Raw genomic sequence first — 57,671 nt, 5'->3', positions numbered from 1 at the left:
TGAAGCCATTCGCGTGTTCGCGCGCAATCTGAAAGACTTGCTGCTCGCGGCGCCTGCCGGCCCGAAGGCCGTGATCGGTCTCGATCCGGGCTTGCGCACCGGCGTGAAAGTGGCGGTCGTGGATCGCACCGGCAAGGTGCTCGCGACCGACACGATCTATCCGCACGAACCGCGCCGCGACTGGGACGGCTCCATCGCGAAGCTCGCGCGCATCGCGCACGCGACGCAGGCCGAACTGGTGTCGATCGGCAACGGCACCGCATCGCGCGAAACCGACAAGCTCGCGAGCGAGCTCATCGCGAAGCATCCGGATCTGAAGCTGCAGAAGATCGTCGTGTCCGAGGCGGGCGCATCGGTGTATTCGGCATCTGAGCTCGCCGCGAAGGAGTTTCCGGAACTCGACGTGTCGCTGCGCGGCGCGGTGTCGATCGCGCGGCGGCTGCAAGACCCGCTCGCCGAACTCGTGAAGATCGAGCCGAAAGCGATCGGCGTCGGCCAGTATCAGCACGACGTCAACCAGCGCGAACTCGCGCGCTCGCTCGATGCGGTCGTCGAGGATTGCGTGAATGCCGTCGGCGTCGATGCGAACACGGCGTCGGTTGCGCTGCTCGCGCGCGTGTCGGGGCTGAATTCGACGCTCGCGCGCAATATCGTCGATTATCGCGATGCCAACGGGCCGTTCCCGTCGCGCGCGCATCTGAAGAAGGTGCCGCGTCTCGGCGACAAGACCTTCGAGCAGGCAGCGGGCTTTCTGCGCATCAACAACGGCGAAAATCCGCTCGATCGCTCGTCGGTGCATCCGGAGGCGTATCCGGTCGTCGAGCGCATTCTCGCGAAGATCAAAAAGCATATCGGCGATGTGCTCGGCAAACGCGACGCCTTGACGGGCCTTTCGCCCACTGAATTCGTCGACGATCGTTTCGGCCTGCCGACCGTGCGCGACATTCTCGTCGAACTCGAAAAACCGGGCCGCGATCCGCGCCCCGAGTTCAAGACGGCGACGTTCAGGGAAGGCATCGAGAAAATTTCGGACCTCGTGCCGGGCATGATCCTCGAAGGCGTGGTGACGAACGTCGCGGCGTTCGGCGCGTTCGTCGATATCGGCGTGCATCAGGACGGTCTCGTGCACGTTTCGGCGATGTCCACGAAATTCATCAAGGACCCGCACGAAGTCGTGAAGGCCGGTCAGGTCGTCAAGGTGAAAGTCATCGAGACGGATGTGAAGCGTCAGCGAATTTCGCTCACGATGCGTCTGGGCGATGACTCCGCGCAGGCTTCGGCGAGCGGCGGCGCGGGCGCAGCGCAATCGCGCGGTTCGCAGGATCGTCGTTCGGGCCAGCGTCCGCAGCAGCGTCGCGAACCGGAAGCGGCCGGTGCGATGGCCGCGGCATTCGCAAAACTGAAACGCTGACGGTTCCCGCGGCCAACAAAAAACCCCACGTCTTGCAACGTGGGGTTTTCTTTTGCGCTTCTGAAAAACGAAGCGTCAGATCTCGATCTTCGTTCCCAGCTCGACCACGCGATTCGCGGGAATACTGAAGAAATCCGTCGGCTTCGCGGCGTTCTGATGCATCCACGCGAACACGCGCTCGCGCCACACCGACATGCCCGGCAATTCCGTCGGCACGACCGTCTCGCGCGCCATGAAGAACGACGTGTCCATCAGCTCGAAAGTCATCGCATGCGTGCGCGTGATCTGCTCGAGCACGGCCTTCACATCCGGCGTCTCGTTGAAGCCGTATGCCGCCTTCACGAGGAACAGTCCGCCGCCGATGTCCTTCACTTCGAGACGATGCGCATCGTCGACATAAGGAATGTCGCGCGTCTTGAAGTTCATGAAGATGGTGCGCTCGTGCAGCACCTTGTTGTGCTTCAGGTTGTGCAGAAGACTCACGGGTACGAGCGAATCGCTGCCGGTGAGATAGATCGCCGTACCCGACACCCGATGCGGCGGATGCGCGAGCAAGCCTTGCAGGAACGGCATCAACGGGATACCGTCCGCCGCCGTGCGATCCTTCACGATCATGCGACCCTTGTACCAGGTCATCAACAGGAAGAAGAGCGCGCCGCCGATGCACAGCGGCAGCCAGCCGCCCTGCTCGATCTTCAGCAGGCTCGCACCGAAGAAGCCGATGTCGATCATCAGGAACACGGCGATCATCCCGCCGACGAGCCAGCGGTTCCAGCCCCACAGATTCACCATCACGACGGACACGAGGATCGTGGTCGTGAGCATGGTCGCGGTGACGGCGAGACCGTACGCGGCGGCGAGATTTTCGGAACTCTTGAAGCCGATGACGATGCACAGGATGATGAAAAGCAGCATCCAGTTCACGAGCGGAATATAGATCTGGCCGATCGCAAGTTCCGACGTGTGCAGGATCTTCATGCGCGGCACGTAGCCGAGCTGAATCGCCTGGCTCGTCAGCGAATACGCGCCGGAAATGACCGCCTGCGATGCGATCACGGTCGCGACCGTCGACAGAATCACGAGGGGCAGCAATGCCCAGTCGGGCGCGAGCAGAAAGAACGGGTTCTCGATGGCCTGCGGCGAGTGCATCAGCAACGCGCCCTGACCAAAGTAGTTCAGCAACAGCGACGGCATGACGAAGCCGTACCAGCCGTAGCGAATCGGCTTTACGCCAAAGTGCCCCATGTCCGCGTACAGCGCTTCCGCCCCGGTCAGCACCAGCACGACCGAGCCGAGCACGATATACGCCTGCAGGACGTGCTGCCCCATGAAGGAAAAGGCGTAATAGGGATTGAGCGCGACGATGATGCGCGGCTCCATGACGATATGCGCGGCGCCGAGCACCGCGAGCGTCGCGAACCACACGACCATGATCGGGCCGAAGAGCTTGCCGACCACCGCCGTGCCGTGGCGCTGAATCCAGAACAGCGCGATGAGAATCACGATCGTGATCGGCAGCACGTACGGAGAGAGCTTGGGCGCGGCGATCTCGAGACCTTCGACCGCCGACAGCACCGACATCGCCGGCGTGATGACCGCATCGCCGTAGAACATGCACGCGCCGAAGATGCCCAGCATCATCAGTACGCCCGAGATCTTGCCGGCCTCTCTCACGCTGCGCAGCGCGAGCGTCGTCATGGCGAACACGCCGCCTTCGCCGTTGTTGTCGGCGCGCATGACGAACAGCACGTATTTGACGGCGACCACCATGACGATCGCCCAGAAGAGCAAGGAGATGACGCCGAGAATCGACGCCTCCGACAAGCCGATGCCGTGCGACGGGCTAAAGGCTTCCTTCAGGGAGTAGAGAGGACTCGTGCCGATGTCGCCGAAAACGACGCCAATGGCGGCGAGCGCAAGCGAGTGCATTGGCTGTTTATGCTCGTGCGCGTGAGTCGTGTTAGTCATAAAAGCGATATATCCGTCCAGGGCGGAATAAAACGAACGCCATTCTATCTAACGTTGCACGCGAAGACGCCTTCTCGCGTGTTGCTCCAGCGCCACGAGAGACGCGTGTCAGAGTGTAGCATCGCGCTCCGTGTGCGTAGGCGGGCGCGTTCAGCTCGATTCTTCGGCGTTCGGTCCGTCATCGCGCAAAAACAAAAAACGCCGTTGCGCCCGGCTTCGTGCCGGGCGAACGGCGTCTGTCATGCGAAAGATCAGGCGTCGCCGATCATCCGCGTCCGTTTTGCGTGCCGCGCTTGATCCACGCGCCCAGGTTGTGCGGACGCACCGTGTCCCACTCCTCGAAAGGCTGATGAATCCACGGATTCGTTTCAAGATGCTGAACGTGATAGTCGGGTTTGACCTTCGAGCACGCCTTGTACCAGAGCACCGCCGAACGCACCGCCGTGATCGCCGGATAACGCTCCTTCAGATGCTCCTGCACGCGCGCGAGCGTCACGCCCGAATCGACCAGATCGTCGACGAGCAGCACGTTGCCGGACAGATCGCCGCGCGTCATCGTGATGTATTGCGCGATGTCGAGATCGCCCTGCTCCGTGCCCGCTGCTTCGCGGTACGAGCTCGTCGCGAGAATGGCGAGCGGCAGGTCGTAGATGCGCGACAGTTGATCGCCCACACGCAGGCCGCCGCGCGCGAGACACAGGATCTTGTCGAACTTCCAGCCCGACTCGTGCACCTTCAGTGCAAGGAGTTCGATCAGCCGGTGATATTCATCCCAGCCGACCCAGAGGTTCTTGTCGTCGTTGCGCGGGTCCGTCATCGCGATCATGGTGAGGCTCTTTCAAATGCTTAGGTTATATACGAAATGTGGCCGCATCAGGCGGCCACATTCTTTACAGCGTCCGGCTCCGGTCGAGGCTCGTTAAAGCGCTCAGACCTTGAACGGATGGCGAAGCAGGATGGTTTCGTCACGGTCCGGACCGGTCGACACCATGTCGATCGGCACGCCCGCCACTTCCTGCACACGCGACAGGTACTTGCGCGCGTTTTCCGGCAGCCCGTCCCATTGCGTGATGCCGATGGTGCTTTCCTTCCAGCCGCCGAACGTTTCATACACCGGCTCGCAGCGCGCCACTTCCGATGCGCCGCGCGGCAGGATGTCGATCAGCTTGCCGTCGAGCGTGTAGCCCGTGCACAGCTTCACTTCGTCGAGACCGTCGAGCACGTCGAGCTTGGTCATGCACAGGCCCGAGATGCCGTTGATCTGAATCGAACGGCGCAGCGCGGCGGCGTCGAGCCAGCCGGTGCGGCGCGGACGGCCGGTGACCGAGCCGAATTCCTTGCCGACGGTCGCGAGATTCAGGCCAACCTGATCCTGACGCTGAGCGTTGTCCGCGTCGTACAGCTCGCTCGGGAACGGGCCCGAACCGACGCGCGTGCAGTACGCCTTGGTGATGCCGAGAATGTAGTTCAGACGCTGCGGCCCGATGCCCGCGCCCGAAGTCGCCGCGCCCGCGACGCAATTGCTCGAGGTGACATACGGATACGTGCCGTGGTCGATGTCGAGCAGCGTGCCTTGCGCGCCTTCGAACAGCAGATTCCGGCCGGCGTGGTTTTCGTCATAGAGACGGCGGGAAACATCCGTGACCATGGGGGCTAGACGGTCGGCGTAACCGAGCATCGTCTCGAGCGTTTCCTGAAAATCGACGGCCTTCGCGCCGAGGTATTGCGTCAGCACGAAGTTATGGAATTCGAGCGTTTCGCGCAGGCGTTCCTCGAACACCGCGCGATCGAAGAGATCCTGCACGCGCAGACCGCGACGGGCCACCTTGTCTTCGTACGCCGGGCCGATGCCGCGGCCGGTCGTGCCGATCTTGCCGGCGCCGCGCTTGGCTTCGCGCGCCTGGTCGATCGCGACGTGATACGGGAGAACGAGCGTGGCGGCTTCGGAAATGAACAGGCGCTTGCAGACGTCGACGCCCGCAGCTTCCAGTTCATCGATTTCCTTGAACAGCGCTTCCGGCGACAACACGACGCCATTGCCGATGTAACAGGCCGTGCCCGCGCGCATGATGCCCGAGGGAATGAGGCGAAGAATGGTCTTCTTGCCGCCGATGATGAGCGTATGGCCGGCGTTGTGACCGCCCTGGAAGCGCACGACGCCCTGGGCGTGGTCCGTCAGCCAGTCGACGATCTTGCCTTTGCCCTCATCACCCCACTGGGTGCCCACCACGACGACGTTGCGCCCCGGGTTCACATTCACTGCACTGGCAGACATGTTGATTCGTTAGCTGGTTAAAAACGTATTTTACCTATGTTCGCGAAAGGTTCCGAGTTTTTCGGGACGCGTTTCGCGATTTCGTCACGCTCGCGTGATTGGAATCCGCTAAGCAAATTCCCTTGCCGATCAAGCGCCTGTATTCATCGCCCGCTTCAGGTGCGGGTTTCGACCGTCCATTTGCCGTCGCGCTCGACGAGCACACGGTCGAACGCAAATTCGTCCAGATCGTGGTCGTGGCCGGGCAGCGCCTGGATCACCACTTCGCCCGCGTCGCGCAGCGCGAGAATCGCTGCACGCAGCGGTTCATCGTGTTTCCAAGGCGCGACGATCGCGCTGCCGCGTGCGTCGACGGGCGAGATGCGCGCCACTTCGCGCAGGTCGAGCGAGAAGCCCGTAGCGGGCCGCGCACGGCCGTAGGCCAGGCCAACGTCGTCGTATCGGCCGCCGCGCGCGACGGCGTTCGGCACGCCATCGACATAGGCGGTGAACATCACACCGCTGTGATAGGCATAGCCGCGCAGGTCCGCGAGGTCGATCATCAGCTCCGCGCCTTCGACCTGACCCGCGAGGAACGCGAGATCGTCGAGCGCGCGCGCGATCACCGGCAGATTCGGCAGACGGCCACGCGCAATCTGCAGCACCGAAGCATCGCCATAGAGCGACGGCAATGCCCGCAGCGCCTCGCGCGGCACTTGTCCGAGATGCGCGGTCAGCTCATTGAGGCGCGGCACGTCCTTGCTCGCGAGCGCTTCGTAAAGCGCTTCACCGAGCGATGCCGCCGCCGGTTCGAGCTCCAGCAGCGCGGCGAGCACGCCCGCGTGGCACAGATCGAGTCGCACTTTCTTCAGACCTGCGAGATGCAGCGAATCGAGCATGAGCTGCTGGATCTCGAGATCCGCTTCGAGCCCGGCGTGCCCATAGATTTCCGCGCCGATCTGAATCTGCTCGCGCGTCGCGTGCAGCCCGCGCGGGCGCGTGTGCAACACCACGCCCGCGTAGCACAGACGCGTCACGCCCTGCCGGTTCAGCAGATGCGCGTCGATGCGCGATACCTGCGGCGTGATGTCCGCGCGCAGGCCGAGCGTGCGCCCGGACAATTGATCGACGAGCTTGAAGGTGCGCAGATTCAGGTCGCTTCCGCCGCTCGTCAGAAGCGATTCGAGATACTCGAGCATCGGCGGCATCACGAGCTCGTAGCCGTACGAACGGAAACGGTCGAGCAGGCGGCGGCGCAGCTCTTCGATCTTGCGGGCTTCCGACGGCAAGACGTCGGCGATATTCTCGGGAAGTAACCAGGTGGACATCGATACGTTTCCTACGGGACGAGAGGGCTCGGCGCGGATCGCGCGGCGCTCACGGACTTGAACGGTCAGGGACGAAAGGATAAGGACAAGATAGGCGAAATGGCGGCGGCCTGCCGGACGAGGCTCACGTCGCGATCAGGAGCAGAATCAGGCCGAGCACCATGGCGACCAGTCCGCCGATGCGGATATGGTGCACCGGTCGCTCCGCGATGCGGCGAAAGGTATCGCGCCAGGCGGTCGGGAAAACGAAGGGAAACATGCCTTCGATAATCAGCATCAACGCAAGAGCGAGCAGTAACGTCTCGGCCATGTCCAAGGGTTTTTTTATGCCGCGCGACCGGGACGATCCGGTGCGCGGCGCGGACGGGAATCAGCGCTTCGCCGTCGCCGGGGCCGACGTATCCGTCGCACCGCCGGTCGGGCTCTTCATGAAGCGGAAGAAATCGCTGTTCGAGTCGACGACCATCACGTCGCCCGGCTTGAACGTCTTCTTATACGCTTCCAGGCTCTGATAGAACTGGTAGAACTGCGGATCGCGTCCGTACGCATCGGCCGCAATGGCCGCCGCCTTGCTGTCTCCTTCGCCCTTGATCGACTGCGCCTGGCTGTAGGCGTCCGCGACGATGGCCTGCTGCGTGCGCTCCGCGTCGGCCTTGATCTTGTCCGCGTCCGCCGTGCCCTTCGCGCGTTCGTTCGCCGCAGCCTGCTGACGTGCCGCGATCATGCGCTTGTAGACGGAATCGGCCACCGCCGACGGGAAGTCGATGCGCGTCATCTGCAAGTCGACCAGTTGCACGCCGAACACCGCGGCCGCGCTTTCGACGCTCTTCTGCGCGTCGGTTTCGATCGCCTGCTGAGCGCCGAGCGCGTCGGTGAGCGGGCGCTTCGCAAAGGCGCTCGCGAGCGCCGTGCGCGCAAGCGCGGTGATGCGCTCCTCGGCCGTCTGCGTGTTCTTCTCGTTGCTTTCGAAGAGCTTCAAAGGATCGGAAACGCGATACTTGATCACCGTGTTGACCAGCACTTCGTTCTTGTCCGCCGTCGAGAAACGGTCGGCGCCGGATTCGTCGATGGTGAGCGTGCGTGTGTCGATAAGCGTAAGCGTCTGGAACGGCGGCGGCAGCTTGAAGTGCAGACCGGGGCCTTCGAGACGCGGATTGCCTTCGCCATGCGCGGCGACGACGGCGGCATGTCTTTCGTCGACGGTGAAGATCATCGACGAACCGATGAACAGCACGATGACGACGGCGACGACGAGCGCAAAGATTCGATTCATGTTCGCGCTCCTTATTGCAGGTCTTCCGACCGGCTGCGGGAACGGAACGCGTCACGCGAGCGCAGCGGATCGCCGCCGGCATTCGCGCTCGCGCCGCTGGCAGCGCTTGCCGCGCTGGCGGGTGCCGCGGCAGCCGGCGCCGACGCGCTCGCCGTGCCCTGCGCGCGCGCCTGAGGCGCTTCCGTCGCGGCGGCTGCGCCCGGCGCAACCGCTCCGCTCGCGCCTTCGGCCGCGTCCTTGGCCTGCTGTCGATTGGCTTCGACGAGCTTGTCGAGCGGCAGATAGACGACGTTATTGCCCGCCTTGCTGTCGACGAAAACCTTCGTGGTGCGCGAGTAGATCTGCTGCATCGTGTCCAGGTACATGCGTTGACGAATGACCGCGGGCGCCTTCGAGTATTCCGCGTAGACCTCCTTGAAGCGCTCCGCGTCTCCCTGCGCCTGCGTGACTTCGCGGTTGCTATAGGCGCGCGCCTCGTCGATCAGCTTGGCCGCGTCGGCCTTCGCGCGCGGCAGCAACTGATCCGCATAGGCTTGCGCGGTGTCGCGGGCGCGTTCGTTGTCCTGACGCACACGCGCCGCTTCCTCGAACGCCGACTGCACCTGTTGCGGCACCTGCACGCTTTGCACCGCGACGCCCGTCACCTGCAGACCGGTGCGATAGGTGTCGAGCGAACGCTGGATCGTTTCGATCAGACGCGCGCGCAGCGCCTCGCGATCCTTGTAGAGCATGTCGTCCGTGGTGAGGCCGCCCGCGATCTCGCGGATCGCCGATTGCGCGGCCTGCGTGACGCTGTCGTCCGCATTGACGCTGCGGAAGAGGAAGTCAGTAGGCGACTTGATCTGGTACTGCACGGCAAAGCGCACGTCGACGATATCCGCGTCGTTCGTCAGAAGCGACGCGTCGCGCACATTGCCTTGCGACAGTGCGGTGCCGCGCCCGACTTCGACGGAACGAATCTGCGACGTATCGACGATTTCGCTCGACTGGAACGGATACGGCAGACGCCAGTGAATGCCTTGCGAGACCGTCTGACGATACTTGCCGAACTGAGAGACGACGCCGACATGCCCGTCCTGCACGACGAACACGCCGCTGCCGAGATAGATGGCGATCAACACGCCAATGACGATGCCGACACCGATCTTCGTGCCGCGGCCGTTCTCGCGCGGGGCGCCGTTGCCGGGCTTCCTGCCGAACACGCCGGCGATGCGGCGATTGAACTCGCGCCACATCTCGTCGAGATCGGGTGGACCTTCGTCCTTGCCGTTCGGGCGCTTGCCGTCTTGCGGGCGCTTCGAGTCGTTCTTCACGCCATTGCCGTCGCCCCGCCCCCAGCGCGGATCGTTGATCGAAAAGACGGCGTGCACAGCTTGCCGGATAGTCCGCTCTTTGTAGTCGTTCACTCGGTGATTCACCATTAGACAGCCGGGGTCGATTCCGGGTCGATGCAATTCCGAAGCAACTTAATGTCCGTGCTCGGGGACCTTGTGATCGTCACGTTCGACAGCCTGCCGGTGGTCGTCCGGCTGCGCGTTCGTGTCGTGTGTGGCGTTTGACTCGGACTGCGTGGATTGCGTTGCGTCGGACGCCTCGTGCGAGCCCGGAAATTCGGCGAGCACGCTGGGTAGGCCCGCATCGATCTCACCGATTTCCGCCGTGGCGATTTCGGCGATGGCAGCGCGCAGCGCATCGAGCCCCTGACCCGTGCGTGCACTCAAGAAAACGCGCGAAATATTACCATACTCGTCCCTTTCAACCGCTTCGTCACGGGCCGCGAGCTCAGGCACCGCGTCGATCTTGTTGAAGACGAGAATCTGGCGAATGTTGTCCGCGCCGATGCCGCGCAACACCTCGTTCACCTGATCGATCTGATCGAGGCGCACCGCGCTCGATGCATCGACGACATGCAGCAGCACGTCCGCGTGAATGGTTTCTTCGAGCGTGGCGCGGAATGCGGCGACGAGCTGGTGCGGCAATTCACGGATGAACCCGACCGTGTCCGACACGACGACATGCCCCGCTTCCTCGCCGAGGAAGACCCGGCGCGACGTGGTGTCGAGCGTGGCGAAGAGCTGATTGGCCGCGTACGCCTGCGCCTTCGTCAGCGCGTTGAACAAGGTGGACTTGCCCGCGTTCGTATAGCCGACGAGCGACACCGACATGGTCCGGTTGCGCACGCGCTGACGCCGCTGCGTGCCGTGTTGACGGCGCAGCTTTTCGAGCCGCGACTTGAGCGCCTTGATGCGCTCGCCGATCAGACGGCGGTCGGTTTCGAGCTGCGTTTCACCCGGGCCGCGCAAGCCGATGCCGCCCTTCTGGCGTTCGAGGTGAGTCCACGCGCGAATGAGGCGCGTCGACAGATATTGCAGTTGCGCGAGCTCGACCTGCAGCTTGCCTTCGTGGCTGCGGGCGCGCTGCGCGAAGATATCGAGAATGAGGCTTGTGCGATCGACCACACGGCGATTCAGCGCGACCTCGAGATTGCGCTGCTGCGCGGGCGCGAGCGCATGATTGAAGATGACGAGTTCGACGTCGTTCGCTTCACACTGCAGGCGCAGTTCTTCGACCTTGCCGCTGCCGATGAACATCTTGGCATCGGGGCTCGAGCGGCGGCCGGTGAGCGTGACGGCGGGATGAGCGCCCGCACTTTGTGCGAGCAAGCTGAGTTCTTCCAGACTGGCTTCGAAATCGATCTTGCCGAAGTCTATGCCGACGAGCGCTGCGTTGATCAAATTGATGTATTTACGTTTTTGAAGCGACCGGCGAGTTGCTTAATGTTCGCTTTTGAAATGGCAGATTCGCGCCGGCCGCGACGAGGTTTAGGACGGTTCAGCGTCCGGGTGGAAATTCACCGGGCGGGCAGGCACGACCGTCGAAATAGCGTGCTTATAGACCATCTGGGTGACCGTATTTCGGAGCAACACGACGTACTGGTCGAAAGATTCGATGTTGCCTTGAAGCTTGATGCCGTTGACCAAATAGATCGACACCGGCACATGCTCTTTACGCAGTGCGTTCAAAAACGGGTCTTGTAACAATTGCCCTTTGTTGCTCATAGCAAACTCCGTGTTTTTTTGCAGGTTGGAAGTATTGTGGACGAAGAAAAAGAGATCCGCCGACAATCGCTACACTATAGCCGATTTTCGCTGTTTTACGTTTTCGGGACCCCTCGGCCAAATGGCTGACGGCACCGAACCGTAAGGCTTCACGCGGTTCTCAATCCTTGTCCGCGTATGGGTTGTGACTCGACCGAAACTCTATGCGAAGTGGAGTGCCGGCGAGCCCGAAAGTTTCGCGAAAACGTCCTTCCAGATAACGCTTGTACGTCTCGGTGATCGCGTCGAGCGCGTTGCCGTGCACGACGATGATCGGCGGATTCTGCCCGCCCTGATGCGCATAACGCAGCTTCGGCCGCACCGGCCCGCGACGGCGCGGCTGCTGGAACTCCACCGCGTCGATCAGCGCGCGCGTGAGCTTCGGCGTCGGCAGCTTTGCCATCGCGGCGGCGTAGGCGTCATCGACCGATTTCATCAAAGCGCCGATACCCGTCTTCTCGAGCGCCGAAACGTAGTGGAATTTAGCAAAGTCCAAAAACTTGAGCTTGCGCGTCAGGTCCGCCTTCGTGCGTTCACGCACATGCGAGTCCAGGCCGTCCCACTTGTTGACGCCGACGACGAGCGCGCGCCCCTGCTCGACCACGAAACCCGCGATGTGCGCGTCCTGCTCCGAGATGTCCTGCTGCGCATCGAGCAGAAGGATCACGACGTTGGCGTCCGCGATGGACTGCAGCGTCTTCACGACCGAGAACTTCTCGATCGCTTCGAACACCTTGCCGCGGCGGCGCAGGCCGGCCGTGTCGATCAAGGTGTACTTGCGGCCTTGTCGCTCAAAATCAACATAGATCGAATCGCGCGTGGTGCCGGGCATGTCGAACGCGATCACGCGCTCCTCGCCGATCAGCGTGTTCACGAGCGTCGACTTGCCGACGTTCGGACGCCCGACGATCGCAATCTTGACGCCGTGCTTCGCCTTCTCTTCGTCCGTTTCTTCCGGCTGATCCTTGTAGGCAATGTCGAGCGCATCGTTGATCATCTCGACGACGCCGTCGCCATGCGCGGCCGAGATCGCGCGCGGATCGCCGAGACCGAGCTCGTAGAAGTCCGCCGCGACCGCCGAGTACTTCATGCCCTCGGCCTTGTTCACGACCAGAAACAGCGGCCGGCCGGTCTTGCGCAGATAGTCGGCGATCGCCTTGTCCTGCGGCGCGAGCCCGTTGCGGCCATCGACGATGAACACGACGATATCGGCCTCTTCGACCGCCTGACGCGTCTGCCGCGCCATCTCGTGCAGGATCCCGTCCTTCGCCACCGGCTCGAAACCGCCCGTGTCCACGACGAGATACGGACGTTCGCCGCCCACGCGGCCTTCGCCGTAATGGCGGTCACGGGTCAGCCCCGGCAAGTCCGCGACGAGCGCGTCGCGCGAGCGCGTCAGCCGGTTGAAAAGCGTCGATTTCCCAACATTGGGGCGCCCGACGAGCGCAATCACGGGTTTCATCTGATTTTGTTCAAGGTTGAACGCAAGGCGAACGCGGAACGGGCGGTAGAAACGTCTCGTTGCGTTCCGCTACGCCGCGCAATGGCTGCGCTTGTCGCAAATTAGCATGGATTCGGCTTGCCGCACGCGAGGCGCGTCGGTTGGCCGGATGATCGGCGGTTGTTCGCCGGTCTTGCCTCGTTCGAGGCTCGTCTTGCGCGGCGCCTTCGCACGACGCGCTCGTTCTTCTACCCTGCTTTTGCAGGCGGGTTTTATCGCGATGCGCGCGCGGCGCGACGCTTCTTTCTCGTGCGGCTCGTCGTGGCGAGCCTGACGCGCCGCCGGACATCGACGGTGCGCTTGCTGCTTAAGGCTTCGAGCGCGCGTAACGCGCCCGAAGCCTGGCTGTCACTCAGTTGCCCGGACGGAAACCGTAGAGATCGCCGTCATGCGTCTGCACGACGAGCGTGTTGCCCGCCATCACAGGCGCCGCGGTGATCGCGCTGCCGTCAGTAGGTGCGCGGCCGATGAGCTGGCCGTTTTCCGTGTTCAGGAAGTGCACGAAGCCCTGATAGTCGCCCACGACGACCGCACGGCCGAGAATGTACGGCACGCTGACGCTGCGGTTCTTCAGCGTATCCGTCTTCCAGATCTGCGAGCCGTCCGTCGCGCGGAACGCGTTCACGACCGACCAGTCGTCGCCCGCCGCGACGATCTGCTCGTCTTGCGCAAGGCCGCTGTCGCTCGAGAAATTCTTTTCCCACACCGGCTGGCCCGAGTTCGCATCGAAGCAGCCGATGCGGCCCTGGAACGTCACCGCGCAGGTCTGCGCGCCGACGAGTCCCGGCGCGCCGGTCACGTCGTTGATACGCTCGACTTCGGTCACGCCCTTCGGATACGAAACCGGCGCCTGCCAGTAGGCGTCGCCCGTTTGCAGGTTGATCGCCGCGAACGTGCCGCCGGGGAAGCCCGCGAGCACCGCCTGATTGCCGGCGAACGTCATGCCCGCCGCGACACGCAGGTTCAAAGGCACGGCGCGCAACTGAAAGACCCACCTTTGCTCGCCCGTCTGCGCGTTGAACGCGATGACCTTGCCGTCGATCGTGCGCACGATCACGAGATCGTTGCCGACGAGCGGCGGCGAGACGATCTCGCCGGGCGCCGTGGCCGTCCACAGCAGCTTGCCGTCGGCGCCGAGCACGTCGACCTGACCCTTCAGACCGCCCACCGCCGTGAGATTGCCGTCGCTGCCGACGCCCGCGGACAGATCGTCCTTGAGCTTGATGCGCCAGACGTCCTGACCGGTCTTCGCGTCGATCTTCGCGACCGTGCCGTTCGTGCCCGCGGCGAAGACGTAATCGCCGACCGCGACCGGCGAGAATAGATAGCGGCCCGCCTTGCCGACGCTCGCCTTCCACGTCTGGCTGACGTTCAACACCGGCTTGAAGTCCGCGAGCGGTGTCGGCACGCGGCGTTCATCCTTGGTCGACGAGCAGGCGGCCAGCAAGACGGTCATCGCGCAAGTGAGCGGCACGGCGTAGCGTTTCAAAAAAGTCATCGGTGGACGCAACATGAATTGGTGAATTGGGTTGATCGGCGCCGACCGCCGCGTCGCTGCATCGCGACGCCGTGGCGGGCGGCTTGATTGACTGATTTGCAGGATCGATCGATACCGATTGAAACGATGCGGATCAGCCGCCGAGCGCATCGAGCTTGAACTGGATCAATTGACGCGCGGACGTGTCGTTCTCGGGCAGCGTCTCGAGCGCGACCTTGTAGGCCGCGCGCGCATCGTCGCGCTTGCCTTGCGCGGCGAGCAGGTCGCCACGTCGATCCGCGATCACGCCCTTGAACGCATCGAGCGGTTGGTCCGCGAGCAGCTTGAGGCCGGCGTCGTAGTTCTTCTCGTCGAGCAGGACGAGCGCGAGACGCAGCTTCGCGATCTGCTTGTACTCGTCGTCCTTCGCGTGATCGATGGCCCATTGCAGCTGCGCCTTCGCACCCGCCGTGTTGCCCGCCATGTAAAGCGATTTCGCGGCCGCGAGCGCGCTCATCTGCGCGTAGCCCGTGCCGCCGAACTTGTCTTCCATGTCGGTGGCCACACGCGTGACCAGCGCCTGATCGTTGGCGTTGACCGCTTGCTGAAGATGGTCGTAGAGCACTGACGCTTCGGCCGCCTGACGACGCTGCCAGAAATTCCATCCGTTGTACCCGGCCCCAATGACGAGCGCCACGAGCACAACCCACGTCGTGGTGTTACCCCATTTGGCCCACCAGGCCTTTACGCTTTCAAGTGATTCTTGTTCGTCGTGATAGCTCATCGTCCAGCTATTCCTTCCTGCGTTTCAATTCCCTCAACGAGCACCGCGCGCGATGCCGGATTGATGTCGATCCGGCCCGCGGCGAACGGCAAAATGGGCCTGTATCTCAGGCACCCTCGTCATCGGCGGTTGCAACCATCGCATTGATTAGGTATTCGGTCAAGTCTTCCGCCGGAACGTTCACTTGCTCGTTCTTCTGGCTGTCGGAGGTTTCGTCGCCCGAACGGCGCAGCGGTTTGACGCCGATCATGCCCTGCGCGAGTTCGTCCTCGCCGAGCACGACCGCGAAGGCCGCGCCGCTTGCGTCGGCCTTCTTCATCTGCGACTTGAAGCTCGCGGACGCGCCGTCCGGGCTGCAATGCAGGATGACGTCGAGGCCCGTGTCGCGCAGACGCTCGGCAACGATGAACGCGTGCTCCGCCGCCTTTTCGCCCTGATGCACGACATACACATCCGTGCCTTCGGCTTCCGGCACGAGTTGCTCTTCCTTCAGCAACTCGAGGATGCGCTCCACGCCCATCGCCCAGCCGCAGGCGGCCGTCGGCTTGCCGCCGAGCTGCTCGATGAGCGGATCGTAGCGACCGCCGCCCGCAACCGTGCCCTGGGCGCCGAGCTTGTCGGTGACCCATTCGAACACGGTGAGGTTGTAATAGTCGAGACCGCGCACGAGACGCGGATTGATCTTGAACGGAATGTTGTTCGCCTTGAGCAGACGCTGCACGCCTTCGAAGTGCTTGCGCGACGCGTCACCGAGAAAATCGACGAGCTTCGGCGCGTTCTGCGCGATCTCCTGCATCGCCGGATTCTTCGTGTCGAGCACGCGCAGCGGGTTCGTGTAGAGACGGCGCTTCGCTTCTTCATCGAGCGAATCGGCATGCTTCTCCAGATACGCGATCAGTTCCTTGCGATGCGCCGCGCGCTCTTCCGCCTGACCGAGCGAGTTGAGTTCGAGGCGAATGCCGGTGAGCCCGAGATCGTCCCAGAGACGCTGGCACATCATGATGATTTCGGCGTCAGTATCGGGACCCGCGAAGCCGAGCGCTTCCACGCCGACCTGATGGAACTGGCGATAACGCCCGCGCTGCGGACGCTCGTGACGGAACATCGGGCCGACGTACCACAGGCGCTTCGGGCCGTCGTACAGCAGGTTGTGCTCGATGGTCGCGCGCACGACCGCCGCGGTGTTCTCCGGGCGCATCGTCAGATGCTCGCCGTTGAGCGCATCCGTGAAGCTGTACATCTCTTTCTCGACGATATCGGTCACTTCGCCGATACCGCGCGTGAACAACTGCGTATGCTCGACGATCGGCGTGCGGATGTTTTGATAGCCGTATGCGCGCAGCATCGACTTGACGGTAGTTTCGAAGAAGTCCCACAACGCGGCATCCTGCGGGAGGATGTCGTTCATGCCCTTCACACCGCTCAGTTTCTCGAGCCGTTTCTTCTGTTCAGTCATCTGTCTTCAAAGGGTTGCGGTGGACGTCTCTTCACGCGTGGCTGCACCTTGCCCGTAGGTGCGCTCGACATAGTCGCTGACGATTTGCTGAAACTCCTCGGCGATGCGCTCGCCGCGCAGCGTCTTCACCTTCACGCCGTCGACGAACACCGGCGCGGCCGGATTCTCGCCCGAACCCGGCAAGCTGATGCCGATGTTCGCGTGCTTCGATTCGCCCGGTCCGTTGACGATGCAGCCCATCACCGCGACGTGCATCTTTTCGACGCCGGGGTATTGGTCGCGCCAGGTGGGCATCGAGCTGCGCAGGTAAGTCTGGATTTGCGATGCGAGCTCCTGGAAGAGCGTGCTCGTCGTGCGGCCGCAGCCAGGGCATGCGATAACCATCGGCGTGAAGGAACGCAGGCCCATCGTCTGCAAAATTTCCTGGCCGACGACGACTTCGCCCGTACGCGCGCCGCCCGGTTCAGGCGTGAGCGAGATGCGAATCGTGTCGCCGATGCCTTCCTGCAGCAGCACCGAAAGCGCCGCCGTCGACGCGACAATGCCCTTCGAGCCCATGCCCGCTTCGGTCAGGCCGAGGTGCAGAGCAAAGCTGCAACGCTTGGCGAGCTCACGGTACACGGCGATCAGATCCTGCACGCCGCTGACCTTGCACGAGAGGATGATCTTGTCGCGGCCGAGACCCAGTTCGACAGCGCGTTCCGCGGAGCCGATCGCCGATTGAATCAGCGCCTCGTACATGACGCTCTGCAGTTCCCACGGCGTCGAACGCGCGGCGTTTTCGTCCATCATGCGCGCGAGCAGATCCTGGTCAAGACTGCCCCAGTTCACGCCGATGCGCACCGGCTTGTCGTATTTGATCGCGGCTTCGATCATCTGCGCGAATTGCGTGTCGCGCTTCGCGCCCTGACCGACGTTGCCCGGATTGATGCGGTATTTCGACAACGCTTCCGCGCACGCGGGATAGTCGCGCAGCAACAGATGCCCGTTGTAATGGAAGTCGCCGACGAGCGGCACGGTCACGCCCATGCGATCCAACTGCTCACGGACATGCGGCACGGCCGCGGCCGCTTCCGGCGTGTTCACCGTGATGCGCACGAGCTCGGAACCGGCTTGCGCCAGTTCCTTGATCTGGATGGCGGTGCCGATCGCATCGGCGGTGTCGGTGTTGGTCATCGATTGGACGCGCACGGGCGCGTCGCCACCGATCGTCACGAGCTGTCCGCCCCAGCGCACATCGACCGCGTGCGATGCGCGGCGCGTCAACGGACCGCCGAAGACCGGCTCGGTCGAACAAATCTTGCTGCTGATCAGGGATTGAGCTTCGGATTGCATCGAAAAACCCTTTGGCAACCTTTTCGCCGATGCGGCGCCGGGTTGCGTGTATGGAACCTCGAACGGGCGTCGCGGTTTGCACCGTGACGCCCCTGACTTGTTCGTCGCTCAGCGAACCGATCGACCTCGCCGACTCAAGGCAGCGAGAGACGCGCGACGTTTCCGCGTGCGGACGAATAGCGCTTGGCATCGACGGGTTCGTCGTCGACCGACAACGATTCGACGCCCTTCACGTTGCCGACGGTCACCTTGAACGGCGCCTCGCCTTCCACGCGCTGCGTGCTACCCGCACGGACGAGGCCGGAATAGAGTTCCTTGCCGTCCTTGCCGCGCACGCTGAACCAGCTATCTTCCTTCACTTTCAACTCGATCGCGCCCGAGCCACTGCCCGCGACAGCAGGCGCGGACGCCGCCGCCACAGCCGGCGCGGTCTTCGCAGCCGATGCAGGGTTCGCGGCAGCCGGCGCGCTCGCGCCCTGCACCGCCGACAACGTCGATGACGAAGCCGGCAGCGCGTTCGTGCCGAGCGGACGCGGCATCGGCTGCTCGCCGGGCGCGGCCGCCACTTCGGGCAGCGATGCTTCGCCGGTGTTCGCGGCCGCTGCCTCGTCGGGCGTCTGCGTGGACGATGCGCCCGCCGATTCGTTCGACGGCGATGGCGATGTCGACGACAAGCCCACGCCCGTGGTCGCCTTCAGACGCGCGAGCCAGTTGCTCGATTCGCCGCCGGTATGCCACGTCACGAGCGCCGCCAGAACGACGAGGACGGCCAGGACACCCCACATCCATGAACGCTTGCGGCTCGACGAATTGCCGAGCGGCACCGACACGCGACCGCGCGGCAGCCCCCCGCCGGCCGATGCCGGCACTTTCAGATTGTGCTCGATCTCGCCGCCATCGCGCCGGAAAGCCTGCGTGAAGGGCGCGGGATCGGCGCCCAGAATTTTCGCGTAACTCCGCACGATGCCCGCGGCGAACGTGCGATCGGGCAAATGACTGATATCGCCCGCTTCGAGCGCGAGCAATTTTGTGGGCGAAACTTTGAGGCGCGCGGAGACGTCGTCGATCGACCATGCTTTCGCCTGACGGAGCTGCGCGAGACGCGCGCCGACCGCCTGTATCGAGTCCAGAGGCCCCGCCTGGCTCGCGTTCGACGCCGCCCCTTCCGCGCCGGCCTGACCGTCGTACTGACCGCCGGACCGGTTGCCGGAATGACTGCCGAAAGGCGTCGGGTGCTGCGGCTCACTCATGCCAAATTCCTCGCATCGATTCTTTCATATAGCGCTGTCGCGTTCGGTTCGGATAAACCACGTGAACGATACAACTCCGGCGCCATTGCAGACCGCTTTATAACAAAATGTTCGGCTTTTAGTGCCGTATCCCGACGCTTGCTGCGCCTTTCGCTGCGGCTTTGTTCAGTTCCGGCGCGCCGTCAAACCGCTCGCACCTCGATAGTCTTGCTGCCCGCGCGGCTCATGCGTTCGGCAAGACGCGTGCGATCCTGCACCGCGCCCGCGAGCTGGCCGCAGGCGGCGTCGATGTCGTCGCCGCGCGTCTTGCGCACAGTGGTGACGACGCCCGCGTCCATCAGAACCTGCGCGAATCGCTTGATCTGCTCGTTTTTGGAGCGCGTCAGGCCCGATTCCGGGAACGGATTGAACGGAATTAGGTTGAATTTGCACGGCACGTCGCGCGTCACCGCGAGCAGTTCGCGCGCATGCGCTTCGGTGTCGTTGACGCCGTCGAGCATGCAATATTCAAACGTGATGAAGTCGCGCGGCGCGACCTTCAAATAGCGCTGACATGCCGCCATCAATTCGCGCAGCGGGTATTTTTTGTTCAGCGGCACCAGCATGTCGCGCAACGGGTCGTTCGGCGCGTGCAGCGATACGGCCAGCGCCACGGGCAGATCGGCGGCGAGACGGTCCATCATCGGCACGACGCCGGAGGTGGACAGCGTCACGCGGCGGCGCGAGAGTCCGTAGGCGTTGTCGTCGAGCATGAGGCGCATGGCCGGCACGACGGCGTCATAGTTGAGCATCGGCTCGCCCATGCCCATCATCACGACGTTGGTGACGACGCGCTCGCCCTTGCCCGGCCCGCCGACTTCGCGCCCGAGCGACTTGCGCAGCGCGAACTCCGCCATGCGCAACTGGCCGATGATTTCGCCGGTAGTCAGGTTGCGGGAAAAGCCCTGCTTGCCGGTGGAACAGAACCGGCAGTTCACCGCGCAACCCGCCTGCGAGGACACGCACAGCGTGCCGCGCGTTTCTTCGGGGATGAACACGGTTTCGACCGCGTTGCCGTTGCCGACGTCGATCAGCCACTTGCGTGTGCCGTCGGTGGAAACGTGGTCGCTGATGATGTCGGGCATCGCCATATTGGCGCGGCCCTTGAGTTTTTCGCGCAGCGATTTCGCGAGATCCGTCATGCCGTCGAAATCGTCGGCACCGTATTGGTGGATCCAGCGCTGCAATTGCTTGGCGCGAAACGGCTTTTCGCCCAGGCTCGCGCAATACGCGGTCAGCCCGGCGGCGTCCAGATCGAGAAGATTGACGGTGGTGCTGCTCGTCATGTCGAGTTCTGCCATTTCAGATTGCGAAGTCCGGACTGTGTCGTCCGGGACCGTTCGCGCCAATTCCTGCTTCTTTCATACTGCTTGTTTCTGCGTCGAGGCGCGATGCGCGCGACGGCCAACAGACCGACGCGCATTCCAACGCGAAAATTAACGCGAGTAGACGTTCACTTCCGGGAAGAAGAACGCGACTTCCTGGCGCGCCGTTTCAGCAGCGTCCGAACCATGCACGGCGTTCGCGTCGATGCTGTCGGCGAAGTCGGCGCGGATCGTGCCCTTGTCCGCCTTCTTCGGGTCGGTCGCGCCCATCAGGTCGCGGTGCTTGGCGATTGCGTTTTCGCCTTCCAGGACCTGAATCACGACCGGGCCGGAAATCATGAATTCCACGAGGTCCTTGAAGAACGGACGCGCGGCGTGAACAGCGTAGAACTTTTCTGCGTCGGCGCGCGACAGATGAACCATGCGCGACGCAATGATCTTGAGACCTGCGTTCTCGAAACGGCTGTAGATCTGGCCGATAACGTTCTTTGCTACCGCGTCCGGCTTGATAATCGACAGGGTGCGCTCGATCGCCATGAAAAACTCCAAAAAATGAACGGTTTACGGATTAAAACGAATCGACAATTGTAGCACGAAGCAAGGTATGATTGCGATTGAAACCTTACGGCACCGTAAGAATCAAACCCTGCGAGGACTTAAACGTCCGGACGGCCGAATCAGCCTTTAGAACTATTGAAATCGGCGCGCGCCGGGGCCATATTGGAGCCGAACGCTGCATTGCAACGGGAACCGCGCCTTGAGCGCTAGCACGGCAAAGCGGTCCTAATACTGGCTTAAGTCCGCGCACCTTATCATTCGTGTGTGACGGATGTCGCGGGAAGACCGAACGACAGACAATTGGAGCAAGGAGAAACCATGAACGAATCACCCTACAGCTTTGGCCGTAATGGCAGCGTCACCTCGGTCGAGGTACGCAACCGCGTGCTGCGCAACACCTACTGGCTGCTCGCGCTCTCGATGGTGCCGACGGTGCTCGGCGCGTGGGTCGGCGTCGCGACGGGCTTCTCGCTGTTCGCGGCCACCAGCCCGGCGATGAGCTTCATCGCGTTCCTCGCGATCGCGTTCGGTTTCATGTTCGCCATCGAGAAAACCAAGGAAAGCGGGATGGGCGTAGTCGTCCTGCTCGGCTTCACGTTCTTCATGGGCCTGATGCTCTCGCGCCTGCTGAGCTTCATTCTGGGCTTCTCGAACGGGCCGCAGCTCATCATGATGGCGTTCGGCGGCACGGGCGTGATCTTCGCCGCGATGGCGACCATCGCCACCGTCAGCAAGCGTGATTTTTCGGGTCTCGGCAAGTTCCTGTTCATGGGCGTGATCGTCATTCTGCTCGCCGCGTTCGCGAACATCTTCCTGCAGTTGCCGGCCCTGATGATGACGATCTCCGTGCTCGCCATCGTGATCTTCTCGGCGTACATGCTGTTCGACGTCCAGCGCGTGGTGAATGGCGGCGAGACGAACTACATCAGCGCGACGCTCGCGATCTACCTCGACCTGTACAACGTGTTCACGAACCTGCTGGCGCTGCTCGGCATTTTCGGCGGCAACCGCAACTAAGCTTCGGTTCTTGCCGAGGCAATAAAAAAACCGGCCTTCGGGCCGGTTTTTTTTGCGTCTGCTTCATTCGAATCAATCACGCTCGAACAAAGCGATCGACTCGACGTGCGACGTATGCGGGAACATGTTCACCACGCCCGCGCCCTTCATCCGATAACCGGCTTCATGTACGAGCAGGCCGGCGTCGCGCGCGAGCGTCGCCGGGTTGCACGACACGTAGACGATGCGCTCCGGCAACGGCCCATCGCCGGACTGGGCGATATCCGCGAGCGCTTTCGATACGGCGAGCGCGCCTTCGCGCGGCGGATCGATGAGAAATTTGTCGAATTGACCGAGCGCGCGCAGGTCGTCGGCGGTGACTTCGAACAGATTGCGGCACGCGAACGACGTGTGCCCGTCGACGCCGTTCGCCTTCGCGTTCTCCAGCGCGCGGGTGGTCAGCGCCTCGCTGCCTTCGATTCCGACGACCTCGCGCGACACGCGGGCGAGCGGCAGCGTGAAATTGCCGATACCGCAGAACAGATCCAGCACGCGATCCGACCTTTGCGGTGCGAGCAGGCTGAGCGCGCGGCTCACCAGCACGCGATTGATCTGGTGATTCACCTGCGTGAAATCGGTCGGCTTGAACGGCATGCGGATATCGAATTCCGGCAGCGTGTAAGCCAGTTCGCGATCCAGCGGATAAAACTGATAGACGGTGTCCGGCCCCTTCGGCTGAAGCCACCACTGAACGTCGTGTTCGTCGGCGAAGGTGCGCAGCAGCGCTTCGTCGGCTTCGGTCAGCGGCTCCAGAATGCGCAGCACGAGCGCCGTCACGTCGGACCCGACCGCGAGTTCGATCTGCGGCATGCGATCCCGAATCGACAAACCCGCCACCAGATGACGCAGCGGCACGAGCATCGCGGAAACGTGCGGCGGCAGCACTTCGCAGCTCGTCATATCGGCGACATAGCTGCTCTTGCGCTCGTGAAAGCCGACCAGCACGCCGCCCTTCTTTTCGACGTGCCGCACGGTCAGGCGCGCGCGATAGCGATAGCCCCACGACGGTCCGTGAATCGGCCGGAACATGGTTTCCGCGCGCAGCTTCGACAGATGTTGCAGGCTGTCCTCGAGCACGCGCTGCTTCACCGCGATCTGCGCGCGCACGTCGAGATGCTGCATCGAGCAGCCGCCGCAGACGCCGAAAAACTGGCACTTCGGCTTAGCGCGGATCACGCTCTCACGCAGCACGCTCACCACCTGCGCCTGCTCGAAGCTCGGCTTCCTCCGAAAGCTCGAATAGCTCACTCGTTCGCCCGGCAGCGCGCCTTCGACGAAGATGACCTTGCCCGGCTCACCGTTCTCGTTGACCGTGCGGCCTACGCCGCGCGCTTCCATATCGAGCGACTCGATTTCGAGCTCGGGCGCGACAAAGTCGGGATCGGGCGTGACGAACTTCGCCGGCGCGGCGCGGCGGCGATTCTGGGTTTTGCGAGCGGCTTCAGACACCTGCGTACTTCCTGGCTAACGAATTGGCAAAGGCGAGATTGTAGACGAACGTCACGACGACGCCGCGCCTAGTTCCCGAACGCCGCGAGATACTCGGCCCAATGCGGCGACGATTCCTGCGCGAGCGCGTTCTTCACGAAGTTGATTTCGTCGGCGTACTCGTTAGGCGTGAAGCCGCCGCGCATCATCTGAAAACGACAGTACATCAGATACGTATTGACGACATCGGTCTCGCAATAGTTGCGGATTTCGTCGATCTGTCCGTCGCAATACGCGTCCCAGACCTTGCCGCCGTCCATGCCGAGCTTGCCGGGAAAGCCGCACAGCTTCGCGAGCGCATCGAGCGGCGCGTTGGCGCGCGCCTGATACATCGCGAGCACGTCCATCAGGTCGATGTGCCGCATGTGATAGCGGCTGATGTAATTGTTGAACTTGAATTCGCGGTCGTCCTGACCGAGATCCCAATAACGCGGCGCGGCGATACCGTGCACCAGCGCGCGGTAATGAAGCACGGGCAGATCGAAGCCGCCGCCGTTCCACGACACGAGTTGCGGCGTGTACTTCTCGATCACGCGATAGAACGACTGGATGAGCGCGGCCTCGCCATCGGCGGTCGTGCCGAGCGAGCGCACACGAAAGCCGCTGTTGTCGCGAAACACGCAGGAAATCGCCGCGACGCGCTGCAGATGATGCGGCAGAAAGTCGTTGCCGACGCGCTCGCGGCGCGCCTCGAACGCATGTTCGGCCACCTCGCGGTCGGAAAGATCGTCGGGCAAATCTTCGAGACGGCGAATGCCGTCGACATCGGGGATCGTTTCGATGTCGAAAACAAGAATCGGTGTCATTGAATCCTGGAACGCGACGCCCTGCCGGTGCCGGGCGTCGTCAAAGCGTTAAAGCACGGCGTCCTTGCGAACGCCGTTGGAGGCGAAAAAGCGCTTGAGCCGCACGAGCGCCTCTTGCTGGATCTGGCGCACACGCTCGCGCGTGAGGCCCATTTCGTCGGCGAGTTCTTCGAGCGTCGCGGGCTCGATATGGTTCAACCCGAAACGCCGCTCGATCACGTGCCGGTGTTTGTCCGACAGGCGCGACAGCCACAGGCGCGTCAGCGATTCGAGTTCGCGATGCTGCACTTCGGCATCCGGCGACTGACTCTGGTCGTCGGAGAGAAGATCGAGCAGGCTGCTGCCCGGATCGAGGTCGAGCGGTGCGTCGAGTGAAGCCGTGTGCTCGTTGAGCGCGAGGATATCGGTGACTTCCTCCGGCGTCTTGCCGGTGAGATACGCGATATCGTCGATGCTCGCGTCGCGCCGCTCGGGCGCGACGCTGTCGTTCGAATTGGCGGAATTTTTTTCCAGATGGCGCTTCGCGCGCAGCACCTGATTCAGTTCGCGGATCACGTGCACCGGCAGCCGCACCGTGCGCGCCTGGTTCATGATCGCGCGCTCGATGCTCTGGCGGATCCACCAGGTGGCGTAGGTCGAAAACCGGAAGCCGCGCGTCGGATCGAATTTCTCGATGGCGTGCATGAGGCCGAGGTTGCCTTCCTCGATCAGATCGAGCAACGGCACGCCGCGATTCAAATATCCCTTCGCGATGCTGACGACGAGACGCAGATTGCGCTCGATCATCACCTGCCGCGCCTCGAATTCCCCCGCCTTCGCAAGGCGCGAATATCGCTGCTCTTCCTCGACGGTAAGCAGCGGCTTCACGCTGATGCGGTTCAGGTAATGCTGAATGGTGTCGGCCGTGAGTTCGGCCTGCAAAAGCGAGCGGAAATCGTCCGCGTCAGGGGCGGAATCGTTTGCGCCTTCACCCGGTTCGTCGCTGCCCTTTCCCCGGCTGCCGCCTTCTTCCTCGGAGTCGACCTCGACATCGACGTTATCGATGTCGTCATCATGAGTCGAAGCACCGTCCTCCACCGACACTTGCAAAGGTCGGCTGATCTTCTCAGTCTCGGCTTGCGGCAGGCGGCGCTTCGTTTTTGGCATGATGGTTTCGCTTTATTGCGGCGGCAAATACTTCAGTGGGTCAACAGGTTTTCCCTGCCGGCGAACTTCGAAATGCAACATCACGCGGTCCGAATCGCTGTTCCCCATCTCAGCGATCTTCTGCCCTTTAGTTACCGCGTCCCCTTCTTTTACCATCAAAGCGCGATTATGTGCGTACGCGGTGAGAAAAGTCGCGTCATGTTTGATGATAATGAGATTGCCGTAGCCGCGCAGCCCATTTCCGGAGTAAACCACTCGTCCGTCCGCCGACGCGTTGACCGGATCTCCCGCCGCACCGCCAATATTCAAACCCTTGTTCTTCGCGTCATCGAACGTACCGAGGATCGGTCCGCGCGCAGGCCAGATGAACGCCGGCTGGCCCGTGGGCGCCGTCGCGTTCGCGTCCGCGCCAGGCACACCGGGCGCCGATGCCATGCCGGCCGCCGCACCTGCTGTTCCGGGCGCGGCGCCCATGCCCGAATTCGCACCGTAATACGGCGGCTGCGCGGTCGCGCCCGGCTGCGGCGCCGCAGAGCCGGTCGCGCCGTTGAGCGGCTGCGTCTGCACGCCGCCGCCCACGATCGGCGCAGTGGCCACACCGGGCGTCGCCGCCGCGAGATTCGCGCCCGGAGGCGCCACGCGCATCAGCTGGCCGACTTCGATCTGATTCGGGTTGGTCAGGTTGTTCCACGTCGCGATATCGTGATAATTCTGACCGTTTTCCAGTGCGATCCGATATAGGGTGTCGCCCGGTTTTACGCGGTAATAGCCCGGCGGCGGCGGACCGTTGTCCGGCGTCTGGGCCGCCGTCGTGCCGATGGGCGCGCCCGTTCTGTCGACGACCGGCGCCATGTCCATGCGCGTCGAACACGCCGCCAGCGCGGACAACGCCAGCACACACACGCCGCGCTGCGCCGCGTTCAGGCGTTGGCCTGCACTTCCTTCTTGCAAAGCACGCAGGATACTCATCGGGTCAAATCACTCCGGATTTTAAAGGTACAAAAAAGACGCGATCGAGCTGCTCTTCCCGCCATTGCGTGGCCGACACGCGCGTGACGAGCGTCAGCACCTGCGACTGCGCGGCCTGCGATCCGACCGGCGCGACGAGCTTGCCGCCCACCGCCAGTTGATCCAGCAGAGCCTGCGGCACGTCGAGGCCCGCGCAGGCGATCACGATTGCGTCGAAGGGCGCGGCCGCGGGCAAGCCTAGGCGGCCGTCGCCGTAATGCAGTCTGATGTTCGGCACGCGCAATGGCCGAAGGTTGAGCTTCGCGCGCTCCGACAGCGGGCGCACACGCTCGATCGAATAAACCTCTGTGGCGACCTGCGACAGCACGGCCGCCTGATAGCCGCAACCTGTGCCGATCTCCAGCACCTTGCTCAATGCCCGCCCCGTCGCGACCAGCTCGATCATGCGCGCCACGACGGACGGCTTCGAGATGGTCTGGTGATGACCTATGGGCAGCGCGGCATCTTCGTACGCCTGCGCGGCGAGCCCCGGATCGACGAACATGTGGCGCGGCACCACCGACATCGCGTTGAGCACGCGCGGATCGGTCACGCCGTTCGATCGCAGCCGTTCGACCATGCGCTCGCGCACCCGTTCCGACGTGAGCGTCTGCGTGCTCGCCAGCGCGACATTGGGCGCGCCTTTTTTCGGCGCGGTGGCGGTGGCGTTCAGGTCGCGCTCGGCGGGACGCGCCGCCGGTCGCAAGGCGCTCGTGCGCGGGGCGTGAGACGCATGATGCATCGTCGCGTTCTTGCTCGCGGACGGAACCGGTTTCGCGCCAGTTGCGGGCTTCGCGCCGGAACGCGCCGGAAAAACTGAAGTGGCCGGCTTCGCGGATGCCGCCGCCGTCGCGGGATTCTTCATCGGTGCGCTCGCCGCGCGCGATGGTCCCGGCTTGGCCGGTTGCGCGGGCGTCGACGACTTGAGCGCCGAAACGGCGGCTTGCTTGCCGCGCGGATCCTGCGGACGGTTCGCGGACTTGCGCGGCTCGCGAACCAGATCCGCGAGCGCCAGCGGAAAGCGCTTGGCGCGCTCGTCGCTCATGTGCGACCGCTCCCGGCCCGCGCCCATTCGCGCGTCTCGGCCATGAGCTTCGTATGAGTCAGATCGAGTTGCAGCGGCGTGATCGAAACGAAGCCGTTCGCGACGGCGTGGAAATCGGTGCCTTCGCTCGCGTCGAGTGCGTCGCCCGACGGGCCGATCCAGTAGATCGGGTTGCCGCGCGGATCGCTCTGGCGAATCACCGGCTGCGAAGGATGACGCTTGCCGAGGCGCGTCACGGTCCATGCGCCGAGCTGATCGTAAGGCAGGCTCGGGATGTTCACGTTCAGCAACGGATGGCCCGGCATCGGATGTTCGAGGAAATGCGCGACGATCTCGGCTGCAACGCGCGCCGCGTCTTCGAGATGAAGCCAGTCGCGGCCAACGAGCGAAAACGCGATGGCGGGAATGCCGAACATGAAGCCTTCGGTGGCGGCCGCGACCGTGCCCGAATACAGCGTGTCCTCACCGACGTTCTGCCCGTTATTGATGCCCGACACGACGAGATCCGGCTGATGCTCGAGCATGCCGGTGAGCGCGATGTGCACGGAATCGGTCGGCGTACCGTTCACGAAGTTGAAACCGTTGGGCGCCTGATGAACGCTCAAGGGCCGCGACAGCGTAAGCGAGTTGGACGAGCCGCTGCAGTTCTGCTCGGGCGCCATCACCGTCACTTCGCCGAGCGGCTGCAGGACCTCGTGCAGCACATTGATGCCGCGCGCCAGATAACCGTCGTCGTTGCTGAGTAGGATTCGCATCCGACGATTGTAACCGAGGAAAGTGGCGCGACGACGACTCGAAAGCTCGCTCCCGACGACGTCGCTGCCCTACACTGAGCCCACTTCAACGCTTTGCACGAGACCCGGACAAGGAGACGCGATGCGCGCCGTACGATGCAACCAACACGGACTACCCGACACCCTTTCGATCGAAACGCTGGCCGACCTGCATCCGGAAGCGGGCGAAGTCGTCATCGACGTAAAAGCGGCGAGCGTGAACTTCCCCGACGTGCTCATCATCCAGAACAAATACCAGTTCAAGCCGCCGCTGCCGTTCACGCCCGGCGCGGAATTCGCGGGCATCGTGCGCGAGGTGGGCGCGGGCGTCACGCGCCTGTCGCCGGGCATGCGCGTGGCCGCCTATACCGCGCAAGGCGCGTTCGCCGAGCAGGCGCGCGCGAAGGAAGCAGACTGCATCGCCTTGCCCGACGACGTCGATCTCGCCGACGCCGCCGCGTTCACGCTCGCGTACGGCACGTCGTATCACGCGCTCGTCGATCGTGGGCAACTCAAGGCCGGCGACACGCTGCTCGTGCTCGGCGCGGCCGGTGGTGTCGGTATTGCGGCGATCCAGATCGGCAAGATCGTCGGCGCGCGCGTGATCGCGGCGGCATCGAGCGCGGAGAAGCTCGCGTTCTGCCGCGAGCATGGCGCGGACGAGGTCATCGACTATGCAAAAGAAGACTTGCGCGAGCGCGTCAAGGCGCTGACCGGCGGCAACGGGCCGGATGTCATTTTCGATCCCGTCGGCGGCGCTTATGCGGAACCCGCGTTTCGAAGCATCGGCTGGCGCGGGCGGTATCTGGTCGTCGGCTTCGCGAACGGCGAGATTCCGAAGCTGCCGCTCAATCTCGCGCTGCTGAAAGGCGCGAGCATCGTGGGCGTGTTCTGGGGCGGCCACATGCAGCGCGAACACGCGATCGCCGATCAGGAATTCGCGACGATGGTCGGCTGGATCAAGGCGGGCAAGCTGCGCCCCGTCGTCACGAAACGCTATTCGCTCGATGACACGCCACGCGCCCTCGACGACATGATGAATCGCCGCGTGACCGGCAAGATCGTAATCGAGCCGTGATGCGCGCGCGTCAGAGCTTCTCGGTTTCCCCGCTTTTCGGCTGCCACTTCATGAGCCGTCGCTCGACCAGCGCGACGAGGCCGTCGAGCACCAGCGCAAACGCGGTCAGCACGAGGATGCCCGCGAACACCGTGTTGATGTCGAAGGTGCCTTCGGCCTGCAGAATCAGATAGCCGACGCCGCGCGCCGAGCCGAGATACTCACCCACCACCGAGCCGACGAACGCGAGCCCCACCGATGTATGCAGGCTCGAAAACACCCAGCTCGTCGCGCTCGGCAGATAAACGTATCGCAGCAACTGCTTGCGATTCGCGCCGAGCATGCGCGCGTTGGCGAGCACGACCGGGCTCACTTCCTTCACGCCCTGATAGACGTTGAAGAACACGATGAAAAACACGAGCGTCACGCCGAGCGCGACCTTCGACCAGATGCCGAGCCCGAACCACACCGCGAAGATCGGCGCGAGAATCACGCGCGGCATCGAGTTGGCGGCCTTGATGTAGGGATCGAGGAGCGCGCTCGTCATGGGCGCGAGCGCGAGCCACAGCCCCACGCCGAGCCCGAACACGGTGCCGATGACGAACGCCAGCACGGTTTCGATCAGCGTCACCCACAGATGGATGTAAATCTCGCCGCCCGTGAACCACTCCCAGATGCGCACGAGCACTTTCTGCGGCTCGCCGAAGAAGAACGCGGCCTTGTTGGCGTCGTCGAAATAAAAAGGCGGCAGGAGCGTCGGGCTCGTCAGCGCGTACCACAGCACGAAGCACACGAGCAGCAACAGCCATTGCCACACGATGAGATTCGCTCGATTCGGGCGCAGCTTGTTCCACATGATCGTATTGTCTTATTCAGCGGCGGGCTTCAGTTGCTGCTGATAGCCCTTCAACACTTCCTCGCGCAGCACGCCCCAGATCTGCGCATGCAGTTCGACGAAGCGCGGATGCGAGCGGATCTCGGCGACATCGCGCGGGCGCGGCAGGTCGATCACGAATTCGCCGATCGGATGCGTGCCCGGCCCCGCCGCCAGCACGACGACGCGGTCGGACATCGAGATCGCCTCGTCGAGATCGTGCGTGATGAAGAGCACGGCCTTGCGCTTCGCGGCCCACAGGTCGAGCAGCTCGTTTTCCATCAACTGGCGCGTTTGAATGTCCAGCGCGGAGAACGGCTCGTCCATCAGGATGATGTCGGGATCGAGGATGAGCGTCTGCGCCATCGCGACGCGTTTTCTCATGCCGCCCGACAGTTGATGCGGATAGCGATCGCCGAAGCCGCCGAGACCCACGCGCTTTAACCACTCCTCGCCGCGCGCATCGGCTTCGGCCTTCGGCACGCCCCGGAACACGAGGCCGGCCGTCACGTTGTCGAGCGCCGAGCGCCACGGCATCAGCGCATCGGCCTGGAACATGTAGCCCGCGCGCCGGTTGATGCCCTTCAGCGTTTCGCCGAACACGCTCACCGTGCCCGACGAAGGTTCGAGCAGCCCCGCCGACACGTTGAGCAGCGTGGACTTGCCGCAGCCGGTCGGCCCGACGACGGAGACGAACTCGCCCGGCGCGATCGCAAGGCTCGTATCGCGGACCGCGGTATAGCGGTCATTGCGATTCTCGCGCGACGAGAACGTGCAGGTGACATCCGCGAGCGCGAGCGCATGTTTCGAAATCGACGACATCGATCAGACCTTGACGGAGGCGAGCGCCTTCTTGACGAAGTCGTTGGTCCAGGTCTTCGACAAGTCGATCGGCTTGCCCTTCACGGATTCGTCGAAGGCTTGCAGCGTCTTGAGCGAGGTCGCGGGACCGTCAGCGGGCATCAGGCCGTCCGGCGACAGCGCTTCCCTCACGTGCTGCCACGAGTCGAGATAGAGCGCGCGATCGCCGAGCAGATAGCTTTCCGGCACGGTCGAAATCAGATCCTTGCCCGATGCCGCCTGCAGCCACTTCAGCGCGCGCACCATCGCGTTGGTGAGCGCCTGCGTCGTGTTCGGGTTCTTCGTGATGAAACTCTGCGATGCATACAGGCAGCCCGCCGGCATGTTGCCGCCGAACACCTTCACGGTATCCGCGAGCGTGCGCGTGTCGGAGACGATGCGGATATCGCCCGCGCGATCGAGCTTGGTCATCACCGGATCGAGATTGGCGATGGCGTCGATCTGGCCGGATTGCAGCGCTGCGATCGCGCCCGCTCCCGCGCCCACGCCGATGAACGACACGTCGCTCGCCTTCAGTCCGGCTTGCGCGAGCACGAAGCTCGCCATGATCGACGTCGACGAGCCCGGCGCCGTCACGCCGATCTTCTTGCCCTTCAGATCCGCAACCGACTTGTAGTTCGGCATCGTCTTCTTCGACACCGCGAGGACGATCTGCGGCGCGCGTCCCTGCAGCACGAACTCGCGGAAGTACTGATTCTTCGCTTGCAGCAGGAGCGTGTGCTCGAACGCGCCGGACACCACGTCCGCGCTGCCGCCGACCGCCGCCTGCAGCGCCTTCGCGCCGCCCGCGAAATCGGCGATTTCGACGTCGAGCCCTTCGTCCTTGAAGTAGTTGCGGCGCTCCGCGATCGTGAGCGGCAGATAGTAGAAGAGATTCTTTCCGCCGACCGCGATCGATACCTTCGTCTGCTCCGGCTCCGTCTGCGCAAACGCGAGCGGCATGGCGGACCATGCCCCGGCCGCAATCGCGGCGCCGCTCGCGATGAACGTTCTGCGTTTCATCGTCTTTCGTCTCCTTGGAATTCTTGTTGTCTGCGCGCGCGTCAAATCACTTTGGCCGCCCGTAGCCGCGCAATATCGTCGGCATCATACCCGAGCGTTTGAAGTACTTCATCCGTGTGTTCACCGAGTTGCGGACCGAGCCAGCGCGTTTCGCCCGGCGTGTCCGAGAGCTTCGGCGTGACGTTGGGCAGCGTGATGTCTCGGCCGTCCTGCCACGGAAAGCGCTGCAGCATCTGGCGCGCGATGTATTGCGGATCGGTGAACATGTCGGCGACGCTGTAGATGCGCCCGGCCGGCACATCGGCGGCGTTGAGCACGGCGAGCGCCTCGTCGATGCTGCGCGTCGCGAGCCACGCGGCGATGGCGTCGTCGATTTCCTGCGTGCGCGGCACGCGGCCGTCGTTCGATGCTAGCGCGGGATCGTCCGCGAGGTCCGCGCGATCGATCGCGTTCATGAGGCGCTTGAAGATCGGATCGCTGTTGCCGCCGATCACGATGCTGCCGTCGCGGCACGGGTACGTGTTCGACGGCACGATGCCCGGCAGCGATGCGCCGGTGCGTTCGCGCACCATGCCGTACACGCCGTATTCCGGGACCACGCTTTCCATCATGTTGAAGACGGCTTCGTACAGCGCGACATCGACGACCTGCCCCTTGCCGCCGTTCACCTGCCGATGATGCAGCGCCATCAGCGCGCCGATCACGCCATGCAGCGCGGCAATCGAATCGCCGATGGAAATGCCGATGCGCGGCGGCGGCAAGTCCGGGTAGCCGGTGATGTGCCGCAGGCCGCCCATCGATTCGGCGATCGCGCCGAAGCCCGGCCGGTCGCGGTACGGCCCGGTCTGGCCATAACCGGACAGCCGCACCATCACGAGACCGGGATTCTCGGCGGACAGCACTTCATAGCCGAGTCCGAGCTTTTCGAGCAGACCGGGCCGGAAATTCTCGACCACGATATCGGCTTCTTTAGCAAGCCGGCGCACGATTTCCTTGCCTTCCTCGGCCTTGAGATTCACCGTCACCGATTTCTTGTTGCGCGCCTGCACCGCCCACCAGAGCGATGTGCCGCCCACCTCGGGATAAAGCTTGCGCCACTTGCGCAGCGGATCGCCGCCGTTCGGGTCTTCGACCTTGATGACATCGGCGCCGAATTCGCCCATGAAGCGCGCGGCGAACGGGCCGGCGATGAGCGTGCCGAGTTCCAGCACCTTGACGCCGGCGAGTGGTCCCGTCGTTGCGTTCATGGTTGCGTCTCCTTTTTTTGCTGGCTTTTTTTACAGCGGAATGTCGAGCGGCTTGAAGCGCGGCGTGCCGTCGGCGAGCGTCTCGTTGAACATTTGCGCGGGACGCACCCACAAGCCGCGTTCGTGCGGCCACAGATGTTCGTAGACGATCATCGCTTCCTCGGTTTCCGAGTGCCGCGCGACGCCGATCACGCGATAAAGGCCGCCCTTGTAGTGACGGTGGGTCGCGAGCGCGAGAGCTTCGGTTTCTGTCATCGGTATGGTGTCCTGCTGATGGTCGCGTTCAGACCGAGCGGCGATCTAGCATCGCGCGCGCGATCGTGCCCGCATCGACATATTCGAGCTCGCCGCCGACGGGCACGCCGCGCGCGAGCCGCGTCACCTTCAGCCCTTTCGACTTGAGCGTCTGCGCGAGATAGTGCGCGGTCGCCTCGCCTTCGTTCGTGAAGTTGGTGGCGAGCACCACTTCCTGCACCACGCCGTCGAGGGCGCGGCTGATCAGGCGCTCGAAGTGAATTTCCTTCGGCCCGATACCGTCGAGCGGACTCAAGCGTCCCATCAGCACGAAATAGAGCCCGCGATACGTGAGCGTCTGCTCGAGCATGATCTGATCGGCAGGCGTTTCGACGACGCACAGCAAGGCCGGATCGCGTTCCTCGTCGCTGCAGACTTCGCAGATTTCAGCTTCGGTGAAGGTGTTGCACTTCTCGCAGTGCTTCAGATGCTCGGTCGCGAACAGGAGCGACGCGCCGAGCTTCTCGGCGCCCGCGCGGTCGTGCTGCATCAGGTGATACGCCATGCGCTGCGCCGACTTCGGTCCGACGCCGGGCAGCGCGCGCAGCGCCTCGACCAGCGCCGACAGGGCGGAAGGTTGTTTCATGTGTCCTCATGACGCGCCGAATTCGCTTCGGCGCGCGCGGTTTAGAACGGCAGCTTGAAACCCGGCGGCATCGGCATGCCGGCCGTCATGCCGCTCATCTTCTCTTGCGTGGTGGCCTCGGCCTTGCGCACGGCGTCGTTGAACGCGGCAGCGACGAGGTCTTCCAGCATGTCCTTGTCGTCGGCGAGCAGGCTCGGGTCGATGGACACGCGCTTGACGTCGTTCTTGCAGGTCATCGTCACCTTCACGAGACCGGCGCCGGACTGGCCCTCGACCTCGATCAGCGCGAGCTGATCCTGCATCTTCTTCATGTTTTCCTGCATCTGCTGAGCCTGTTTCATCAGCCCGGCGAGTTGGTTCTTCATCATGGTTCGGCTCCTTACTGGAAAACGTGTGGCGAAAGCGCGCGCGATATGCGCGCTCGGAATTCAGTGGCTAAGCGCGGCGTCGATTCATGACGGGTTCGCGCCCGATGCCGAGATCGGCTTGATCGAACCCTGCACGATGCTCGCGCCGAAATCGCGGATCAGCGATTGCACGAACGGATCCTGCTTGATCTCCTGCTCGGCCTCTTGCTGGCGTCGCGCGCGGTCGGCGGCATCGAGCGCGGCGGCGGTGCGGCGCACGGGCGCGACGCTCACGCTGACTTCGATCGCGCGACCGAGCTTTTCGGCGAGCGCGGTCTTGAGCTTCGTGACGTGCGAGACGTCGGTGTACATCTGCACCGCGACCGCGAGCGTGACGGAATTCGCGTCGCAGGCGGTCAGCTCGCTGTTGAACGCCAACTGATACGCGACGCCCTTCAACGGCAGATCGACGGCAAGCGCGGGCCATTCGACCGACACGCCGAGCGCATCGAGCGGCACGGCGGGCGGCAGCGGCGTCATGTCGATGACGGGCGCAGGCTTCGCTACCGGCTCGGCGTTGAAGCGCATGTCGTCGGGACCGCTGTCGAAGGCGGGCACGAAGCCGTCGTCGGGCGGCATGAAATACTCGTCGTCCGATCCTGCCGGCGGATAGTCGTCGGGCGGCATGTCCTCCCACGGCGGCACGACGCCGGACTTTGCGGCGGCGGGTTTGGGCTCAGCCGCCACGGGCGCCGCCGGTGCTGCCGGCGCGCGACGAGGCGTGGGCACCGGAACTGGCGCAGCCGGTTTCGCGACGGGTTTGGGCGCTGCCGCGGCCGGTGCGCCGCGTGCGCTCCGATCGGATGAAAGACGCATGCCGGCGCTACGCAGCACGTCGAGCGCAGCGCTCGCGCCGCTTGCCCCGCGCGACGTCGCGGGCTCGGATGCGCGCGCAGCTTGAGGCGCGGATTCTTCCACGGTTTGCCGCGCGGCGCTCGGCACCGGCGCAGGCTTCGCAGGAACGACAGGCTCGCTCGTTTCGATGGGCGGCGCCGGCTTCGCGCTTTCGATCGCGGGCGTCTCTTTCGCCTTGACGACGACGGTTTCCACGGGCGGCGGCGACGCTTTCGCGACAGGCGCGGGCGCAATCGTCCGTTCCGCCATTGCGCCTGCGAGCGCCGCCGTGCGCACGGGCTTCGCGCTTGCCGGCGCGCTGACGGCCACGCCGCCGCCCGGCCCGCCCGCCGGTTCGAAGGCGAGCATGCGCAGCAGCGTCATCGTGAAGCCGGCGTATTCGTCGGGGGCAAGCCCGAGCTCGCCGCGCCCGACCGTCGCAATCTGGTAGAAAAGCTGAACCTGTTCGGCAGAGAGCGCCTCGGCGAAGCGACGGATATCCGCGGCTTCCGGCCATTCATCCAGTACCGACGACGGCGCGAACTGCCCCCACGCGATGCGATGCAAAAGACTCGCGAGATCCTGCAGCGCTGTCGAGAAGGACAGGCTGCGCAGCGCCATTTCGTCGGCGATCGCGAGCACGCCGGGGCCGTCGCTTTCGGCGAGTGCATCGATGAGTCGGATCAGATAGCTTTGATCGAGCGCGCCGAGCATGCCGCGCACGGCTTCCTCGGTGACCTGGTTCGCAGAATAGGCGATGGCCTGATCGGTCAGCGACAGCGCATCGCGCATGCTGCCGTCGGCCGCGCGCGACAAAAGACGCAGCGCCTGCGACTCGAACGGAATGCTCTCCTGCTGAAGAATGTTCTCCAGATGCGACACGATATGTCCCGCCGGCATCTGCTTCAGATTGAACTGCAGGCAGCGCGAGAGCACGGTGACCGGAATCTTCTGCGGATCGGTCGTCGCGAGAATGAACTTCACATGCGGCGGCGGCTCTTCCAGCGTCTTCAACATCGCGTTGAAGGCGTGGTTCGTGAGCATGTGCACTTCGTCGATCATATAGACCTTGAAGCGCGCATCGACGGGTGCGTACACCGCGCGTTCGAGCAGCGCCGCCATTTCGTCGACGCCGCGATTGCTCGCCGCGTCCATTTCGACGTAATCGACGAAGCGACCTTCGTCGATTTCCCGGCACGCGCGGCACACGCCGCACGGCTTCGAGGTCACGCCGGTTTCACAATTGAGCGCCTTCGCGAAGATGCGCGAAAGCGTCGTCTTGCCGACGCCGCGCGTGCCCGTGAACAGATAGGCGTGATGCAGGCGGCCGCCGTCGAGCGCGTGAGTGAGCGCACGGACGACGTGCTCCTGGCCGACGAGCGACTCGAACGATTTCGGCCGCCATTTGCGTGCGAGAACTTGATAGGTCATGCGCGAAATTGTATCAGCAACGACCTCGCGCAAACGCCGCTCCGAAAGGCTGCCGAGCCACCCGGACGAGCGGCGCGGACGCGCGAAAACATGCCCCGCGACGGCGCGCAGTACAGAGAACGAACGAGGGAAAACGAGAGAGGAACGACAGAAGAAAGCGGAAGGTGACGAGCCCGACCCTCGGCACTGGTGGAAAACGGCTGTGGCTGCTTCGTTCCCGACCTGACCAGGTTGACCGCGCCACCATGCGAGGAGGCCCGTCACGACGAATCATAACACGGAGCCGGTCGCGCCCGGAAGGCGCCCGGTGAAATGCGCGGACCTTTGCGGCGCCCTCTTGCGCTTCGTGTTTTCGGCCTCAGATGCGCCCTATCGGTACCCGGCAACGGATAGCAAAGTAGGCTAAGATGACATTTGAATAACCCGGATGTGGTGCAACTTGCCCTTCCTCGGATCATTCGCCGCCGTTTGCGAGCCGTTCTGGCGCACGGCGTGCGGGCCGAATCCTGGCCGTTGGCGACGAAAGTTCTTTTCAGTTTTGGTGTATCGTGGCGAGCATTCAAACGCGGGCCTCGAAACAATTGAGGTATTCAGACAATGAGCGAATCAATCAAGCACATCAGCGACGCTTCTTTCGAACAGGATGTCGTCAAGTCGGATAAACCTGTCCTGCTCGACTTTTGGGCGGAGTGGTGTGGTCCGTGCAAAATGATTGCCCCGATCCTCGACGAAGTCGCGAAGGATTATGGCGATCGCCTGCAAATCGCGAAGATCAACGTGGACGAGCATCAGTCGACGCCGGTCAAGTTCGGCGTGCGCGGCATCCCCACGCTGATCCTTTTCAAGAACGGCGCGGTCGCCGCGCAGAAGGTCGGCGCGTTGTCCAAGTCGCAACTGACCGCGTTCCTCGACAGCAACCTGTAACGGCATCACCGGCGGGCGTCGGCATCCACTGACGCCCGCCTCTGCATTCGCAGCGCCGCATCGGCACCACCGATAAGCGCGAACGGAATGCAGCCGATGTTGTCACGCGACAACATCGGCCGAAAAGCCCCGCCCAAAGCCAACCCGAGGCTCGCGCGGCGTGTGCTATGCTAGAATCACAAGAGTTCAAGAAGTATTAAGTCTCGAGCGGTTCCGCTCACCTCTTCTCCCAAATCTTTCTGTCGCACCTCTCTCCCCGGCGGGAAATCCGTATGCATTTATCCGAGCTCAAGTCTCAGCACGTGTCTGCACTGATCGAGATGGCCAATGGCCTCGAGATCGAAAATGCGAACCGCCTGCGCAAGCAGGAACTCATGTTCGCCATTCTTAAAAAGCGCGCCAAAGCTGGCGACACGATTTTCGGCGACGGCACGCTCGAAGTGCTGCCCGATGGCTTTGGCTTTCTGCGCTCGCCCGAGACTTCGTATCTCGCGAGCACGGACGACATTTACATCAGCCCGTCGCAAATCCGCCGCTTCAATCTGCACACCGGCGACACGATCGAAGGCGAAGTCCGCACGCCGAAAGACGGCGAGCGTTATTTCGCGCTCGTGAAGGTGGACAAAGTCAACGGGCAGCCGCCCGAGGCCTCGAAACACAAGATCATGTTCGAGAACCTCACGCCGCTGCACCCGAACAAGCCGCTGCCCCTCGAGCGCGAAATGCGCGGCGAGGAAAACGTCACGGGCCGGATCATCGACATGATCTCGCCGATCGGCAAAGGCCAGCGCGGTCTGCTCGTCGCATCGCCGAAGTCGGGCAAGACCGTGATGCTTCAGCATATCGCGCATGCGGTGAAGGCGAATCATCCGGACGTCATCCTGTTCGTGCTGCTCATCGACGAACGCCCGGAAGAAGTGACGGAAATGCAGCGTTCGGTGCGCGGCGAAGTCATCGCCTCGACCTTCGACGAACCCGCCGCGCGTCACGTGCAGGTGGCCGAAATGGTCATCGAGAAGGCGAAGCGTCTCGTCGAAATGAAGCATGACGTCGTCATTCTTCTCGACTCCATCACGCGTCTCGCGCGCGCCTACAACACCGTCGTGCCGGCATCGGGCAAGGTGCTGACGGGCGGTGTCGACGCCAACGCGCTGCAGCGCCCGAAGCGCTTCTTCGGCGCGGCTCGCAACATCGAGGAAGGCGGTTCGCTCACGATCATCGGCACGGCGCTCATCGAAACGGGCAGCCGCATGGACGACGTGATCTACGAAGAGTTCAAGGGCACCGGCAACATGGAAGTGCACCTCGAGCGCCGTCTCGCGGAAAAGCGCGTGTATCCGTCCATCAACCTGAACAAGTCGGGCACGCGCCGCGAAGAACTGCTCATCAAGCCGGACCTGCTGCAGAAGGTCTGGGTGCTGCGCAAGTTCATCCACGACATGGACGAAGTCGAAGCCATGGAATTCCTGCTCGACAAGATACGTCAGACGAAGAACAACGCCGAGTTCTTCGACATGATGCGTCGCGGCGGAGGCTGATTCCGCTTCGCTGCTTCAGGACAGAAAACCGCCTGCTTCGTCAGGCGGTTTTTTATTGGCGCCGTGCGTACAATTCGCAACTGTTCCAGTCCTCCCGTTCGACGCATGGCCAACCTCTTCTCCCGCTGGTTCGGCGCGCAACGCCGCGAGCGCGCGCTGCGCAAATACGCGATCGACGACGCGCTGTGGCAGCGCACACTCGACACCTACCCGTGCTTCGGCCATTTGACTGCAGACGACCTCGGACGCCTGCGCGAAACCGCGAGCCTTTTCATCGCGCAAAAAGAATTCTCGACTGCGCACGATCTCGAACTGACGGATCAGATGGTCGTCTCGATCGCCGCGCAAGCCTGTCTGCCGGTGCTCAATCTCGACCTCGATCTGTATCGCGGCTGGGTCGGCGTGATCGTCTATCCGGGCGAGTTCATCATCAGGAAGACGGTCGAAGACGAAGATGGCGTCGTGCACGAAATCGAGCACGACGCGAGCGGTGAGGCGTGGGAAGGCGGTCCCGTCGTGCTCTCGTGGGAAGACGCGCAAATGGCCGACGGCTCGGACGCGTACAACGTCGTGATCCACGAGTTCGCGCACAAGATCGACATGGTGACGGGCGAAGCCGATGGTCATCCCCCGCTCTTTCGCCGCTGGCACGCGCCGCTCGACACGGCCGCCTGGTCCGATATCTTCGACAACGCGTACGACCAGTTCTGCGCACGCGTGGACGCGGTGCCGGAGCGGCGCTGGAGCCGCTTCGAACGCGAATCGCTGATCGATCCGTATGCGGCGGATCATCCGTCGGAGTTTTTCGCGGTGTGCAGCGAGGCGCTTTTCGTGACGCCGCAGGCGTTCGAAGCCGGCTATCCCGAACTTTACCGGCTGCTCGCGCGCTATTACCGGCAAGACCCGGCGGGCGTCGGCGCGCTCGATGCATGAGTTCCGCCGCGACCTCCGGAAAAGATGTCAAGCGCCTGATTTTCTGGCATAATCGCCGTTTTTCGACCCCAGGCAAGTGACTCGCTCGGCACCCAGCAAAGTGCGACGGGTTGGCTACCGCCAGATATCAGGAAAGACCATGAAAGAAGGCATTCACCCGAATTATCGCGAAGTCCTGTTCGTCGACATGTCGAACGACTTCCGTTTCGTGACCCGTTCGACCATCCAGACGCGCGAGACCGCCGAATTCAACGGCAAGACCTACCCGCTCGCGAAGATCGAAGTGTCGTCGGAATCGCACCCGTTCTACACCGGTCAGCAAAAGATCATGGACACGGCAGGCCGCGTCGAGAAGTTCAACAACAAGTTCGCGCGCTTCTCCACCAAGAAGTAAGTCGGGCTTCGGACCGGTTCGGCCGGTCAGCAAAAAGGGCAGCTTTGGCTGCCCTTTTTTGTCGCCGGTCGCTTTTCGTCGTCCGTGCACCGCCTTTGCTGCATTTGGTAAGCGTTGTTGCGCCCGGTTACGGCGAGCATCGATGAACCGCCCTTAACGCCGCCGCGCGACTACAATGCCGGTTTGCTCCAGCACCAGACTCGCTTTGCGCGAGCTCAGCGGACCGTTTTCCATCAAGCCATCCCGCATGCGATCTGTCGTTCGTCTGACCGCCTCCGCCACCAGCGCATTGCCGCGCTGGCTGTTGCTCGCCATCTGCATTATCTACGCGTCGTTCGGTCTGTTCGGCCGGGATCCGTGGAAGAACGAGGATGCGGCTGGCTTCGGCGTGATGTGGACGATGGCCAACGGCGACGCGCGCGACTGGCTGCTGCCGAACCTCGTCGGCAAGGCGCCCACCGCCGACGGCCCGCTGATGTACTGGCTCGGCGCATCGGCCATTCGGCTGCTGAGCCCGTGGGTCGATGCGAGCAACGCCTCGCGCATCGTCACGGGTCTGCTCTTTTGTCTGGCCTGCGCGTTCGTGTGGTATTCGGCCTACCTGCTCGGCCGGCGCGACGAGGCCCAGCCGTTCAAATACGCCTTCGGCGGCGAACCGGAGCCCCGCGACTACGGCCGCACGCTCGCGGACGGCGCGCTCCTCATCCTGCTCGCGTGCTTCGGGCTCGCCGAGCGCGGTCACGAAACCACGCCACAGCTCGCGCAGTTCGCCGGCACCGCGATGCTCCTCTACGGCCTCGTGCGCAGCCTCGACAAGCCGATTCACGGCGGCCTCGTATGGGGCGTGGCGATCGGCGTGGTCGGGCTGTCGAGTTCGCCGGTGCTCGTGTTCGCGCTCCTGCTCTGCACGCTCGCGATGACGATCATCGTGAAGCAGGTGCGCGCCGCGCCGCTCCTGATCTTCGGTCTGCCGGTCGCCATCGTGCTGATCGCCGCGTGGGTGCTGCCGACGCTGCATTACTTCCCCGATGACGGCGAATGGTGGCTGCGCCAATGGTGGCGCAACAGCTTTTCCTTCTTCTCCGGCACGCCCGGCGCGATCTTCGGCTACGCGATCAAGAACCTGCCGCTCTTCACGTGGCCCGCGTGGCCGCTCGCGGTCTGGGCGTTCGTCAGCTGGGGCGGGATGCGCCGCTCGCCGCACGTCGGCGTGCCGCTGTCGATCATCGGGCCGCTGCTCGTGCTGGTCGTCCTGCAGGCGCACGAGACCAACCGGCTCTTCATGCTGCTGCTGCCGCCGCTTTCGGTGCTCGCGACCTTCGCGCTGCCCACGTTGAAACGCGGCGCGATCAACGCGATCGACTGGTTCGCGATGCTGAGCTTTACCATCATCGGCTCCTTGGTGTGGCTCGTGTGGACCGCGGGCATGTTCGGTTTCCCCGCTTCGATGGCCCGCAATCTCGCGCGCCTCGCGCCGGGCTTTCATCCCGAGTTCAAGCTGATTTCCTTCGCGTGCGCGGTCGCCGTGACGGTCTGCTGGTTCCTGCTCGCGCGCTGGCGGCTCGCGCGTCATCCGAAGGTGCTCTGGCGCAGTGTCGTGCTGTCGAGCGCGGGCACCACGCTCATGTGGGTGCTGCTCATGACGCTGTGGCTGCCGGTGGTGAACTACAGCCGGACGTATCGCGACGTGGCCGAGCAGATCGCCGATCATCTGCCGCCCGACTACACCTGCATCTCGCCCGTGCGTCTGGGCGACGCGCAGATCGCCACCTTCGCCTATTTCGGCGGCATGCATTTCGCGTTCGACGAGGACTGCGACGTGATCCTGCGTCAGGACCCGGCGGATTACGGCGAGCCGTCGTCGATGTCCGCGTTCCAGTGGAAGCTCGTATGGGAAGGCCGCCGTGTCGCCGACCGCGACGAGCGCTTCCGTCTCTACGTGCGCATCGAGCGCCCCACGCCGCCAGCGAAAAAGCCGCTGCGTCCGAAGAGCCTGCGCCGGGCGCAGTAACGCGATGCGCGCGATGTCGACCTCCATCAGCACGACCGACATGCTGCGCGACGTGCGCAAGATCGCCGCGCTCGCATGGCCGGTGCTGATCGGCCAGCTCGCGGTGATCGCGTTCGGCGTGATCGACACCGCGATGGTCGGCCGCTTCTCCGCGACGGATCTCGCCGCGCTCGGCCTCGGCGGCTCGGTCTATATCTCGGTGTATATCGGCCTGACGGGGATTCTCGTCGCGTTGCAGCCGATCGCCGGGCAGCTTTTCGGCGCGGGCCGCGAAAGCGAGATCGGCGAGGAAACGCGGCAGGCGCTGTGGCTCGCCGCCGCGCTCACCGTGATCGGCTTCGTGCTGCTCTACTTTCCCGAACCGCTGCTTTCTCTCGCGAAAAGTCCGCCCGCGCTGCACGACCGCACGGTCGACTATCTGCGCATTCTCTCGTTCGGCCTGCCCGCGAGCCTCGCGTTTCGCGTCTACAGCTCGCTCACCAACGCGGTCGGCAAGCCGCGCCTCGTGATGTTCCTGCAAGTCGGCGGACTCTTGCTCAAGTTTCCGCTCAACACATGGTTCATCTTCGGCGGCTTCGGCATGCCGGCGCTCGGCGGCCCGGGCTGCGCGCTCGCGAGCACGCTCATCAACTGGGTGCTCGCGATCGTCGGCATGACGGTGCTCGTCAAGTTCGAATTCTTCCGCCCGTTCGGCATCTTCTCGCACTTCTGCTGGCCGGTCTGGCGGCGTCAGCTCGCGCTCCTGCGTCTCGGCATTCCGATGGGCCTCTCGTATCTCATCGAAGTCACGTCGTACACGTTCATGGCGCTCTTCATCTCGCGCTTCGGCACCACGACGCTCGCCGGCCATCAAATCGCCGGCAATCTCGGCGCGGTGCTCTACATGACGCCGCTGTCGATCGGCATCGCGTCATCGACGCTCGTGTCGCAGGCGCTCGGCGCCGGACGTTATGACGACGCGCGCTCGATCTCGCGTCACGGCATCGGCATGGCGTGCGTGCTGGCGCTCGCGTACGGCGTGATCCTGGTCGCGGCGCGTCCGCACGTGATCGCGGCCTATACGCCGGATGCGAACGTCATCGCGGCCGCGATGCCGCTCGTGCTCATCATCTTCTTCTATCACCTCTGCGACGCCCTGCAGATCACCACCGCGTTCATCCTGCGCGCGTACAAGGTGACCCTCGTGCCGACCGTGATCTACGCCATCGCGCTGTGGGGCATCGGGCTTGGCGGCGGCTATCTGCTCGGCTTCGACGTGGGCGGCGGCGTGCCCGAGTGGCTGCAAGGCGCGCGCGGCTTCTGGATCGCGAATTCGGCGAGTCTGGGCGTCGCGGGCGTCGGCCTGTTTCTCTACTGGCGGCGCGTGAGCGCGCGGCATCTGAACCACGTCGATCCGACCTGAGCCGCTCGCATCCGATTCGATGATTTGTGTAGAAAAACATCGGCGGCTCGCATCGTCGGAAAGAATGACGTAAGGCTCCAGTAGAATTTCGCGTCGAGGGAAACTCGGAGCGAGTGGATGAGCCGCATTACAACGTCACAAAAAAAATGGATTCTGGCCGCAACCACGCTGATCGCCGCGCTGGGACTGGGCACCGCGTTTCATCGAGCCGATGCCGCGCGCATCGCGAGCGTGTCGCCGCAAGGCAAGGTCGCGCAAGTGCGGCAGGTCGTCGCCAAATTCGACGAACCGATGATCGCGTTCGGCAATGCGGCGGCGCCCGCGCCCGGGCAGGTCACGTGTAGCGGCGCGAGCGCTTCGGATACGGCGGGCTCGCAGCGCTGGATCGACGCCAAAACCTGGGCCTTCGACTTCGAGCACGATCTGCCGCCCGGCGTGCGCTGCGCGCTCGATCTCGCGGACGGCCTCAAGTCGGTCTCCGGCACCGCGCTGTCCGGCCCGCGCCACTTCGCGTTCCAGACGGGCGGCCCGTTCGTCACGCGCATCATGCCGGGCTACGGCGACATCGAAGAGAATCAGGCTTTCGTGCTGCGCCTGAACGGCCCCGCGACGCAGGCTTCCGTGCTTCAGCATGTCTGGTGCGAATCGAACGCGCTCGGCAACCGGATTCCGGTGCACGCGGTCGATGACGCCACCCGCGCCGCCCTGCTCAAACATTTCCGGCTCGAGAAGGAAAGCGATCGCGTGCTCACGCTCGCGTGCCAGCAAACGTTGCCGTCGGCGACGAAGATGCAGCTCGTGTACGGCGCGGGCGTGACGGGGCCGGGCGGCATCGCCAACGATGTCGAAAAGCGCTTCGACTTCAACGTGCGCGAGCCCTTCACGGCGAGCTTCTCGTGCGAGCGTGAAAATGCGAAAGCGCCGTGCACGCCGCTGCGCCCGCTGCGCCTGAACTTCAGCGCGCCGATCAGCCGCGCCGACGCGCAGAAGTTCGTGCTGCACGGCCCCAAAGGCAATGCGTCGCCCAGTTTCGACGCGTCCGACAAGGACGCCGAAGTGAGCGCCGTCGAGTTCGCCGCGCCGCTGCCCGAACGCGCCGATCTCACCATCGACGCTCCCACGAATCTGAAAGACGCGAGCGGCCGCACCCTCGCGAACGCCGATCTCTTCCCGCTCAAGACCGCGACCGCCGCGATGCCGCCGCTCGCGAAGTTCTCGTCGGGCACGTTCGGCATCATCGAGCGATTCGCCGAGCCGGGCATGCCCGCGATGCTGCCGGTCACGCTGCGCCACGTCGAAGCGGACCTGCATGTGCAGGGGCTGAATTCGGGCACGTCGCAGATCACGAAGCTCAAGCTCGACGCCGACACCGACATCCGCCAATGGATGCGCGCCGTCGATATGTTCGACGGCATCTCGATGTCGCGCTCGACGATCGAGGAGCGCATGCCGCAGATGCTCGACAACGGCATCGCGCCGGTCATCATCCCGAACAGCGACGGCTCGTCGTCCAAAGATCCGCAAATCGACATCCGCTCGCTGTCGATGCTCGCGAAGCAGCGCGGCGTCGAAACCCTCACCCTGCCCGCCGCCGATCCGAAAGCGCTGCGGCCGTTCGAAGTCGTCGGCATTCCGCTCACGAAACCCGGTTTCTATGTCGTCGAACTGGGCTCGCCCGCGCTCGGCGCGTCGCTGCTCGGCAAGAATCAGGCGATGTACGTGCGCACGTCGGTGCTCGTCACCAATCTCGGCGTGCATTTCAAGCAGGGCCGCGAGAATAGCCTCGTGTGGGTCACGACGCTCGACAAGGGCAAGCCCGTCGCCAACGCAGACATTCGCGTCACCGACTGCAACGGCGACGAAATCGCCACCGCAAAGACCGACGCGCAAGGCCTCGCGAAGATCGGCAAGCCGCTCGCGGCCACGCGCGAATGCAACGAGCACAGTCTCGCGTGGGGCGGCTTCTTCGTGTCGGCGCGCGTGAACGATCCCGTCACCGGTCCGGACATGGCCTTCGTGACATCGGACTGGAATCGCGGCATCGAATCGTGGCGCTTCAACGTGCCGACGGACATGAGCGCGACGCGCACGACCCGCGCGCATACCGTGTTCGACCGGACGCTGCTGCGCGCGGGCGAAACCGTGTCGATGAAGCATCTGCTGCGCGTCGAAACGCTGCACGGCTTCGCATTTCCGTCGAGCTATCCGGGCCGCGTGACGATCCGGCACGTCGGCAGCGGACAGACCTGGCATCTGCCGCTCAAGTGGGCCGCCGACCACAGCGCCGACTCGACCTTCACCGTGCCCGTCGCGGCGAAGCTCGGCGAATACAGCGTGTCGCTCGACAACGGCGCTGCCTCTGCGAACGACGATCAGGATAACGACAACGACAACGCCGTCACGCAGTCGTATGAATCGGGCAGCTTCCGTGTCGAGGAATTCCGCCTGCCGGTGTTCAAAGGCTCCATCACCGCGGGCGACGCCAAATCGCCGGGGCTCGTCGCCGCGCATGAAGCGCCCGTCGCGGTGCGGCTCGAATATGTGCAGGGCGGACCGGCGTCGAATCTGCCGGTGCAGGTGTCCGCGCTCGTGCGCGATGTCGCGCCGCCCTTCGCTTCGCAGTACGAGGCGTTCAGCTTCGCGCCGTATCGGAAGCCGTCGAACGACGGCGCCAGCGCGCCCGCCGAGGACGAAGACAGCGAGCAGGAGGACCACGCGACGACGAAGCTCATCGCCGACAAGCTGCGCGTCACGCTCGATCGCGACGGCGCCGGCAAGGTCACCGTGAAGCCGCTGCCGGCCGTCGACTCGCCGAAGCGTCTCGCGCTCGAAGCGAGCTTCGCCGATCCGAACGGCGAGGTTCAGACGATCAGCGGCGGCACCACGCTCTGGCCGGCCGCGGTAGCCGTCGGCGTGAAGGCGGGACATTGGGTGTCGGTCGGCGGCGCGCTGCCCGTGCAGGCGCTTGCGCTCGACTTGCAGGGCAAGCCGCACGCGGGCGTAGCGGTCGATATCAAGGCCGTCGCGCGCGTGATGTCGAGCTCGCGCAAGCGCATGGTGGGCGGCTTCTACGCGTACGACAATCACACCGAGATCAAGGATCTCGGCACGCTGTGCAGCGGCAAGAGCGACGATCACGGCATCGTCTCGTGCGACGCGAAGCTCAAGGAAGCGGGCAACGTCGATCTGATCGCGGTCGCGAAAGACGGCGATGATCGCGTGGCCAACGCGAGCACATCGGTATGGGTCACGCGCGAGGACGAGTTGTGGTTCGGCGGCGAGAACACCGATCGCATCGACGTGTTGCCCGAGAAAACGAGCTACGAGCCCGGCGAGACCGCGCGCTTTCAGGTGCGCATGCCCTTCCGTTCGGCGACGGCGCTCGTCGCGGTCGAGCGCGAAGGCATCGTCGAGACGCGGGTCGTCGAACTGAACGGCAAGGATCCGACCGTCGAGCTGAAGGTCGAGAACGCGTGGGGGCCGAACGTCTACGTGTCGGTGCTCGCGTTGCGCGGACGCATCCGCGAGGTGCCGTGGTATTCGTTCTTCACCTGGGGATGGAAGGCGCCGGTCGAATGGGCGCGCGCGTTCTGGTACGAAGGCCGCCAATATCAGGCGCCGACGCCGCTCGTCGATCTGTCGAAGCCCGCGTTCCGTTACGGGCTCGCGTCGATCAGGGTCGGCACGGCGTCGCACAGGCTCGCGGTGAGCGTGAGTCCGGATGCGAAGTCGTACGCCGTCCGAAGCAAGGCACACGTGAAGCTCAAAGTCGCGCTGCCCGATGGCAAGCCCGCGCCCGCAGGCACGCAGATCGCGGTTGCGGCCGTCGATGAAGCATTGCTCGAACTCATGCCGAATCAAAGCTGGAACGTGCTCGACGCGATGCTTCAGCAGCGCGCGTACGGCGTCGAGACGGCGACCGCGCAGATGGAGATCATCGGGCGGCGTCACTTCGGACGCAAGGCGGTGCCTGCGGGCGGCGGAGGCGGACACAGCGCGACGCGCGAGCTGTTCGACACGCTCTTGCTGTGGAATCCGCGCGTCACGCTCGACGCGAACGGCGAAGCCAGCGTCGATGTCCCGCTGAACGACGCGCTCACGCGCTTTCGGATCGTCGCGGTCGCGGCGGTCGGCGCGGGTCAGTTTGGCACCGGCAGCGCGTCGATTCAAAGCACGCAGGACTTGCAACTGATCTCGGGATTGCCGCCGCTCGTGCGCGTCGGCGATGCGTTCCGCGCGCAGTTCACGCTGCGCAACACGACGGCGCGAACGATGCGCGTCGTCGTCACGCCGCGCGCCGGCACGCTCGCGCTCGACGCGCGCACGGTGGAACTCGCGCCGGAATCGTCGCAGGAAGTGGCCTGGGACGTGACCACGCCCGATGTGCTCGGCGCGGGTAATTCCGCGAGTCTCGACTGGAACGTGAGCGCGTCGGAACAAGCCGGGCCGAAGGCGAGCGATTCCGTTAAGCTGACGCAGAAGATCGTCGCGGCGGTTCCGGTGACCGTGCAGCAGGCGACCATCGCGCAAATCGATGGCACGTTCAGCGTGCCGGTCGCGCCGCCCGCCGACGCGAGCACGTCGAGCGATGGCACGGTGCGCGGCGGCATCGCGGTGTCCTTGCAGCCGAAGCTCGCCGATGGCCTGCCTGGCGTACGCCGCTGGTTCGAGCGTTATCCGTACAACTGCCTCGAACAGCAGACCTCGCGCGCGCTCGGCCTGATGGACGCCGCGCAATGGCAGGCCGTGCTCGCGAGGATGCCGTCGTATCTCGACCGCGATGGCCTCGCGAACTACTTCCCGCCCGCCGACGACGAGCGCCCGACCGGCAGCCCAGCCCTTACCGCGTATCTGCTCGCCGTCGCGAATGAAGCCGCGAGAGAGGACAGCCGCTTCGCCCTGCCCGCCGATCTGCGCAATCAGATGGCGGCGGGCCTTGCGAATTTCATCGATGGCAAGATCGAACGCAAGTTCTGGGCGCCGCGCAACGATCTCGACTTCGAGAAGCTCGCGTCCATCGAAGCCTTGTCGCGCTATGGCCTCGCGCAGCCGCGCATGCTCGGCTCGATCACGGTCGCGCCGGATCAGTGGCCGACTTCGGCGGTGCTCGACCTCTACGCGATCCTTTCGCGCGTCGACGGCATTCCGAATCGCGACGAGATGCGCGCGCACGCCGAGCAGGTCATCCGTGCGCGGCTGACGTATCAGGGCACGCGCCTGACCTTCACGACCGAACGCGAGGACAATCTCTGGTGGCTCATGACCGGCACCGAGACCAACGCCGCGCGCACCGCGCTCATTTTCGCGGACGCGCCCGGTTGGAAGGACGAGATGCCGCGCGTGGTCGCGGGCTTGCTCGCGCTGCAGACGAACGGCGCGTGGCAGACGACGACCGCCAATCTGTGGGGCGCGCTCGCCGTCGGGCGATTCTCGCGGCTCTTCGAAAGCACGCCGGTGACGGGTCGTACGTCGATCGACTTGGGCGGCTCGACGCAAAGCGTGAACTGGGGCGCGCCGGCTTCGAGCGCGCCTGCATCGGCGACGCCGGTCACGAAAACCGCCAGCGTGCGCAGCGTCATGCTGCCGTGGAGCAGCGGTTCGCTCGCGCTGACGCAAGACGGCACGGGCAAACCGTGGGCCACGATCGAAAGTCTCGCGGCCGTCGCGTTGAAGGCGCCGTTCGCGGCGGGCTATCGCATCGCGAAGACCGTCACGCCGGTCGATCCGGCCGTGAAAGGCGTGCTCTCGCGCGGCGACATCGTGCGTGTGCATCTCGACATCGACGCGCAAAGCGACATGACCTGGGTCGTCGTCAACGATCCGATTCCCGCGGGCGCGACGATTCTCGGCTCGGGCCTCGGTCGCGACTCCGAAGCGGCGACCCAGGGCGAAAAGCGGGATCGCGGCGCGTGGCCCGCGTTCGTCGAACGCGGCTTCGACGGCTATCGCGCGTACTACAACTATCTGCCGAAGGGCAAGCTGACGGTCGAATACACGATGCGGCTGAACAATCCCGGCACCTTCGGTCTGCCGCCCACGCGGGTCGAAGCGCTTTACGCACCTTCGTCGTTCGGCGCGTTACCGAATGCGCCGGTGGTCGTCAAACCGCTCGCCGCGAAGTGACGTCATGAAACGCGCCGCCGGCCTCGTCATCGCGTGCGTTCTTTCGGCGGCGGCGCACGCGTCGCCGAGCTTCGACGACGTGCGCGCGAACTGGCGCAGCTCCGACTGGGTGCTGCTCTCCCGCGACGGCGAGCCGCTCGCCCGCACGCGCATCGATAAAAGCGCGCGGCGCGGCGACTGGGTGGCGCTCGCGGATGTATCGCCGGCGTTGCGCGAAGCGATCGTCGTGTCGGAGGACAAGCGCTTCTACGAGCACGCGGGCGTCGACTGGCGCGGCGCGGCGGCGGCTGCATGGGGCAATCTGTGGAACACGCGCACGCGCGGCGCATCGACGGTGACGATGCAACTCACCGGCCTCATCGACGCGGATAAGTCGGCGGGCCGGCGCTCCATCGGCGAAAAGGCCGAACAGACGATCGGCGCGCTGTGGCTCGAACGAACCTGGCGCAAGGACCAGATTCTCGAGGCGTATCTGAATCTCGTGCCGTTTCGCGGCGAGATCGTCGGGTTGTCGGCGTTGTCGCAGACATTGTTCGGCAAGGCGCCGTCCGGGCTCGATGAACGCGAGGCCGCGCTCGCCGCTGCGCTGGTGCGTGCGCCGAACGCGCCGTATGCGAAAGTCGCCACGCGCAGTTGCGTGATCCTGCGCGACATGCAGGCGCTGCACGGCGTCGCGCGAAACGTCGATCCATGCGTCAATCTCGATAGTTTCGTGCAGCTCGCGCTCACGCGCACGGCCGCCGCGCCCGCCTATGCACAAGGCGACGACGCCCTCGCGCCGCATCTCGCGCGACGTATCGCGAGCGAGACGCATCCGGTGGCAGGCGCGCGCGTGCGCTCCACGCTCGATTCGCGTCTGCAACGCTTCGCCCGCGACACGCTCGCGCGAACGCTCGCCGAACTGAACGCGCGCGCGCATCCGCGCAACGTGCACGACGCGGCGGCCATCGTGATCGACAACCGCTCGGGCGACGTGCTCGCGTGGGTCGGCTCGGCGGGCGGTTTGTCGAACGCGCCGGAGGTCGATGCCGTAGTCGCTCCGCGTCAGGCCGGCTCGACGCTGAAGCCCTTTCTCTATGCGCAGGCGTTCGACGAGAAGCGCGTCACCGCCGCCACGCTCCTCGACGACGCGCCGCTCGATCTCGCGACCGGCGGCGGTCTCTACATCCCGCAGAACTACGATCACGATTTCAAAGGCTGGGTGAGCGTGCGCACCGCGCTCGGCTCGTCGCTGAACGTGCCGGCGGTGCGCACGCTCGTGATGGTCACGCCGCATCGGTTCGCGAAGACGCTGGTCGCGCTCGGCATTCCCTTGTCGCAGGCGGGCGATTACTACGGCTTCAGCCTCGCGCTCGGCAGCGCCGACGTCACGCTGGCGACGCTCGCCAACGCCTATCGCGCGCTCGCGAACGGCGGGATCGCGCGTCCCTTCTTCGATCTCGCCGACCATCGGCCGACGAACGCCGAGAAACGCGTCTTCAGCGCGGAAGCGAGCTTCATCGTCACCGACATCCTCGCCGACAACAACGCGCGCACGCGCACCTTCGGCTTCGACAGCGTGCTTGCGACGCGCAGCTTCAGCGCGGTCAAGACCGGCACCAGCAAGGACATGCGCGACAACTGGGCGGTCGGTTTCACTTCGCGATACACCGTGGGCGTGTGGGTCGGCAATGCCGACGGCGCACCGATGTGGGACGTGTCCGGCGTGACGGGCGCGGCGCCGGCATGGAACGCCATCGTCAACTATCTGAACCGGCGATCGGATAGCCGCCCACCGCAAGCGCCGCCGGGCGTCGTGACGACGCGTGTCACGTATCAGAACGATATCGAGCCCGCGCGCAGCGAATGGTTCGTGCGCGGGACGCAGATGAGCGCCATCGGGCTTACGGCGAATGCGTCGCAGAGCGCGCGCGGTGGAAATGCGGACGCACAGGCCGCACGCATCGGCGCGCCGACCGACGGCACGATCTTCGCGCTCGACCCGGACATTCCGCCCGCGCGGCAGCGCGTATGGTTCGAGCGCGCGGACAGCGGCGCGCGCCTCGCGTGGCGGCTGGACGGCAAGCCCTACGGCCACGACGCCCGCGCGGCGTGGCTGCCCTGGCCGGGCCGTCACGTGCTCGAACTGGTCGATGCAAAAGGCGCGATTGTCGATAAGGTCGGCTTCGAGGTTCGCGGCGCGTTCGCGAAAACGGCGGCGGGCGCGTCGAAGTGATGTGCGACGCGAACGTCGGCAGAAACGGCGCGTCATCCATCCGGCGTATCGCAACGTTAAAGATTGTGCGGAAGCGCAGTGCGCGCGGCGGGGGTCGTGCACAATGCGATCCGTTTTCGTTCGGAACAGGTTTTTGCCCTATCCTTAACGGCATCTTCCCAATCGGCCCGAACTTATCGATTCATCCTTTCTCTTTAGCCCGGAGTGCCGTCATGCTGAAAAAGCTGCTGATGCTGTGCTTAGCGTTCATGCTGTCGATGGGAGCGGCCTTCGCCGCGGTCGATGTCAATACCGCGGATCAAGCCGCGCTGGAAGCGGTGAAGGGTCTGGGTCCGGTGAAGTCGAAGGCGATCGTCGACGAGCGCACGAAGAACGGCCCGTTCAAGGACGCCGACGATCTCGCGACCCGCGTCAAGGGGCTCGGCACCAAGTCGGTGGCGAATCTGGAGCAGAACGGCCTGACGATCGGCGGTTCGTCGCTGCCGCCGACGGGCAAGACGTCGAAGCCCGCGACCACGTCGACACAAGGCGGCAGCGCCGCGCCGAACTCGACGGTGAAGTCATCGACGGCGGCCACCGCCGCGACGTCGCCAGCGGCCACCACGGCGCAGACGCCGGCCACGACGCCTGCCGCTCCGGCATCGGGCACGAAGGCGTCGAAGAAATCGAAGAAGGAAAGCGCGGCAGCAGCGACGACGAGCGCATCGGGCACGATGGCCGCGAGCGACGCGAAGCCCGCCAAATCGAAGCGCAGCAAGAAAGATAAGGCCGCCAGCGCCGCGGCCGCCAGTCAGTAATTCTTCGGGGAACCTTGTCGAAGGAAAATTGCCTTCGTTTGACCATCCTTGAACGGCCGCTCGCGGCCGATGCCCGCACCGCCACGCCCGGTTCCGAGCCGGACGCGGCGGCGCGGGCGAACCCACCCCCGCAACCTCTCGTAGTGAGACTGCCATGAGCCTAATCGATATCCTCGCCTCCTCCCTCGGCAATTCGTCGCAACAACCAGGCGGCCAGCAGGGCCAGTCCGGCCAGGCCGCGCTGATCGCGGCGGCGCTCGCGTTCGTCAACAGCCAGCCGGGCGGCATCATGGGCCTGATCCAGCGCTTCCAGCAACACGGCGCGGGCGATGTCGTCCAGTCGTGGATCGGCACCGGCGAGAACAAGCCCATCAGCCCCGACACGCTCACCAACGTGCTGGGCCAGGACAACGTCGGCGCGCTCGCGCAAAAAGCCGGCGTCTCGGGCGATCAACTTTCGGGCATGCTGGCCACGGTGCTGCCGCATATCGTCGATCGCGCGACGCCCAATGGCGAAGTGCCGCCCGAAGGCCAGCTCGATCTGACCGGCGTGCTCGGCTCGCTCGGCGGCCTTGCAGGTCTCTTCGGCAAGAGCGAAGAGCCGAAACAAGGCTAAGCGCGCTGTTTCGATTCGCATCGAAAGAAAGCCCCGCAGGCATCGCGCCGCGCGGGGCTTCTGCTTTTCGGATCGCGTTTCGAGCGAACGAAAAAAAGGGCAACGAATCGCTTCGTTGCCCTTTTGTATGAACGGCCGTCCCGCATCCGGGACGACCAGACCGCGCCTCAGTGCACGACGCGATCGAACACGAACTTCCCTTCCCGCACATCGACCGGAATGACGTCCTTCGGTCCGAAACGCCCCGCGAGGATGAGCTTCGCGACCGGATTCTCGATCTCCTGCTGAATCGCACGCTTCAACGGCCGCGCGCCGAACGACGGGTCATAGCCGACCTTGCCGATTTGCTCCAGCGCCGTATCCGACACCTCCAGCTGCATATCGAGCTTCGCGAGACGCTCCTGCAGACGCTGCAACTGAATCTTCGCGATCGACTCGATGTTCGTGCGATCGAGCGCATGGAACACGACGACATCGTCGATACGGTTCAGGAACTCCGGCCGGAAGTGCAGCTTCACTTCTTCCCAGACGGCATCCTTCACTCTCTCCTGCGGCTCGCCGACCATGCCCTGAATGACTTGCGAACCGAGATTCGACGTCATCACGATCACCGTGTTCTTGAAATCGACGGTGCGGCCCTGGCCATCGGTCATGCGGCCATCGTCGAGCACTTGCAGCAGCACGTTGAACACGTCCGGGTGCGCCTTTTCGATTTCGTCGAGCAGAATCACGCTGTACGGTTTGCGGCGCACGGCTTCGGTCAGATAACCGCCTTCTTCATACCCGACATATCCCGGCGGCGCGCCGATCAGACGCGCGACGCTGTGCTTCTCCATGAACTCGCTCATGTCGATGCGGATGAGATGATCCTCCGAATCGAACAGGAAAGAAGCGAGCGCCTTGCACAGTTCGGTCTTGCCGACGCCCGTCGGACCCAGGAACAGGAACGAGCCGTACGGACGGTTCGGATCGGACAGACCGGCGCGCGAGCGGCGAATCGCGTCCGCCACCGCGCCGATCGCCTCGTCCTGGCCGATGACGCGCTCGTGCAGCTTGGTCTCGATCTGCAGAAGCTTCTCGCGCTCGCCCTGCATCATCCGCGATACGGGGATGCCGGTGGAACGCGACACCACTTCCGCGATTTCCTCGGCGCCGACCTGCGTGCGCAGAAGACGCGGACGCGTCGGATTGTTCTGCTCCTGCGATTCGGCCTGCGTCACCTGCTTCAGGCGCGCTTCGAGTTCGGGCAGCTTGCCGTACTGCAATTCGGCGACCTTCTCGAGCTTGCCTTCGCGCTGCAGGCGCGTGATGTCCGCACGCACCTTCTCGATTTCTTCCTTCAATTGCGCGCTGCCCTGCACGGCCGCTTTTTCGGCAGTCCAGATTTCCTCGAGATCGGAATACTCGCGGTTCAGCCGGTCGATTTCCTCTTCGATCAGTTGCAGACGCTTCTGCGACGCTTCGTCCTTCTCCTTCTTCACGGCTTCGCGTTCGATCTTCAACTGGATGAGACGGCGGTCCAGCTTGTCCATCTCTTCGGGCTTCGAATCGATTTCCATCTTGATGCGCGACGCGGCTTCATCGATCAGATCGATGGCCTTGTCCGGCAAAAAGCGGTCCGTGATATAGCGATGCGACAGTTCCGCGGCCGCGACGATCGCCGGATCCGTGATTTCGACGCCGTGGTGCAGCTCGTACTTTTCCTGCAAGCCGCGCAGGATCGCGATAGTCGCTTCGACCGACGGTTCATCGACGAGCACTTTCTGGAAACGCCGCTCCAGCGCCGCGTCCTTCTCGATGTACTTGCGGTATTCGTCGAGCGTGGTCGCGCCGATGCAGTGCAGCTCGCCGCGCGAGAGCGCCGGCTTCAGCATGTTGCCCGCGTCCATCGCGCCTTCGGCCTTGCCCGCGCCGACCATCGTGTGAATTTCATCGATGAAGACGATCGTCTGGCCTTCGTCCTTCGCGATGTCGTGCAGCACCGCCTTCAGACGCTCCTCGAACTCGCCGCGATACTTCGCGCCCGCGAGCAGCGCCGCCATGTCGAGCGACAGCACGCGCTTGCCCTTGAGCGTTTCCGGCACTTCGCCGTTGACGATGCGCTGCGCCAGCCCTTCGACGATCGCCGTCTTGCCGACGCCCGGCTCGCCGATCAGCACCGGATTGTTCTTCGTGCGGCGTTGCAGGATCTGGATCGAGCGGCGAATTTCGTCGTCGCGGCCGATCACCGGATCGAGCTTGCCCGCGCGGGCGCGCTCGGTCAGATCGACGGTGTATTTCTTGAGCGCCTCGCGCTGGCTTTCGGCGTCCTGGCTATTGACCTGCGCGCCGCCGCGCACGGCGTTGATCGCCGCTTCGAGCGCTTTCCTCGACAGGCCGTGCTGCTTCGCGAGACGGCCCGCTTCGCCGCGGTCGTCCGCGACGGCGATCAGGAACATTTCGCTCGCGATGTACGTGTCGTTGAGCTTCTGCGCTTCCTTGTCGGCGGCGTTCAGCAGGCCCGCGAGTTCGCGGCTCACCTGCACATTGCCGTCCGTGCCCTGCACTTGCGGCAAACGATTGATCGCGTCGTTCAGCGATGTCTGCAGCGCCTGGACCTGCACGCCCGCGTGCGACAGCAACGAGCGCGCGGAGCCGTCCTGCTGCGCGATGAGCGCGGCAAGCAGGTGCACCGGTTCGATGTACTGGTTATCACGCCCGACCGCCAGGCTCTGCGCGTCGGAAAGCGCTTCCTGGAATTTGGTGGTGAGTTTGTCGATTCTCATTTTTTGAAAGCTCCAATTCTGAATACGACCAAAATGAGGCGCTTTTTGTCACTTTCAAGCACGCTTTGGCTCAAAAAGTGCACTTTTTTGCTCTTCGACAATGACGGCGTCAACCGACTCCAAGCTCAGGATTGACTGCGGCATTCGGGTTTTGTTCAGCGCGCGATGCGTCCCGGCGCGTCAGGACGATGCGCGCACCGGCACGAACGCGCCCGCCGGAACCGGCGCGATGCTCACGATGCCGAGCAGCCGCGCGAGTTCGTTCGCCGGATGCGCGAGTTCGCCGACCGTATGCTTGTCGAGTTCGGCGAGAAAGGCGTCGCGCGCGGCCGCGAGCACGCCGCGCAGACGGCAGCTCGGCTGAATCACGCAGCGCTGACGCGTTGCATCGCCCTGATCCGCGAAGCAACCGACGATCGCGAAATCATTTTCGGTCTTGCGCACGACGTCGCCGATCGTGAGGTCGCGCGACCGCGATGCGATCCGCAGTCCGCCGTTTCGGCCGCGCACGGTTTCGACCCAGCCGAGCTCGCCGAGCTGCTGGACGATCTTCATCAAGTGATTCTTCGAGATGCCGTACGCATCCGAAATTTCCTGAATCGTCGAAAGGCCCGAAGGTCGAACGGAGAGATAAAGCAGAACACGCAGCGAATAATCGGTGTAATCGGTGAGTCGCATGATTTCGCGCGTATAGAGTTGGATGCAAAGGCGCATCGGTGATTTGACGGAACGCGCGTCTCGTCAAAAAATCCGCGCAAGGACAGGGAGCGATGTTTAAATCGACGCTGCATGAAACGCAAACGAACGTCCATGCGTTTCGGACAACCGAGGGCGCCTGAGCACGGAAGCACCATTTTGCGTCATCTTGATATCCTCCGTCAGCAAAATATCCGATCAACTCTTTCATTGTTTCGCAGATCGACGATGACCACCGAACACCCCGCCACCGACACTCCACGCGAGCGCGAACCCAGCGAAGCC

At 64.1% G+C, this 57,671-nt stretch carries 47 protein-coding genes, 1 other RNA gene and 1 pseudogene (2 of these 49 running past the window's edge); 15 read left to right on the top strand and 34 right to left on the bottom strand.

Annotated features, from left to right (window positions below):
* Positions 1 to 1,411 carry the 3' portion of a Tex family protein gene (locus tag ACEN42_RS07235; protein WP_371881006.1) on the top strand. Its footprint begins 923 nt before the window's first position, so the window shows 1,411 of its 2,334 coding nt (coding positions 924-2,334); its start codon lies off the left edge, out of view; the stop codon is at positions 1,409 to 1,411.
* Between the two features lie 75 nt (positions 1,412 to 1,486).
* Here ACEN42_RS07235 and ACEN42_RS07230 read toward each other — a convergent pair whose 3' ends face one another.
* The 17 genes from ACEN42_RS07230 to ndk form a co-directional block, all read right to left on the bottom strand.
* Positions 1,487 to 3,379: a potassium transporter Kup gene (locus tag ACEN42_RS07230; RefSeq protein ID WP_371881005.1), complete on the bottom strand. Its 1,893-nt coding sequence runs from the start codon at positions 3,377 to 3,379 to the stop codon at positions 1,487 to 1,489.
* Between the two features lie 265 nt (positions 3,380 to 3,644).
* On the bottom strand, positions 3,645 to 4,205 hold the full coding sequence (locus tag ACEN42_RS07225) for a phosphoribosyltransferase (protein ID WP_008349397.1): 561 nt from the start codon (positions 4,203 to 4,205) through the stop codon (positions 3,645 to 3,647).
* A gap of 102 nt (positions 4,206 to 4,307) precedes the next feature.
* Complete coding sequence (locus tag ACEN42_RS07220; protein ID WP_035500996.1) at positions 4,308 to 5,654, bottom strand: adenylosuccinate synthase; 1,347 nt, start codon at positions 5,652 to 5,654, stop codon at positions 4,308 to 4,310.
* Between the two features lie 155 nt (positions 5,655 to 5,809).
* Positions 5,810 to 6,961 carry an ATP phosphoribosyltransferase regulatory subunit gene (locus ACEN42_RS07215; RefSeq protein WP_238214368.1) on the bottom strand — a complete coding sequence of 384 codons (1,152 nt, stop codon included), beginning with the start codon at positions 6,959 to 6,961 and terminating at the stop codon, positions 5,810 to 5,812.
* A gap of 124 nt (positions 6,962 to 7,085) precedes the next feature.
* The gene (locus ACEN42_RS07210; RefSeq protein WP_035500998.1) at positions 7,086 to 7,277 is read right to left on the bottom strand and encodes a DUF2065 domain-containing protein; all 192 of its coding nucleotides are present in this window, start codon (positions 7,275 to 7,277) and stop codon (positions 7,086 to 7,088) included.
* Between the two features lie 54 nt (positions 7,278 to 7,331).
* The gene (gene hflC / locus ACEN42_RS07205) at positions 7,332 to 8,234 is read right to left on the bottom strand and encodes a protease modulator HflC (RefSeq protein ID WP_187604619.1); all 903 of its coding nucleotides are present in this window, start codon (positions 8,232 to 8,234) and stop codon (positions 7,332 to 7,334) included.
* A gap of 11 nt (positions 8,235 to 8,245) precedes the next feature.
* The gene (gene hflK, locus ACEN42_RS07200; protein WP_371881004.1) at positions 8,246 to 9,640 is read right to left on the bottom strand and encodes an FtsH protease activity modulator HflK; all 1,395 of its coding nucleotides are present in this window, start codon (positions 9,638 to 9,640) and stop codon (positions 8,246 to 8,248) included.
* Between the two features lie 60 nt (positions 9,641 to 9,700).
* Positions 9,701 to 10,969 carry a GTPase HflX gene (gene hflX, locus ACEN42_RS07195; protein WP_238293083.1) on the bottom strand — a complete coding sequence of 423 codons (1,269 nt, stop codon included), beginning with the start codon at positions 10,967 to 10,969 and terminating at the stop codon, positions 9,701 to 9,703.
* 87 nt (positions 10,970 to 11,056) lie between these two features.
* The gene (hfq, locus tag ACEN42_RS07190; protein ID WP_008349383.1) at positions 11,057 to 11,293 is read right to left on the bottom strand and encodes an RNA chaperone Hfq; all 237 of its coding nucleotides are present in this window, start codon (positions 11,291 to 11,293) and stop codon (positions 11,057 to 11,059) included.
* A 160-nt stretch (positions 11,294 to 11,453) separates the two neighbouring features.
* Complete coding sequence (gene der, locus ACEN42_RS07185; RefSeq protein WP_187604616.1) at positions 11,454 to 12,794, bottom strand: ribosome biogenesis GTPase Der; 1,341 nt, start codon at positions 12,792 to 12,794, stop codon at positions 11,454 to 11,456.
* Between the two features lie 391 nt (positions 12,795 to 13,185).
* Entirely contained in the window at positions 13,186 to 14,331 is a 1,146-nt protein-coding gene (gene bamB / locus ACEN42_RS07180; protein ID WP_371881003.1) for an outer membrane protein assembly factor BamB, read from the bottom strand.
* Between the two features lie 133 nt (positions 14,332 to 14,464).
* A complete protein-coding gene (locus tag ACEN42_RS07175) occupies positions 14,465 to 15,094 on the bottom strand; it encodes a tetratricopeptide repeat protein (protein ID WP_187604614.1) in 630 nt (209 codons plus the stop codon).
* A gap of 106 nt (positions 15,095 to 15,200) precedes the next feature.
* A complete protein-coding gene (hisS, locus tag ACEN42_RS07170; RefSeq protein ID WP_035501006.1) occupies positions 15,201 to 16,550 on the bottom strand; it encodes a histidine--tRNA ligase in 1,350 nt (449 codons plus the stop codon).
* Between the two features lie 6 nt (positions 16,551 to 16,556).
* The gene (gene ispG, locus ACEN42_RS07165; protein WP_035501007.1) at positions 16,557 to 17,885 is read right to left on the bottom strand and encodes a flavodoxin-dependent (E)-4-hydroxy-3-methylbut-2-enyl-diphosphate synthase; all 1,329 of its coding nucleotides are present in this window, start codon (positions 17,883 to 17,885) and stop codon (positions 16,557 to 16,559) included.
* A 134-nt stretch (positions 17,886 to 18,019) separates the two neighbouring features.
* Complete coding sequence (locus ACEN42_RS07160; protein ID WP_371881002.1) at positions 18,020 to 19,135, bottom strand: helix-turn-helix domain-containing protein; 1,116 nt, start codon at positions 19,133 to 19,135, stop codon at positions 18,020 to 18,022.
* Positions 19,136 to 19,317: 182 nt separating this feature from the next.
* Entirely contained in the window at positions 19,318 to 20,460 is a 1,143-nt protein-coding gene (rlmN, locus tag ACEN42_RS07155) for a 23S rRNA (adenine(2503)-C(2))-methyltransferase RlmN (protein ID WP_238293168.1), read from the bottom strand.
* 150 nt (positions 20,461 to 20,610) lie between these two features.
* Entirely contained in the window at positions 20,611 to 21,036 is a 426-nt protein-coding gene (gene ndk / locus ACEN42_RS07150) for a nucleoside-diphosphate kinase (RefSeq protein ID WP_062605519.1), read from the bottom strand.
* A 339-nt stretch (positions 21,037 to 21,375) separates the two neighbouring features.
* Here ndk and ACEN42_RS07145 point away from each other — a divergent pair, with 339 nt between their 5' ends.
* Complete coding sequence (locus ACEN42_RS07145; protein WP_187604610.1) at positions 21,376 to 22,074, top strand: Bax inhibitor-1/YccA family protein; 699 nt, start codon at positions 21,376 to 21,378, stop codon at positions 22,072 to 22,074.
* Positions 22,075 to 22,146: 72 nt separating this feature from the next.
* Here the strand turns inward: ACEN42_RS07145 and rlmD are convergent, their stop codons facing one another.
* The 6 genes from rlmD to surE form a co-directional block, all read right to left on the bottom strand.
* Positions 22,147 to 23,451, bottom strand: a complete 1,305-nt coding sequence (gene rlmD / locus ACEN42_RS07140; RefSeq protein ID WP_222946465.1) for a 23S rRNA (uracil(1939)-C(5))-methyltransferase RlmD — start codon at positions 23,449 to 23,451, stop codon at positions 22,147 to 22,149.
* 179 nt (positions 23,452 to 23,630) lie between these two features.
* Complete coding sequence (locus ACEN42_RS07135) at positions 23,631 to 24,407, bottom strand: 3'-5' exonuclease (RefSeq protein WP_238214357.1); 777 nt, start codon at positions 24,405 to 24,407, stop codon at positions 23,631 to 23,633.
* A 48-nt stretch (positions 24,408 to 24,455) separates the two neighbouring features.
* Positions 24,456 to 25,553, bottom strand: a complete 1,098-nt coding sequence (gene rpoS, locus ACEN42_RS07130; protein WP_187604607.1) for an RNA polymerase sigma factor RpoS — start codon at positions 25,551 to 25,553, stop codon at positions 24,456 to 24,458.
* Positions 25,554 to 25,565: 12 nt separating this feature from the next.
* Positions 25,566 to 26,522 (bottom strand): peptidoglycan DD-metalloendopeptidase family protein, encoded by a 957-nt coding sequence (locus tag ACEN42_RS07125; protein ID WP_371881001.1) that lies wholly within the window; start codon positions 26,520 to 26,522, stop codon positions 25,566 to 25,568.
* A 4-nt stretch (positions 26,523 to 26,526) separates the two neighbouring features.
* Complete coding sequence (locus ACEN42_RS07120; RefSeq protein WP_371881000.1) at positions 26,527 to 27,606, bottom strand: protein-L-isoaspartate(D-aspartate) O-methyltransferase; 1,080 nt, start codon at positions 27,604 to 27,606, stop codon at positions 26,527 to 26,529.
* The gene (surE, locus tag ACEN42_RS07115; protein ID WP_035501021.1) at positions 27,603 to 28,361 is read right to left on the bottom strand and encodes a 5'/3'-nucleotidase SurE; all 759 of its coding nucleotides are present in this window, start codon (positions 28,359 to 28,361) and stop codon (positions 27,603 to 27,605) included. The genes ACEN42_RS07120 and surE overlap by 4 nt, the downstream gene beginning before the upstream one ends.
* 121 nt (positions 28,362 to 28,482) lie before the next feature.
* Between surE and ACEN42_RS07110 the strand changes: the two genes are divergently transcribed.
* Positions 28,483 to 29,457, top strand: coding sequence for an NADPH:quinone oxidoreductase family protein (locus ACEN42_RS07110; protein ID WP_371880999.1), 975 nt, complete (start codon positions 28,483 to 28,485; stop codon positions 29,455 to 29,457).
* Between the two features lie 10 nt (positions 29,458 to 29,467).
* On the opposite strand, the gene ACEN42_RS07105 is transcribed toward ACEN42_RS07110, so the two are convergent.
* From ACEN42_RS07105 to ffs, 9 genes are all read right to left on the bottom strand, one after another.
* The gene (locus ACEN42_RS07105; protein ID WP_187604604.1) at positions 29,468 to 30,292 is read right to left on the bottom strand and encodes an ABC transporter permease; all 825 of its coding nucleotides are present in this window, start codon (positions 30,290 to 30,292) and stop codon (positions 29,468 to 29,470) included.
* Positions 30,293 to 30,304: 12 nt separating this feature from the next.
* The gene (locus ACEN42_RS07100) at positions 30,305 to 31,132 is read right to left on the bottom strand and encodes an ABC transporter ATP-binding protein (protein ID WP_222946449.1); all 828 of its coding nucleotides are present in this window, start codon (positions 31,130 to 31,132) and stop codon (positions 30,305 to 30,307) included.
* Between the two features lie 3 nt (positions 31,133 to 31,135).
* Positions 31,136 to 32,173: an ABC transporter substrate-binding protein gene (locus ACEN42_RS07095; RefSeq protein WP_371880998.1), complete on the bottom strand. Its 1,038-nt coding sequence runs from the start codon at positions 32,171 to 32,173 to the stop codon at positions 31,136 to 31,138.
* Positions 32,174 to 32,214: 41 nt separating this feature from the next.
* The gene (locus tag ACEN42_RS07090) at positions 32,215 to 33,420 is read right to left on the bottom strand and encodes a CaiB/BaiF CoA-transferase family protein (RefSeq protein WP_187604602.1); all 1,206 of its coding nucleotides are present in this window, start codon (positions 33,418 to 33,420) and stop codon (positions 32,215 to 32,217) included.
* A 30-nt stretch (positions 33,421 to 33,450) separates the two neighbouring features.
* Entirely contained in the window at positions 33,451 to 33,675 is a 225-nt protein-coding gene (locus ACEN42_RS07085) for a DUF1653 domain-containing protein (RefSeq protein ID WP_035501030.1), read from the bottom strand.
* A 28-nt stretch (positions 33,676 to 33,703) separates the two neighbouring features.
* Positions 33,704 to 34,300, bottom strand: a complete 597-nt coding sequence (gene recR, locus ACEN42_RS07080; RefSeq protein ID WP_238214344.1) for a recombination mediator RecR — start codon at positions 34,298 to 34,300, stop codon at positions 33,704 to 33,706.
* 41 nt (positions 34,301 to 34,341) lie between these two features.
* On the bottom strand, positions 34,342 to 34,668 hold the full coding sequence (locus ACEN42_RS07075) for a YbaB/EbfC family nucleoid-associated protein (protein ID WP_014191628.1): 327 nt from the start codon (positions 34,666 to 34,668) through the stop codon (positions 34,342 to 34,344).
* Between the two features lie 84 nt (positions 34,669 to 34,752).
* Complete coding sequence (locus ACEN42_RS07070; protein WP_371880997.1) at positions 34,753 to 36,972, bottom strand: DNA polymerase III subunit gamma/tau; 2,220 nt, start codon at positions 36,970 to 36,972, stop codon at positions 34,753 to 34,755.
* Positions 36,973 to 37,135: 163 nt separating this feature from the next.
* Positions 37,136 to 37,234, bottom strand: an RNA gene (ffs, locus tag ACEN42_RS07065) — signal recognition particle sRNA small type.
* Between the two features lie 335 nt (positions 37,235 to 37,569).
* On the opposite strand from ffs, the gene trxA reads away from it, so the two are divergent.
* From trxA to ACEN42_RS07010, 11 genes and pseudogenes are all read left to right on the top strand, one after another.
* Positions 37,570 to 37,896 carry a thioredoxin TrxA gene (gene trxA, locus ACEN42_RS07060; protein WP_008349330.1) on the top strand — a complete coding sequence of 109 codons (327 nt, stop codon included), beginning with the start codon at positions 37,570 to 37,572 and terminating at the stop codon, positions 37,894 to 37,896.
* A 272-nt stretch (positions 37,897 to 38,168) separates the two neighbouring features.
* The gene (gene rho / locus ACEN42_RS07055; protein ID WP_035501035.1) at positions 38,169 to 39,434 is read left to right on the top strand and encodes a transcription termination factor Rho; all 1,266 of its coding nucleotides are present in this window, start codon (positions 38,169 to 38,171) and stop codon (positions 39,432 to 39,434) included.
* A 105-nt stretch (positions 39,435 to 39,539) separates the two neighbouring features.
* On the top strand, positions 39,540 to 40,367 hold the full coding sequence (locus ACEN42_RS07050; RefSeq protein WP_371880996.1) for a M90 family metallopeptidase: 828 nt from the start codon (positions 39,540 to 39,542) through the stop codon (positions 40,365 to 40,367).
* A gap of 139 nt (positions 40,368 to 40,506) precedes the next feature.
* Positions 40,507 to 40,761, top strand: a complete 255-nt coding sequence (locus ACEN42_RS07045) for a type B 50S ribosomal protein L31 (RefSeq protein ID WP_035501039.1) — start codon at positions 40,507 to 40,509, stop codon at positions 40,759 to 40,761.
* Positions 40,662 to 40,907 (top strand): hypothetical protein, encoded by a 246-nt coding sequence (locus tag ACEN42_RS07040; RefSeq protein WP_371881082.1) that lies wholly within the window; start codon positions 40,662 to 40,664, stop codon positions 40,905 to 40,907. Before ACEN42_RS07045 ends, ACEN42_RS07040 begins: the two co-directional genes overlap by 100 nt.
* 101 nt (positions 40,908 to 41,008) lie before the next feature.
* Entirely contained in the window at positions 41,009 to 42,772 is a 1,764-nt protein-coding gene (locus ACEN42_RS07035; protein ID WP_250483694.1) for a glycosyltransferase family 39 protein, read from the top strand.
* A gap of 40 nt (positions 42,773 to 42,812) precedes the next feature.
* Positions 42,813 to 44,174, top strand: coding sequence for an MATE family efflux transporter (locus ACEN42_RS07030; RefSeq protein ID WP_371881081.1), 1,362 nt, complete (start codon positions 42,813 to 42,815; stop codon positions 44,172 to 44,174).
* Positions 44,175 to 44,291: 117 nt separating this feature from the next.
* Positions 44,292 to 50,297, top strand: coding sequence for an alpha-2-macroglobulin (locus ACEN42_RS07025; RefSeq protein ID WP_371880995.1), 6,006 nt, complete (start codon positions 44,292 to 44,294; stop codon positions 50,295 to 50,297).
* A 4-nt stretch (positions 50,298 to 50,301) separates the two neighbouring features.
* Positions 50,302 to 52,512, top strand: coding sequence for a penicillin-binding protein 1C (gene pbpC / locus ACEN42_RS07020; RefSeq protein ID WP_371880994.1), 2,211 nt, complete (start codon positions 50,302 to 50,304; stop codon positions 52,510 to 52,512).
* A gap of 212 nt (positions 52,513 to 52,724) precedes the next feature.
* Positions 52,725 to 53,309: a ComEA family DNA-binding protein gene (locus ACEN42_RS07015; protein WP_371880993.1), complete on the top strand. Its 585-nt coding sequence runs from the start codon at positions 52,725 to 52,727 to the stop codon at positions 53,307 to 53,309.
* A 127-nt stretch (positions 53,310 to 53,436) separates the two neighbouring features.
* A pseudogene (locus ACEN42_RS07010) lies at positions 53,437 to 53,925 on the top strand (YidB family protein); the annotation flags it as partial.
* 167 nt (positions 53,926 to 54,092) lie between these two features.
* On the opposite strand, the gene clpB reads toward ACEN42_RS07010, so the two are convergent.
* Together clpB and ACEN42_RS07000 are read right to left on the bottom strand one after the other, a co-directional pair.
* On the bottom strand, positions 54,093 to 56,690 hold the full coding sequence (clpB, locus tag ACEN42_RS07005) for an ATP-dependent chaperone ClpB (RefSeq protein WP_371880992.1): 2,598 nt from the start codon (positions 56,688 to 56,690) through the stop codon (positions 54,093 to 54,095).
* Positions 56,691 to 56,870: 180 nt separating this feature from the next.
* Positions 56,871 to 57,368 carry an Rrf2 family transcriptional regulator gene (locus ACEN42_RS07000; RefSeq protein ID WP_238293055.1) on the bottom strand — a complete coding sequence of 166 codons (498 nt, stop codon included), beginning with the start codon at positions 57,366 to 57,368 and terminating at the stop codon, positions 56,871 to 56,873.
* A 246-nt stretch (positions 57,369 to 57,614) separates the two neighbouring features.
* Between ACEN42_RS07000 and ACEN42_RS06995 the strand changes: the two genes are divergently transcribed.
* Positions 57,615 to 57,671 carry the start of a group III truncated hemoglobin gene (locus tag ACEN42_RS06995; RefSeq protein WP_371880991.1) on the top strand. It continues 486 nt past the right edge of the window, so only the first 57 of its 543 coding nucleotides appear in the window; its start codon is at positions 57,615 to 57,617; its stop codon lies off the right edge, out of view.

Origin of the sequence: Caballeronia sp. S22, from assembly GCF_964261745.1 — a bacterium.
In the GTDB taxonomy this organism is placed as follows: Bacteria; Pseudomonadota; Gammaproteobacteria; order Burkholderiales; family Burkholderiaceae; genus Caballeronia; species Caballeronia jiangsuensis.
The sequence above is the reverse complement of the archived record's forward strand: the minus strand, read 5'-3'. Positions and strand labels throughout refer to the sequence as shown.

What these genes read in the sequence shown, in the direction of transcription:
- ACEN42_RS07230 (WP_371881005.1), bottom strand. Translation starts at nt 3,379, where the DNA reads ATGACTAACACGACTCACGCGCACGAGCATAAACAGCCAATGCACTCG.
- ACEN42_RS07225 (WP_008349397.1), bottom strand. Translation starts at nt 4,205, where the DNA reads ATGATCGCGATGACGGACCCGCGCAACGACGACAAGAACCTCTGGGTC.
- ACEN42_RS07220 (WP_035500996.1), bottom strand. Translation starts at nt 5,654, where the DNA reads ATGTCTGCCAGTGCAGTGAATGTGAACCCGGGGCGCAACGTCGTCGTG.
- ACEN42_RS07215 (WP_238214368.1), bottom strand. Translation starts at nt 6,961, where the DNA reads ATGTCCACCTGGTTACTTCCCGAGAATATCGCCGACGTCTTGCCGTCG.
- hflC (WP_187604619.1), bottom strand. Translation starts at nt 8,234, where the DNA reads ATGAATCGAATCTTTGCGCTCGTCGTCGCCGTCGTCATCGTGCTGTTC.
- hfq (WP_008349383.1), bottom strand. Translation starts at nt 11,293, where the DNA reads ATGAGCAACAAAGGGCAATTGTTACAAGACCCGTTTTTGAACGCACTG.
- der (WP_187604616.1), bottom strand. Translation starts at nt 12,794, where the DNA reads ATGAAACCCGTGATTGCGCTCGTCGGGCGCCCCAATGTTGGGAAATCG.
- bamB (WP_371881003.1), bottom strand. Translation starts at nt 14,331, where the DNA reads ATGACTTTTTTGAAACGCTACGCCGTGCCGCTCACTTGCGCGATGACC.
- ACEN42_RS07175 (WP_187604614.1), bottom strand. Translation starts at nt 15,094, where the DNA reads ATGAGCTATCACGACGAACAAGAATCACTTGAAAGCGTAAAGGCCTGG.
- hisS (WP_035501006.1), bottom strand. Translation starts at nt 16,550, where the DNA reads ATGACTGAACAGAAGAAACGGCTCGAGAAACTGAGCGGTGTGAAGGGC.
- ispG (WP_035501007.1), bottom strand. Translation starts at nt 17,885, where the DNA reads ATGCAATCCGAAGCTCAATCCCTGATCAGCAGCAAGATTTGTTCGACC.
- ACEN42_RS07160 (WP_371881002.1), bottom strand. Translation starts at nt 19,135, where the DNA reads ATGAGTGAGCCGCAGCACCCGACGCCTTTCGGCAGTCATTCCGGCAAC.
- rlmN (WP_238293168.1), bottom strand. Translation starts at nt 20,460, where the DNA reads ATGACGAGCAGCACCACCGTCAATCTTCTCGATCTGGACGCCGCCGGG.
- ndk (WP_062605519.1), bottom strand. Translation starts at nt 21,036, where the DNA reads ATGGCGATCGAGCGCACCCTGTCGATTATCAAGCCGGACGCGGTAGCA.
- ACEN42_RS07145 (WP_187604610.1), top strand. Translation starts at nt 21,376, where the DNA reads ATGAACGAATCACCCTACAGCTTTGGCCGTAATGGCAGCGTCACCTCG.
- rlmD (WP_222946465.1), bottom strand. Translation starts at nt 23,451, where the DNA reads ATGGAAGCGCGCGGCGTAGGCCGCACGGTCAACGAGAACGGTGAGCCG.
- ACEN42_RS07135 (WP_238214357.1), bottom strand. Translation starts at nt 24,407, where the DNA reads ATGACACCGATTCTTGTTTTCGACATCGAAACGATCCCCGATGTCGAC.
- rpoS (WP_187604607.1), bottom strand. Translation starts at nt 25,553, where the DNA reads ATGCCAAAAACGAAGCGCCGCCTGCCGCAAGCCGAGACTGAGAAGATC.
- ACEN42_RS07125 (WP_371881001.1), bottom strand. Translation starts at nt 26,522, where the DNA reads ATGAGTATCCTGCGTGCTTTGCAAGAAGGAAGTGCAGGCCAACGCCTG.
- ACEN42_RS07120 (WP_371881000.1), bottom strand. Translation starts at nt 27,606, where the DNA reads ATGAGCGACGAGCGCGCCAAGCGCTTTCCGCTGGCGCTCGCGGATCTG.
- surE (WP_035501021.1), bottom strand. Translation starts at nt 28,361, where the DNA reads ATGCGAATCCTACTCAGCAACGACGACGGTTATCTGGCGCGCGGCATC.
- ACEN42_RS07110 (WP_371880999.1), top strand. Translation starts at nt 28,483, where the DNA reads ATGCGCGCCGTACGATGCAACCAACACGGACTACCCGACACCCTTTCG.
- ACEN42_RS07105 (WP_187604604.1), bottom strand. Translation starts at nt 30,292, where the DNA reads ATGTGGAACAAGCTGCGCCCGAATCGAGCGAATCTCATCGTGTGGCAA.
- ACEN42_RS07100 (WP_222946449.1), bottom strand. Translation starts at nt 31,132, where the DNA reads ATGTCGTCGATTTCGAAACATGCGCTCGCGCTCGCGGATGTCACCTGC.
- ACEN42_RS07095 (WP_371880998.1), bottom strand. Translation starts at nt 32,173, where the DNA reads ATGAAACGCAGAACGTTCATCGCGAGCGGCGCCGCGATTGCGGCCGGG.
- ACEN42_RS07090 (WP_187604602.1), bottom strand. Translation starts at nt 33,420, where the DNA reads ATGAACGCAACGACGGGACCACTCGCCGGCGTCAAGGTGCTGGAACTC.
- ACEN42_RS07085 (WP_035501030.1), bottom strand. Translation starts at nt 33,675, where the DNA reads ATGACAGAAACCGAAGCTCTCGCGCTCGCGACCCACCGTCACTACAAG.
- recR (WP_238214344.1), bottom strand. Translation starts at nt 34,300, where the DNA reads ATGAAACAACCTTCCGCCCTGTCGGCGCTGGTCGAGGCGCTGCGCGCG.
- ACEN42_RS07075 (WP_014191628.1), bottom strand. Translation starts at nt 34,668, where the DNA reads ATGATGAAGAACCAACTCGCCGGGCTGATGAAACAGGCTCAGCAGATG.
- ACEN42_RS07070 (WP_371880997.1), bottom strand. Translation starts at nt 36,972, where the DNA reads ATGACCTATCAAGTTCTCGCACGCAAATGGCGGCCGAAATCGTTCGAG.
- trxA (WP_008349330.1), top strand. Translation starts at nt 37,570, where the DNA reads ATGAGCGAATCAATCAAGCACATCAGCGACGCTTCTTTCGAACAGGAT.
- rho (WP_035501035.1), top strand. Translation starts at nt 38,169, where the DNA reads ATGCATTTATCCGAGCTCAAGTCTCAGCACGTGTCTGCACTGATCGAG.
- ACEN42_RS07050 (WP_371880996.1), top strand. Translation starts at nt 39,540, where the DNA reads ATGGCCAACCTCTTCTCCCGCTGGTTCGGCGCGCAACGCCGCGAGCGC.
- ACEN42_RS07045 (WP_035501039.1), top strand. Translation starts at nt 40,507, where the DNA reads ATGAAAGAAGGCATTCACCCGAATTATCGCGAAGTCCTGTTCGTCGAC.
- ACEN42_RS07035 (WP_250483694.1), top strand. Translation starts at nt 41,009, where the DNA reads ATGCGATCTGTCGTTCGTCTGACCGCCTCCGCCACCAGCGCATTGCCG.
- ACEN42_RS07030 (WP_371881081.1), top strand. Translation starts at nt 42,813, where the DNA reads ATGCTGCGCGACGTGCGCAAGATCGCCGCGCTCGCATGGCCGGTGCTG.
- ACEN42_RS07025 (WP_371880995.1), top strand. Translation starts at nt 44,292, where the DNA reads ATGAGCCGCATTACAACGTCACAAAAAAAATGGATTCTGGCCGCAACC.
- pbpC (WP_371880994.1), top strand. Translation starts at nt 50,302, where the DNA reads ATGAAACGCGCCGCCGGCCTCGTCATCGCGTGCGTTCTTTCGGCGGCG.
- ACEN42_RS07015 (WP_371880993.1), top strand. Translation starts at nt 52,725, where the DNA reads ATGCTGAAAAAGCTGCTGATGCTGTGCTTAGCGTTCATGCTGTCGATG.
- clpB (WP_371880992.1), bottom strand. Translation starts at nt 56,690, where the DNA reads ATGAGAATCGACAAACTCACCACCAAATTCCAGGAAGCGCTTTCCGAC.
- ACEN42_RS07000 (WP_238293055.1), bottom strand. Translation starts at nt 57,368, where the DNA reads ATGCGACTCACCGATTACACCGATTATTCGCTGCGTGTTCTGCTTTAT.